A 46,048-nucleotide genomic window follows, 5' to 3' on the forward strand; every position below is an offset into this window, starting at 1 on the left:
GACAGGATCGATAGGTTCATTACCAGCCACCGCCCGAGCCTGAGGGCAGAAGTGTCACCACCAACACCACCCAAACTGTCACCGATGTCCTGATACAGAACTGTCACCGATGTCCTGAGAGATGACATTCAGATTCGACAAAGATGGAAGGCATGTCGACACACGCGCACGAGCACGAACTCGAGTCCGAGCAGGACTACCTGGACGGACTCTACGAACGGCTCGACGCCAAACGCACGCGGGTCAAGGCTGCTTACCGCGCCGCGCTCGGGGGTCCGATCGACCTCCAGGACGGTGGGACTCTGGTCGCGCGCGACGCCGAGGTGCGTGCGCTGGCGCAATCGGCGGCGCGGTTGGACGTCGCCGACCAGGGGCTGTGTTTCGGACGCCTGGACGCGATCTCGGGTGAACGGCTCTACGTCGGCCGGATCGGCATCTTCGACGAGGATCACGAGCACGAGCTACTGCTGCTCGACTGGCGGGCCCCGGCCGCCCGCGCCTTCTACATCGCCACCGCCGCCAACCCCGAGGGCATGCGCCGCCGTCGCCAGTTCCACTCTGTCGGCCGACGGCTGGTCGACTTCACCGATGAGGTGTTCGGCCTTCCCGACCCCGATGCCGGCGACGACAGTCCGTTCAGCAGCGACGCGGCCCTGCTCGCCGCGGTCAACGCGCCCCGCGGTCCGGGCATGCGCGACATCGTGGCGACCATCCAGGCCGAACAGGACGAGATCATCCGGCTCGATCATCCGGGCGTGCTGGTGATCGAGGGCGGCCCCGGCACCGGCAAGACCGTCGTGGCCCTGCACCGCGTCGCGTACCTGCTCTACACCCAACGGCAGCGGATCGAACGCCACGGGGTGCTCGTCGTCGGGCCCAACCAGGCGTTCATGAACCACATCGGCCGTGTGCTGCCGTCGCTGGGTGAATCGGAGGTGGTGTTCATGACGGTTGGCGAGCTGCTGCCCGGGCTGCACATCACTGCCGAGGACACCCCGGATGTCGCCCGCATCAAGGGTTCTCGCGCAATGCTGGAGGTCCTCGCGGCGGCGATCGCCGACCACCAGCGCGTGCCGGAGCGCCCGCTGGAGATCCCGCTGGCCGACGTCACGCTACAGATCGCCGCCGATACCGCGCAGTGGGCCATCGACGAGGCGCGCGCAAGCGGGCTGCCGCACAACGCGGCCCGTGCGGTGTTTCGCGAGATCGTCACCTACGTGCTGACCGAGCGTGGGACGGCCCGGATCGGCCGCGGCTGGCTGACCCGCGACAATCGCGACGCCTGGGAAAAGGTCCGCGCGGATCTGACCACCGACCTCGAGGACAATGAACGGTTCATCGCCGCCCTCGACCAACTCTGGCCGGTCCTCGAACCGCAGGATCTGCTGGCCGAGCTGTACATGTCGGCCGAGCGGTTGCGCACCGCCGGCGCCGACCCGGCGCTGTGCCGCGAAGTCGGTGACGCCTGGACGGTGTCGGATGTGCCACTGCTCGACGAATTGATCGATCTCCTGGGACGCGACAAGGCGACCGACGACGCCGCCGAGCAGGCGCGCAAGGAAGAAACCGAGTATGCCAGAGGCGTTTTGGAGAACATGGTCGCGCACGAGGACCTGATGGACGACGAAGACCATCTTCTCGCGCAGGACTTGATCGGTGCCGAGGATCTCGCCGAACGCTTCCTCGAGCGGGATACCCGGGATCTTGCCGAACGGGCTGCAGCCGACCGGGAGTGGACGTATCGGCATGTCGTCGTCGACGAAGCCCAGGAGTTGTCGGAGATGGACTGGCGGGTGCTGATGCGCCGCTGCCCGAGCCGGTCCTTCACGGTGGTCGGCGATCTGGCTCAGCGCCGCTCGATGGCGGGAGCGACGAGCTGGGCGCAGATGCTGGAGCCGTACGTGCCCGACCGCTGGGTATACCGCTCGCTGTCGGTCAACTACCGCACGCCTGCGGAGATCATGGCCGTCGCCGCCGCGCTGCTCGCCGAGTTCGCACCCGAGGTCCGAGCGCCGGAGTCGGTGCGCGCGTGCGGAATCCAACCGTGGTCACGTCGGGTATCCGCCGACGACTTGTCGGCCGCCATTGAGGAATTCGTGACAGCGGAGGCCGCGCACGAGGGCACCAGCGTCGTGATCGGGCCGCCGGACGTGCCGGGTGCGGTCGCGCCGTCGGAGACCAAGGGTCTGGAGTTCGACGCGGTTCTGGTGGTGGAGCCCGACCGCATCCTGGCCGACGGGCCACGCGGCGCGGCGGAGCTGTATGTCGCGCTGACCCGTGCCACCCAACGGTTGGGCGTGCTGCATCAGCGCCCCTTGCCCTCCGCGCTGACCAGTCTCGCGGAATACGGCGCACTAGTTGAGCCACAAGCTGGCAAATAACTGTGCGCGCGCTGTGCATTGCTGGGAAGCTGTGCACGGCGGATTCCCACACGGGAAGTGAAGCCGACGAGCCTCGTCGGCGCCGCCCCCGGCCAGGAAGAGAAAGCCCTGATGGAGCTCGCCGCCAGTCGTCCCATGCGCACCGTCGCCGCCCTGACCACCGTCGGGGCGCTGGCCCTGACACCCATTGCGATCGCGCCGCCCGAACTGCACGCTTCCACCATCTCGGCAACCCGCGTCTCCACCCAAGCCGTGCAGCTCACCGACGCCTGGTACGACCTCCTCAACGACACCCTGCTCAACGTGGGCGTGCTCGGCGAGCTCTTCCTCGGCGGAAACAACACCTGGCCCTTGCCGAATCCGACCATCCCACTCGCGCCGATCGCCACGCAGTTGGTGCTCAACCCACTGATCTACACCGTCCAGCTGCTCACCGGCCAGGGCGCCAAGATCCCGGCCGAGATCGCCACCCACCTCTCGCAACTCGCCGACGTCATCACGCTCGTCGTCACCCAGGTGCCGCCGATCATCTTCGAACAGATCCAGGCACCGTTCGTCGCCGTCGCGCAGGCCCTCCAATCCATCACCACCAGCGGCAACCTGCTACTCGGCTTGATCGAGGCGCCCGCCGTCTTTCTCGACTACGCCCTCAACAGTCAATATGGCCTCCTCGGCGGTGCGGGTCCGGTCGCGATTTCGCTCGTCATCCGAAACCTGGTCGCCAAGGCGATCGAGACCCCGCTGCCTGTGGTCGTGCTCCCGTTCAAGAAAGCCAGCGGCGCCGCGTCGGCGTCAAAGGCGTTGACGCCCAAGGCCACCGCCGTGACCGCGCCGTCGGGCACAGCGAGCTCGGCCCGGTCAAAGCCCAAGTCCCCGTCGTCGGCATCGGCGAGCGCCAAGAAACCCGCAGCCAAGGCCGGCAGCGCGCGTAACGGCGTGGGCAGCAGCAAGCGTTAGAGGAGAGAAACCCATGGACCTCACCGCCCGCCGTTCGATGCGCACCGTCGCCGCCTTGACCACCGTCGGGGCACTGGCCTTGGCGCCCGTCGCGATCGCACCTGCAGATCTGCCCACACCGGGTATCGCGGCAACCCGCATCTCGACCGAGGCCGTCCAGCTCACCGACGCCTGGTCCGACCTGCTCACCAACACCGTCGAGAACACGATCCAACTCGCCGGGTTGTTCATCGGGTTGAGTTCGGGCGCCCCACTGCCGAACCCGATCTTCATCGCACCGGTCGCAACGCAGGTGGTGCTCAACCAATTGATCTATGCCGTACAGCTTTTCACGGGTCAAGGCGCCGAGATCCCGGTCGAGATCAACACTCACCTGGACAAGATCGGCAACCTCATCCAGGGGCTCAGCAACGACCTGCCCGGGGTCGTGGTCGATCAGTTTCAGACACCGTTCCTAGCTCTCCAGCTGGCGCTCGATTCGATCACCACCAGCGGCAACCCGCTGCTCGCATTGCTCGAGGCGCCCGCCGTGTTCCTGGACGCCGCGCTCAACAGCCAATACGGCCTCCTCGGCCCCACCGGTCCGATCGCCGTTCCGATCCTCGTCCGGAACTTCTTGGCCCAGGCAATCTCCACCCCGCCACCCACGATCACGCTCCCGTTAAAGAAAGCCGGCGGCGCAGCGGCCAAGACAGTGCCCCCAAAGGCATCGCCGGTGACCGCACCGTCAGGCACTGCGGGCTCGGCCCGAATCAAGCCCAGGTCACCGGCCGGCGGTTCGCGGAAGCCCGCCGCCAAGGCGAGCAGCCACGGCGCCGGCAGGGTCGGGCACGGCAAGCGCACCTAAGCAGCATCGGATTTCACGCCGAGCTCACTTCAGCAATGTCAGTGCGGCCGGAGGCGGTCCGGAACCGCAAATAATCGTGCGGTTCCGGTCAGCTGCTGGGAAGCTGATCCACAGCGAATTCTCAGTCCGATTTGAGGGAGAACTCTGTCATGCACCACGTTGTCCGTCGCCCACTGCTTGCCGCTGCCACCCTGACCACCGCCACAGCGCTGGCCCTGACGCCCGTCACCGTCACCCCACCCGAACTGCACCCGGCGATCTCGCCGATTCGAGTCTCCACCCAAGCGGTTCAGCTGACCGACGCCTGGTCCGACTTGTTCAGCCACACGACCACGAGCGTGACCAACCTCGTGGTGCTCGGCCTGGGCCTGGATGCCAGCTACCCCCTGCCGTCGCCGACCATTCCGCTCGCGCCCGTCGCCACGCAGCTCCTGCTCAACCCATTGATCTACGTCGCGAAGCTGTTCAACGGTCAGGCCGGACAGATCCCGGCCTGGATCGGCGCCCATCTGACCGAGGTCGGGAAGGTCGCCCAGCTGTTCGTGGCGGCTGTGCCCGGAGTCGTTCTCGAGCAGATACAGGTCCCGTTCTTCGCAGCGCAGCAGGCGATCAATTCCATCGGCAGCAGCGGAAACGTGCTGACCGGCTTGTTGCAAGCCCCGGCCGTGTTCTTGGACGTCGCTCTCAACAACCAGTTCGGACTGCTCGGCTTCACCGGCCCCATCGGAATATCACTGATCTTCCGAAACCTGTTGGCCAACGCGCTTTACACCACGCCACCGGCGATCGTTCTGCCGTTCAAGAAAGCAAGCGCCGCCACGCTGCGACCCAAGGCGACCACAACCACCGCGCCTAAGCCGGTGGCACCGTCGGGGACGGCGAACTCGGCCCGGTTGAAGCCCAAGGCCCCGTCGTCGGCAGCCGGCAGCAAGCGCAAGCCGGCCGCATCCGCCACGAAGAACAACAGCACCGGGCGCGGCCACGGCAAGCGGGGCTAACGAGACCTCCCGACACGTCTCCAGTTGTGGCAAATATCTGTGCATTGACTGAGAGCCGATGCGAAGCTGGTGCGCAGCGAATTCCCGTCCTGTCGATACCGTCTAACAGAAAGAAATGCGCAGATGGAACGTGCCGCACGCCGCCCGATACCCACCGTCGCCGCTCTGGCGACCGTCGGGGCACTCGCCCTGTCACCCCTGACCCTCGCGCCGACCGACGTGCACGCGGGGGGCGCCACACCCCTTCGCGTCTCGACCCAGGAGGTCCAGCTCACCGATGCCTGGTTCGACCTGCTCAACGACACGCTCGTCAGTACGTATCTGTTGGGACAGCTGGCCGTGGGAGCGAATCCTGTTTACCCCCTGCCGAATCCGGTTTTCGTCGCGCCCATCCTCACGCAACTGTTGGTGGTCAACCCACTGACCTACGCCGTGCAGCTGCTGACCGGCGAGGGCGCCGAGGTCCCGACGGAGATCATCACCCACATCAACAACCTCGTGCTGGTCGCCCAGGCCATCGGCAAGGATGTGCCCCCGGCCATCGTCAAGGAGATTCAGGCACCTTTCCAGGCTCTCCAACTGGCGTTCGACTCCATCACGACGAGCACCAATCTGCTGCTCGGCTTGTTCGAGGCCCCGGCGGTGTTCCTGAATGCGGCCCTCAACAGCCAGTATGGGCTCATTGGCGTCAACGGCCCGATCGCGCTCGGGTTCATCATCCGAAATGTCGTGGCGCAACAGCTGTTCACTCCGCCGCCATCCGTCCTGCCGTTCAAGAAGGCCGGCGGCGCGGCGGCCTTGCGCACCCAGGCGTCGGCCATCACCGCGGCACCGTCGGGCACTGCGAGCTCGGCCCGCTCGAAGCCCAAGGCACCTTCGTCGGCGGCCAGCAGCAAGCGCAAGCCGGCGACGTCCGCCAAAGCCGACAAGCCCAGCGGCGGGCAGGGGCACAGCAAACGCGGCTAGGTTGCCACCGGCGGCCGCGGTCGCTCGTTCCGACAGACGTTCCGGTGTGGCAAATATCTATGCTGTGGCTGAGTGCTGCGGTATAGCTAGTACCCGGCGGATTCCCAGTCAGGGAAGTGAAGCCGACGAAGCCCCGTCGACGCCGCCTCTACGAGGGAGAAATGCCCCGATGGAACCTGCTGTCCGTCGTCCGATGCTCACCGCCGCCGCACTGACGACCGCCGGGGCGCTGGCCCTGACACCCATCACGGTCACCACCGACATGCATGCGCTGGACCTCTCTCCAGCGACTGTCTCCACACAAGCGGTCCAGCTGACGGACGCGTGGTCGGACCTGCTCAACAACACCGTGGGCAACGTGGTGCAGCTCGGCGCGTTGTTCATCGGGTTGAACAGCACCTTCCCGTTGCCGAATCCGGTCTTCATCGCTCCGGTCGCCACCCAGCTGGTACTCAACCCCCTGATCTATGCCGCAGACCTGGTGACCGGCCACGGCGCCGACATTCCGGCCGAGATTCTCAGCCACATCAACAACGTCGTCACCCTGGGCCAGGCCATCGTCAGTGACGTGATCCCGGCCATCGGCAAACAGATCCAGACGCCGTTCCTCGCGCTCCAGCTCGCGATCGATTCCGTCGCCACCGCCACCAACAAGCTGGTCGCCTTGCTCGAGGCTCCCGCGGTGTTTCTCGATGCCGCGCTGAACAGCCAGTTCGGCCTCATCGGCGTCAACGGTCCGATCGCGGTTCCGATCATCATCCGCAACCTGCTGGCCTCGGCGATCGCCGCGACGCCGCCCACCATCGTGCTCCCCTTCAAGAAGGCAAGCGGTGCGGCGGCAAAGACAGTGGCACCGAAGGCAGCGGCGGTGAGCGCACCGTCGGGCACGGCGAGCTCGGCCCGCTCGAAGCCCAAGGCGCCCTCGAGCAGCACCCGCAAGGCAACGTCGGCCAAGACCGGCACCAAGAGCGGGGCGCACAGCAAGCGCGGCTGATCCGATGACTAATGGGGGCGGGGCGAGTCAATCCTTGTGACGGAACTCGACAAAAGGAGCCTCACATGACCGCCCTGCCCCCGGTAGTCGACCAGCAGACCTGGCGCGCCGCGCTCAACGAACTGCGCAAGCGGGAAAAAGCCGCCACCCGTGAACTCGATGCGATCGCCGCGCAGCGCCGGCGACTGCCGATGGTCCGGATGCCGGAGTACACCCTCGTCGGCGCCAACGGCCCGGTCTCGTTGGCCGACGTGTTCGACGGGCGTTCCCAGCTGATCGTCTACAACCACATGTGGACCGACGGCGAAGAGTGGCAGTGCTCGGGCTGTACCGGGTTCACCTCTCAGTTCACCCGGTTGGACTTCCTGGACAATTATGACGCCCGCTTCGTCATCGTCACAAACGGACCCATCGCAGAAGCTTTGGCGTACAAGGCAAAAGTCGGCAACAAGATGGAGTGGTACTCGTCGTCGGACAGCACGTTCGGCGCCGACGTCGACGCCGCGCCCGGCGACGGATTCGGGGTCAACGTGTTCCTGCGGGACGGTGACGACGTCTATCGCACCTGGCACACCAACGGCCGGGGCACCGAGCAACTCAGTCACTCGTTCGCCCTGATCGACCTGCTGCCGTGGGGCCGCCAGGAAGAGTGGCAGGACTCCCCCGACGGCTGGCCGCAGCGGCCGACGTACTCGGGCTGGGCGGGCTCGCAAGACATCGCCCGCGCCTACGGCGAAAGTCCTACGCTGCACACGTGACAACACCTCCGGAACCGACGACCCAACCCTTCGAGCCCCATCACGGTGCGTTCGGCAGCAGGTTGAACTGGCTGCGGGCCGGTGTGCTCGGGGCCAACGACGGGATCGTGTCGACGGCCGGCATCGTGGTCGGCGTGGCCGCGGCATCCACGCAGCGCGGTCCGATCTTCACCGCCGGAATCGCCGCGCTGGCCGCGGGCGCGTTGTCGATGGCTGTCGGCGAGTACGTGTCGGTGAGCACCCAGCGCGATTCCGAGAAGGCGATGCTCAAGCTGGAACGCCATGAGCTGGAGACCGAACCGATGGCCGAACTCGACGAGCTCGCAGCACTTTACGAGGCCAAAGGACTGACACCGGCGACCGCGCGGACAGTGGCCGAGGAGCTCACCGACCACGATGCGTTCGCCGCCCACGTCGACGCCGAACTGCACCTCGACCCCGACGAGCTGACGAATCCGTGGCAGGCCGCAATCTCCTCGGCCATCGCGTTCACGGTCGGCGCCATTCTGCCGCTGCTGGCGATCCTGTTGCCGCCAGCCTCAATTCGGGTGCCGATCACCTTTGTCGCGGTGTTGCTCGCCCTGACGATCACCGGCTGGATCAGTGCGCGCCTCGGCGGCGCGAACCCCCGCCGGGCGATCTACCGGGTGGTCATCGGCGGCGCGCTGGCGATGGCCGTCACCTTCGGTATCGGCCACCTCGTGGGCGGCGCGGTCGGTTAGACGTACTCGGCCGTACCGTCGTCGAGCACGATCCGCGTATTGGAGCCGTCGGGCCCGCTGGCCTCGGTGCGGTAGACCGCCCGGCCCGGCTCGGTGCGCCAGATCGAGGTGGTCAGCGTCTCGCCCGGGAAAACCGGCGCCGAGAACCGCGCGCCGACCGCGGTGAGCTTCGCGGAGTCGTTGCCGGCGAGCTCGGAAAGCAGTGCGCGCCCGGCGAATCCGTAGGTGCATAACCCGTGCAGGATCGGCCTGTCGAAACCGGCCATCTCGCGGGCGAACCACGGATCGCTGTGGAGCGGATTGCGATCACCGGAGAGCCGGTAGATCAACGCCTGGTCGCCGCGGGTCTCGTCGGCGATGCGGGCGTCGGGCTCGCGGTCGGGGAATTCCGGGGCGGCCGGCCGCTGACCGGGCTGCCCACCGAAGCCACCCTCGCCGCGGATGACGGCGGTCGACAACGTCTCGGCGATCAGCTCGCCGGTGGCCGGGTCGGTGCCCTTGCCGCGCATGACGATGATCGCGTTCTTGCCCTCGCCCTTGTCCTGGATGTCGGCGACCTCGGAGACCACCGACAGCTCACCGGAAGCGGGCAACGGCTTGTGCAACCGGATCTCTTGGGATCCGTGCAGCAGCATGCCCCAGTTGAACGAGCCCACCTTGGTGGCGGCACCGAACGCCGGGCAGCAGATCACGGCGAACGTCGGCAGCACCTGCTGCGCGATGTCGTGGCTGTTGTCGGTGGTGAAGGCCAGGTCATCGGTGCCCGCGCCCACGCCGAGCGCGTAGAGCATCGTGTCGCGGTCGGTCCACTGGTTCCGCTGAGCTTCGGTGACCGCTCCGATTGCGGTGGGGTCGATGGGCATTGCCGCACTCCTGGGGTCGAGGATGAGGAAACTCCATCGTCGCACTGGCTAAATCCGGCCCACCACGGCGGTGGACAGGGCACGCTAGAACCATGCCTGTATCCCGCATCCGGACCCTCGTCGCGATCGTCGCCGCGCTGTTGGCAGCCGTTCTCGTCGCCTCCTGCAGTTCGCCCGCCCCGACCGAGCGCACGATCACGCTGACGTTCATCCGGCACGGGGAGTCCGACGCCAACGCGAACAACATCATCGACACCGAGGTGCCCGGGCCGTCGCTGACGCCCGCCGGTCAGCAGCAGGCCTCGGCGCTGGCCGACCGCTTGAAAGGCAACAAATACGACGGCATCTACGCCTCGGAGATGGTTCGCACCCAGCAGACGGCCGCACCGATGTCCAAGGCGCTCGGGGAACCGGTCACCGTGCTTCCGGGCCTCAACGAGATCGGGGCGGGCTGGTTCAACGGCACAAGCGTCGACAAGGCCGCCATCACGTACATGGTGGCTCCGGCCGACTGGCTGCGCGGGGACACCAGCTTTTCCATCCCGGGTTCGGTGAGCGGCACCGAGTTCAACGGCAAGTTCACCGAAGCGGTGCAGCGCATCTACGCCAGCGGCGACGACAAACCGGTCGCCTTCTCCAGCGCCGCGTCGATCATGATGTGGACCCTGATGAACGTGCGCAACGCCAAGGACAGCCTGGCGACCGACCATCCGCTGCCCAACACCGGCCGGGTGGTGGTGACCGGTAACCCGGTGACCGGGTGGACGCTGGTGGATTGGGACGGCATCACCCAGTTCTGACATGGCCTCCGGGAGATTCGGCATGCCGCTGCGGGTGCGGTACGTCGAGTGCGACATGCAGGGCCGGGTGTTCAACGGCCACTACCTGACCTGGGTCGACATGGCGATGAACGAGGCACTGCGTGGGATCTTCGGGGACTTCAAGACGCTCACCGATCGTGGTATCGATTTCGTGGTGGCCGCGGCCGAACTGCAGTTTCGCCGGCCCGCGCACTTCGACGAGGATCTGGTGATCGGGGTGGGATTCGACCCGCTGGGCCGCACGTCGCTGCGCAGCACTTATGAGATACGCCGCGGTGACGACATCATCGCCGAGGCGGCGATGATCCACGTCTGCGTTGACGCGGCCACGTTCGAGAAGCAGCCGTGGCCCGACTGGTTCCGAACCACCCTTGACCGTGGCGCGATCGGCGATGAAGGATGACCCATGCGCTATGTCGTTACCGGCGGTACCGGGTTCCTTGAGCGCCGGGTGGCCGCCCACCTCCTCGATCGCTACGCCGACGCCGAAGTCTGGACGGCGGACGACGACCGGCCGCAGCGAGCCGACCACGTCGTCAATTGCAGGCCGGCCGACACCGAGGCGGCCCTGGCCCTGAGCCGCGAGCTGGGCGCCACCTTGCACCAGCTGTCCTCTGCGGCGGTGGCCGGCGACTTCGCCGGCGAATACACCGAGGACGACTTCGACGTCGGCCAGCAGCTTCGCACCCGCCGGCACCGGGTGGCCTTCGATGCCGAGCAGTTGGTGCGCACGTCTGCGGATGTGCCGTTCCGGATCTATCGGACCGGTGTGGTCGTCGGTGACTCGCGTACCGGCGAAACCGACCGAATCACCGGGCCGTATCACGTCTTCGGACTGTTGGCCCGGCTCGCCGGCCTGCCGTCGGTGACCCCGATCCTGCTGCCCGACATCGGCCGGATCAATGTCGTCCCGGTCGATTATGTCGTGGCGGCGATGGTGGAACTCATGCACGCCGAGGGCCGCGACGGGCAGACCTTCCACCTCACCGCGGTCGAGCCGATCGGTGTGCATGAGATCTACCGCGGGGTGGCCCGCACCGCCGGGTTGCCCCCGCTGCGGGGCGGTCTCCCCCGCCTGGTGGCCGAGCCCCTGCTGGGTGTGCGCGGTCGCGCAAAAGTGCTGCGCGACATGGCCGTCACGCAGATCGGTGTGCCACCCGAAGCAGTCGACAGCCTGGAGACCGCCGTGGTTCTTCACTCGGAGTTGACTCGAGAAGCATTGAGCACCAGCGGAATCGAGCCGCCACCATTCTCGGCCTATGCTCCGGCACTGTGGCGTTACTGGACCGAACACCTCGACCCTGAGCGCACTCGTAGCGGCGACCCGGACGGGCCGCTGGTCGGCAGGCACGTGATCATCACCGGGGCATCGAGTGGCATCGGGAGGGCCGCGGCGGCGGCCGTCGCCGCGCGCGGCGCCACCGTGTTCGCGCTGGCGCGCAACGGCGAAGCTCTGCAGGAGCTTGTCGAGGAGATCGAGGCCGACGGCGGCCGGGCGTTCGCGTTCAGTTGCGACGTCACCGACACCGAGTCCGTCGACGCGACGATCGCCGAGATCCTCGGGCGGTTCGGCCATGTCGACTATCTGGTCAACAATGCGGGCCGGTCGATTCGCCGCTCGGTGAGCGCCTCGACCGATCGCCTGCACGACTACGAGCGAGTGATGGCGGTCAACTACTTCGGCGCGGTACGGATGGTGCTGGCGCTGCTGCCGCACTGGCGGGCGCGCCGGTTCGGCCATGTGGTCAACGTGTCCAGCGCCGGGGTACAGGCCCGGAACCCGAAGTACAGCTCGTACCTGCCGACCAAGGCCGCGTTGGATGCGTTCACCGACGTGGTGGCCTCGGAGACCCTCTCGGAGAACATCACGTTCACGACGATTCACATGCCGCTGGTGAAGACGCCGATGATCGCGCCGTCCGGGCGGTTGAACCCGGTGCCACCGATCAGCGCCGAACATGCGGCGGCGATGGTGGTGCGCGCACTGGTCGACAAGCCGGTGCGGATCGACACCCCGCTGGGGACCCTCGCCGACGCCGGGCAGTACTTCACCCCCAAGCTGGCCCGGCGGGTGCTGCACCAGCTTTACCTGGGCTATCCCGACTCTCCGGCGGCGCGCGGCGAGATCCGGCGTCCGTCGTCCCCGGCCCCGCGCCTGCCGACAGTGCGGCTTCGCGCGCCTCGCCCGGTCAAGCGGGTCGTGCGGTTGGTGCCCGGCGTGCACTGGTGAGCCGCGCCAGATCGGCGAGAGACTCAGCGGAGGGCGGGGCCGCCACTTAGGCTGCACGCATGGCGAACGGTTGGCAGCTACTGGAGCGGCCGGCCAAGCACGAGGTAATCACGTCCGCGCTGTCCGACAGCGAAGCCTCCGGCGTCGTGATCACCGGGCCTGCGGGGGTCGGCAAGACGACCCTGGCCCGGTCGGTGACCGCATCGCTCCCCGGGCGCGTCCGGTGGGCGGCGTGCACTTCGTCCTCCAGCAATATCCCGCTCGGGGCGTTTGCCCAGTGGGTCAAACCCACCGACGCTCGCGATCCGATCGAGCTGCTGGTCTCGGCACGGCAGTCCCTGCTGGCCGACGGACCCGTGGTGATCGGCGTCGACGACGCTCATCTACTCGATCAGCTGTCGGCCACGCTGCTGCATCAGATCGCGGTGGAGCGCACCGGGTCGATCGTCGCGACAGTGCGCAGTGGCGAACCGGTCCCCGACTCGGTGATGACGCTGTGGAAAGACGGTTATCTACGCCGGATCGACCTGGAGCCGTTCAGCCACGAGGAATGCGTCGCGCTGGTCGAGTCGGTGCTCGGTGGCACGTTGGAAGAGCTGAGCGCCAACGTCATCTGGTCCCAGTCCGGCGGTAACCCGCTGTTCCTCCGCCATATGGTCGAGGCGGCTCTGGAAGCCGGCACGCTGAGCAAGGTCAACGGCGTCTGGCAGTTGCGCGGCGCGACGACGGTGTCGTCGGGCCTGGCCACCCTGCTGGAGAACCGGTTCGACAACGCCGACCCCGGGGCCGTCACCGTGTTGCGGCTGCTGGCGCTGTGCGAACCGCTGGACATCGACGCACTTGCGGAACTCGCCGGCGAGCAGGCAATCGATGCCGCGGAGAAGGCGCATCTGATCCGGATCGACCGCGACGGCCCGTCGCTCAACGCCCGGATCAGCCACCCGCTCTACGGCGACGTGGTGCGCCGTCAGATCGGGACCGCATCGGCGCGGATGCTGCGCGGCCAGATCGTCACGGTGCTCGACCGGCACAAGCCGACGTCGGCAGCCGGCCGCATCCGGCTCGCCGAGCTGTATCTGGACAGTGACCAGACCGCCGAAACAGGGCTTCTGGTCGCCGCAGCCAAAGATGCTGTGTCACTTGCCAATGCGCCGCTGGGCGAACGACTGGCACGCACCGCATTCGAGCGCGGGTCCGGAATGCGGGCTGCCCATCTGCTGTCCAGGGCGCTGCTGTGGCAGGGCCGGCCCAGCGAGGCCGACGAGATCCTGGCCCGGTTCGACCCCGATGATCTCGACGAAGGGCAACTGGTGTTGTGGGGGATCCCACGGGCCTCGATCGTGTTCTGGTCGCTCGGTCAGGTGGCGCGCGCCCAGGAGGTGATGGGCCTGCTTCGGAGTCGGGTCAGCAACCCGATTCTGCGGCCGATGGTCGACGCCGCCGACGCCGCATTCACGATTTTCGAGAACAAGCTCGCCGAGGGGCTGGCGTTGGCCGAAGCGGTGCTGGCCAATCCCGGCGCACCGGAACAGGCGGTGGAGACCGCGGCGTTTGCGGCCGGGCTGGCGATGCCGGTCGCGGGCCGCGGCGCGGACTTCGTCGCGATCGCCGAACGCTGCTTCGACACCCAGCGATCCACCGACGGCCTGATCCGGATGATGGCCCGCTACGGCGAAGTGGTGGCCTTGGTATACATCGGCGAGCTGGACAAGGCCGAAAAGCGTGCGGTGGCGTACGGCGAGTTCTCGTCCTCCGGAGAGTTTCTCGGGTGGGCGGTCGCCAAGTTGATGGCCGGCGTCGTGGCCACCGCACGGGGCCGGTTCGCCGAGGCGATCCCGACGATTGAACAGGCGCTGGCCGCGCTGAATGCGGAGAACTCCCTGCCGTGGCGGCTGCCGGGCCGGCTTCTGCTGGCCCGCGCCTATGCCGGCACGGGCAGACCCGATGACGCCGAGAAGGTGCTCACCGCGGCCGCCGAACATGCGGGTCCGACAGTGGCGTTGTTCGATCCGCAGGTGCTGGCTGTCAAGGCCTGGATCGCGGCGGCACGCGGTGGTGGACGCCGGGCGGTCGAGCTGTCCCGCGCGGCGGCCGACGCCGCGCACCGCAGCGGGCAGTTCGCGGTGGAAGCCGAGGCGCTGCACGATGCGGCCCGATTCGGCGACCGCAAGCTGGCCCACCGGCTGCAGTCGCTGGCGGTGTGCATCGACGGGCCGCTCCCGCCCCTGTACGCCCGCCATGCCGCCGCGTTGGCCGACGCCGACGGCGATGCGCTGGACTCGGTCAGCATCGATTTCGAACAGGCCGGGCTACTGTTGTCGGCCGCCGACTCTGCGGCACAGGCAGCCGGATTCCATGAGCAACGAGGCGCACGACGCCGGGAGATCGAATCCGTCACCCGCGCAATGCGTCTGGCAGCGACATGCGGCGGGGCCTCCTCTCCCGCCATTCGCGGGGCCGCTCGACCGCTGCCGGTGACCGCACGCGAGCTGGAAGTCGCTGAGCTGGTCGCCGCCGGCCTGTCGAACAAGGACATCGCCGTGCAGCTGTCGGTTTCGGTTCGCACCGTCGAGGGTCACGTCTACCGGGCGTGTCTGAAACTCGGCGTGTCCGATCGCGATGGACTGGCAGCCATCATCCGCGAGGGCGGCCCGCGCCCGCCCGGAACGTGACCGCGGGGCGGGTATCGTTACCGCGGTGAGCGTCGGGGATGACCAGGGCACCGCGCTGCCCATTTTCGCTGATGTGGACACCGGCGTCGATGACGCAATGGCACTGGTGTACCTACTGGCCAGCGCCGACGCGAGCCTCGTCGGAATCGCCTCCACCGGTGGCAACGTCCCGGTAGATCAGGTGTGCCGCAACAATCTCGGGCTACTCGAGCTGTGCCGGGCGGACGCCATTCCGGTGTCCCGTGGCGCCGATCAACCGCTGACCGTCCCGTTGCGCACCGCCGAGGACACCCACGGACCCACCGGGCTGGGCTATGCCGATCTGCCGGCGCACCAACGTGAACCAACCGAATACGACTCGGCCGAAGCGTGGGTGCGCGCCGCCCACGCCATGCCCGGCGAGTTGGTTGGTCTGGTCACCGGCCCGTTGACCAATCTCGCGCTGGCCGTTCGCGATGAGCCGAACCTGCCGTCGCTGTTACGGCGGCTGGTCATCATGGGCGGATCCTTCGACTACCGCGGCAACACCACCCCGGTGGCTGAGTGGAACGTCAGCGTCGACCCGGAGGCCGCAGCCGAGGTCTTCGACGCGTGGGGGCGAGCCGCGGATGCCAAAGTGATACAGCCACACCAACTTCCGATCGTATGCGGGCTGAACCTGACCGAGAACATCATGCTGACACCGAACCTCATGAGCCGCATGGCTGCCGCGGCGGGGGCCACCACGACAGCCATGAGCGTGCTCGATTCCCGGGGCACGCGCTCGAGCGCCGATAACGCCTTGATCCGTTCGCTCGAGGATGCGATGCGGTTCTACTTCGAGTTCCACTTCGATCAGGGCGAGGGTTTCCTTGCGCATCTGCACGACCCGCTGGCGGCGGCGGTGGCCCTGGATCCCGGCCTGGTGCAGACCCGGGCGACGACCGTCGACGTTGAACTCACCGGGACGCTGACCCGCGGTATGACGATCGCCGATTGGAGCCGGCGATGGGGCCGGGAATCCAATGCGCACGTCGGAGTCGGAGTCGATCCGGCGGTGTTCTTCGATCGGTTCATCGAACGGGTCGGCCCGTTCGCTCGGCAGCTGGCTCATTCGTAGACGCCTTCCAGATACCACCGGCGCTGCCGGTAGCACAGCAGCAGCGCGGCTCCCGGCTCGCCGGGCTGGTTGTCCACCAACACCTGGGCGCGCGCGGTCCGGCCGGCCCTGGGCTGCAGGCCCTGATCCCACCAGCGCTCGTCCACCGACCACGGCCCGGCCCACCAGCGCAGCACACCCCGATAGTGATGACCCGCACCGTCCAACCGCACCGGCTCTGCGGTGAACATCCCCCGTCCGGTCACTCGAACCGGATCACCTTGGGCGTCAAGCAGTTCCACCGGGTCGTCGAGGATGACGACCGGGGCGGGCTCGGGCAACCGACCAGGCCACGGCCGGTCCGGGTCGGCCCGGGGCACCAGCTCATCGCCAAGCGGGGTCAAGGTGATGCGCTCAGCGGGACCGCGACCGCCGGACAACACCGGCAGCTGGACGGCCTCCTGCCCCAGCAACCCCTGCACCCGGACCAGCGCCCGGCGGGCCCGTAACCGGTCCTCCTCCCCTACGCCGCCCCAGAGCGGAAGCTGAAGTGCTTCTGCGGAAACAACTTCCACCGGTTGCAGCCGAAGCACCGTCACCGGCGAGTTCGGCCGGTCGTCCGGGTTACGCCGATTGAGCCAGCCGTCGAGCTGCCAGCGCACCCGGTCGGCGGTGGCATCCTCGGTCAGCGGTTCGGCGCAGCGCCATACCCGGGTCAGCTCACCACCGCTCGCGGTGAGGGCGTGGATGGCAAGTCGGGTGCATCCCACCCCTGCCGCCTGCAGGCTGCGGTGCAGGGCGCCGGCCAGGGTCCGGCCGGCGAACGCCGCCGCATCGACCCGGTCGATCGGCGGGTCGCAGTGCAGCACCGCGTCGAGGTCGGCTGCCGGCTCGCGGCCGGACGGCCCACGCACCGGCTCACCGCGGGCGAAGCGGTGCGCGGCCGTCGCGTCGGCCCCGAACCGGGAAGTCACATCGCTTCGGGACAGCGCCGCAAACTGGCCGAGGTTCCGGATACCCATGCGCCACAACAGATCCGCCAATTCCTCCCGGCCAGGTCCGGACAGGCTGGGCTCGGCGGACAGCTGACGGATGGACAACGCCGACAGGAAAGCGGCATCCCCACCGGGCTCGACCATCCGGCCGGCCCGGGCGGCGAAGACGGCCGTCGGCAGCTGATCGGCGATCCCCACCTGACATTCGGCGCCTGCGGCGGCGACGGCGTCGACCAACCGCTCGGCGGCGACCGGCTCGGAACCGAAGTAGCGGGCCGCGCCGCGAACCGACAGCACCAACAGGCCCGGCCGCAACACCTCGGCACGGGGCACCACCTCGTCGACCGCCGCCGTCACCCCCTCGAAATAGCGGGCATCGCGGGCCGGGTCTGCGGTGACCACATGCAGTTGCGGACACCGGGCCTGCGCCTCGCGCCTGCGCAGAGTGCGACGCACCCCGACCGCACGGGCGGCCGCCGAACAGGCGATCACCCGGTTGGCCAGGGTGACCGCGACCGGGGCCGTCGGCGGTAGCCCGACCGCCGCGGCCGCGGCAACGGCGGGCCAGTCCATGCACCAGATCGCCAGTACCCGGCCGGTCACATCAGCTCACCTTTGACCGTGCCACGCGCCCGTGCGCCCGGACCGACAACCGCACCCGACTGATCCGACCGGACCCCGGCACCGGGGAACCACCGTGACCGGCGGTGGTCTCATAACCACTCACCCGCGCATCGAGGCGGACCGTCGCGCCCTGCCAGTCGCCCTGCGCAACCAGCAGGGTGCACCCCTTCTGCCGAGCCCGAGCCACCACCGCCCGCGCCCGGGTAGCGGTAACCGTCCGGCCGGCCAGGCCGAGTACCACCAGATCCATTCCGTCCATCAGCACCGCGGCCACCTCCACCGGATCGGTGCCCGGATCCGGGATCACCGCCAGCCGACTCAGGTCCGCGCCCATCTCCACGGCGGCCAGCAGACCGAAGTCCGGCAGCCCGACGACGGCCACATGCCCGCCGCCCGCGGTCACCGCTGCAGCCATGCTCACCGGCAGCGAGCGAGCCCCCGACACCACGGCGACCGCACCGCGCGGCAACCCCATCGGCAACTGCCCGGCCAGCGATTCGGGGATCGGCAGCAAACTTTCCGAGGTCGGCAACACCTCATTTGCCACATCCGTAACAGGCGGAGCGGCACCAACCTTCCCCGATACCGCCGCCATCTGGCGGCGGAGCTGTTCTAGCTGCTCAGAGCGGTCAAGCTGACGCTTCCCCAGGGCAATCGCCGCCGTCATCGCCCACCTCCAGCCGCGATCGTCGTTCACTGTGTTCGAATGTATGTTCGATATCCGAGTAAACACCCACCCTCCGACAGCGTCAAGCGTGAGACTGCTCGCTGCGCACTCCAAGCCGACGTTCGTCACAGCACCGAAAACGCACCTGGCACGATGCAGGGCATGACGAACATCGAACAGGCTGAGAAGGTCGCCAACGGAGCCGGCTTCATCGCTGCGCTGGACCAGAGTGGCGGCAGTACCCCTAAGGCACTGAAGCTCTACGGTATCGCCGAGGACGCGTACTCCAATGACGAGCAGATGTTCGACCTCGTGCACGAGATGCGCACCCGCATCATCACTAGCCCGAGCTTCGACGGTGACCGGATCATCGCCGCGATCCTGTTCGAGATGACCATGGACCGCGAGATCGAGGGCCGCCCGACCGCCGACTACCTGTGGAACGTCAAGAACGTCGTGCCGATCCTCAAGGTCGACAAGGGCCTGGCCGCCGAGGAAGACGGCGCCCAGGTGATGAAGCCGATCGACGGCCTGGACGCACTGCTGGCCCGCGCGGTGGACAAGGGCATCTTCGGCACCAAGATGCGCTCGGTCATCAAGCTCCCCGGCGCCGGTGTCGAAGCCGTCGTCGACCAGCAGTTCGAGGTCGCCCGTCAGATCCTGGCCGCCGGACTGGTGCCGATCATCGAGCCCGAGGTCGACATCAACTCACCCGAAAAGGGTCAGGCCGAGGAGCAGCTCAAGGCCGCGATCCTGCGCCACCTCGACACCCTCGGCGATCAGCAGGTGATGCTCAAGCTCACCCTGCCCGACACCGACGACCTCTACCGCGAGCTGGTCGAGCACCCCAGGGTGATGCGGGTGGTCGCGTTGTCCGGCGGCTACGACCGCACCGGCGCCTGCGAGCGGCTGGCCCGCAACCACGGTGTCATCGCCAGCTTCTCCCGCGCGCTGACCGAAGGCCTGACCGCCCAGCAGAGCGACGACGAGTTCGACAAGACCCTGGACGAGGCGATCGCCGAAATCGCCGCTGCCTCAAGGACTTAAATCACTCCCATTCGATGGTGCCGGGCGGCTTGCTCGTGATGTCGAGCACCACCCGGTTCACCTCGGACACCTCGTTGGTGATGCGCGTCGAGATGCGCTCGAGAACCTCGTAGGGCACCCGCGTCCAGTCTGCGGTCATCGCGTCCTCACTGGACACCGGCCGCAGCACGATCGGATGGCCGTAGGTGCGCCCATCGCCCTGCACGCCAACCGAACGGACATCGGCCAGCAGCACCACCGGGCACTGCCAGATCTGGTTGTCCAGGCCGGCCGACGTCAACTCCTCGCGGGCGATCAGGTCGGCGCGGCGTAGCGTGTCCAGCCGGGATGCCGTCACCTCGCCGACGATCCGGATCCCCAGCCCCGGCCCCGGGAAGGGTTGGCGGGCAACGATATCCTCCGGTAGACCCAGTTCCCGGCCCACCGCGCGCACCTCGTCCTTGAACAGCAGCCGCAACGGCTCGACGAGCTTGAACTTCAGATCGGCAGGCAGACCGCCAACATTGTGGTGGCTCTTGATGTTTGCCGTCCCCGTTCCACCGCCGGACTCGACGACGTCGGGATAAAGCGTGCCCTGAACCAGGAATTCGATCGGGTGACCGTCGGAGTCGCTTTCGGCCAACAGGTCGCGCACCGAACCCTCGAAGGCGCGGATGAACTCGCGGCCGATGATCTTGCGCTTGCCTTCCGGGTCGTGCACGCCGGACAACGCCTCGAGGAAGCGGCCCTCGGCATCGACGGTCACCAGCCGGGCACCGGTGGCCGCCACGAAATCCCGTTGCACCTGCGCGCGCTCGCCGGCACGCAGCAGGCCGTGATCAACGAACACACAGGTCAACCGGTCACCGATGGCCCGCTGCACCAACGCGGCGGCGACTGCGGAATCCACCCCCCCGGACAGCCCGCAGATGGCGTTGCCGTCGCCGATCTGCTCACGCACCTGCGCGATCAGGCTCTCGGCGATGTTGGCCGGTGTCCAGCTGGCACCGATCCCGGCGAAATCGTGCAGGAACCTGCTGAGGATCTGCTGTCCGTGCGGGGTGTGCATGACCTCCGGGTGGTACTGCACCCCGGCCAGCCGGCGGGCGCGGTCCTCGAACGCGGCAACCGGAGCACCCGCGCTGACGGCCACCACCTCGAAGCCCTCCGGTGCGGAGGTGACCGCGTCGCCGTGGCTCATCCACACCGGCTGCGTACCGGGCAAGCCCGAATGCAGTTCGCCGCCAAGGACTTCCAGCTCGGTACGGCCGTATTCACTGGTGCCGGTATGGGCGACGGTTCCGCCGAGCGCCTGGGCCATGGCCTGAAAGCCGTAGCAGATGCCGAAAACCGGGACATCGAGGTCGAACACGGCCGGATCGAGCTGCGGGGCGCCGTCGGCGTACACACTGGACGGTCCGCCGGAGAGCACGATGGCCTGCGGATCCCTGGCCTTGATCTCCTCGACGGTCGCGGTGTGCGGGATGACCTCGGAGAACACCCGGGCTTCCCGGACTCGCCGAGCGATCAGCTGGGCGTACTGGGCGCCGAAGTCGACCACCAACACGGGACGAGGCGAAGGGGATGTCACGGGCCTGAGTCTAGTGGGCCGGATCGGCCGGCCCGCTCATCAGCCGCAGGTAGCCTTTCGCTGATGAAAGCCCTGCCAGCGGCCATGGGAGTCGCCGCCGTCGCTACGGCAACCTTGGTGCTGCGCCGCTATCTGTCCGCACGCGACGCGCTCGCTGCCGTACCCACCGAGTTCCGCAGTCCGCTGCTACCGATGCTGACCGGCGACACCACCGAATGCAATTACCGGCGCTCCCGGCGGATGATGCACGTCAGGACCCCCACCGGCGCGGGGGTCACCGTGACAAAACGCACCATCGCGGGACGGCCGGTGCTGGTGCTGACGCCGGCCGGCCGCGGACCAGCGGGGCTGCTCTACATCCACGGCGGCGGCATGGTGGTCGGCTCCCCGCAATCTGAAGCCGTCGGCGCCGCCCAACTCGCCCGCGAACTGAAGGTCCTGGTCGTCTCCCCGGACTATCGACTGGCGCCGGAGCATCCGTTCCCCGCCGCGCTGGACGACTGCATGGCGACGCTGTACTGGATGCGCGACAACGCCGACGAACTGGGCCTCGACAAGGACCGCATCTCGGTCACCGGATCGAGTGCGGGCGGCGGGTTGGCCGCGGCCGTCGCTCAGCGCGCCCACGATAAGGGAATCGCGTTGCGGGCACAGGCATTGGTCTACCCGATGATCGACGACCGCACCGTACTGCGCGACCACAACGGGCGCGGCCGGTTCCTGTGGACCCCGGAATCCAACCGGTTCGGCTGGACGGCCTACCTCGGGCGTCCGCCGCGCATGTCGGATGCCCCCGAGTACGCCGCTCCCGCCCGCCGGGAGAACCTGTCCGGCCTCGCCCCGGCCTGGGTGGGCGTCGGCGGACTGGATCTGTTCTACGACGAGTCCGTCGATTACGCCGAGCGCTTGCGCGCGGCCGGCGTCGAATGCGAGCTGGTCGCGGTGCCGGGGATGTACCACGGCGCCGACGGACTGGCGCGCAAGGCACCTGCGATGCGCGCATTTCGGCGAGGCGCACTGGAGTTCCTGCGCAGCCACCTCTGAGACCCGGGCCGGCCACCCAGGCATGTTCTGCAGCCAGAACGGGAATGGACACCCCGGGGTTGAGCGACATGGAGGTGGCACGTGCTGGGATTGCCCGACGGGGTGAAGGCTTGCCTGTTCGACCTCGACGGCGTGCTCACCGACACCGCCAGAGTGCACACCAAGGCCTGGAAAGCCATGTTCGACGGCTATCTCGAGCGACGGGCACAGCAGGCCCACACCGCGTTCGTCCCGTTCGACCCCACGGCGGACTACCGCACCTATATCGACGGCAAGCCCCGCCAGGACGGGGTTCGCTCGTTCTTGGCCAGCCGCCACATCGAGCTCCCTGAGGGTGACGTCTCCGACCCATCCACCGCTCAGACGGTCAACGGATTGGGCAACCGCAAGAACCTCCTCTTCCAGCAGCTGCTGGACAAGCACGGGGTCGACGTGTTCGACGGATCCCGCCGTTACCTGAAGGCGGTACGCGACGCGGGTCTGTCGGCCGCGGTGGTGTCCTCCAGCGCCAACACCGGCAAGGTGCTCCAGATCACCGGCCTCGACGATCTGGTGCAACAACGGGTCGACGGCATCACGATTCGCGAGGAGCATCTGCGCGGCAAGCCCGCACCCGATTCGTACCTTCGCGGCGCGCAACTGCTCGGCGTCAGCCCCGAACAAGCCGCGGTGTTCGAGGACGCCCTTGCCGGTGTGGCGGCGGGCCGGGCGGGAAAATTCGGGGTCGTGGTCGGCGTCGATCGCCTGGGTCAGGCGGATGCCTTGCGGCGCAACGGCGCCGATGTCGTCGTCACCGATCTCGCTCAATTGCTGGACGAGCAGTGATCAACGGCGAGGCGTTCCCGATCGAGCCGTGGCAGGTCCGGGAAACCCACCTCAATCTGGACCAGCTGGCCCAGTCGGAGTCATTGTTCGCATTATCCAACGGGCACATCGGGTTACGGGGAAACCTCGATGAAGGCGAACCGTTCGGCATCCCCGGCACCTACCTCAACTCGTTCTACGAGACCCGGCCACTGCCCTATGCGGAATCCGGTTTCGGTTATCCCGAAGACGGCCAGACGATCGTCGACGTGACCAACGGCAAGATCCTTCGGCTGCTGGTCGATGACGAGCCCTTCGACGTGCGCTACGGCGATCTCGAGGAACACGAGCGGATTCTGGACCTGCGCGCCGGAACCATGATCCGCAACGTGCTCTGGCGTTCACCGGCGGGCAAGAAGATTCAGCTGGTGTCGACGCGGCTGGTGTCGCTGGTTCAGCGCTCGGTGGTCGCCATCGAGTACCTGGTCGAGGCGGTCGGCGAATTCACCCTTGTCACTGTGCAATCCGAACTCGTAGCCAACGAGGATCAGCCCGAGCGTTCCAATGATCCCCGGGTTTCCGCGGTGCTCAAGCACCCGCTGGAGCCGGTCCATCACGAATCCACGAAGGACGGCTCACTGCTGGTGCACCGCACCAAGGCGAGCAAGCTGATGATGGCCGCCGCGATGGACCATCTGGTCGAGGTGCCCGGCCGGGTCGAGGTCGACTCGATGGCGTCGGAAAACCTGGCCCGTACCACCGTGATCTGCGGACTGCGGCCCGGTCAGCGGTTGCGCATCGTGAAGTTCCTCGCCTACGGCTGGTCGAGCCTGCGGTCACGCCCCGCACTGCACGACCAGGTGGCTGGGGCGCTGGCCGGAGCCCGATACACCGGATGGGAAGGCCTATTACGCAGCCAGCACGAGTATCTCGACGAATATTGGGACTGCGCCGACGTCGAGGTCGACGGCGACCCGGGCTGTCAGCAGGCAGTGCGATTCGGGCTGTTTCACGTACTGCAGGCCAGTGCGCGTGCCGAACGCAGGTCGATCCCCGGCAAGGGCTTGACCGGTCCCGGCTACGACGGCCACGCGTTCTGGGACACTGAGGGTTTCGTGCTGCCGGTGCTGACCTACACCAAGCCCGAGGCGGCGGCCGACGCGCTGCGCTGGCGCGCTTCGATCCTGGATCTCGCCAAGAAGCGCGCCGAACAACTGGACCTCAACGGCGCGGCGTTCCCGTGGCGGACGATTCACGGCGAGGAGTGTTCGGCCTACTGGCCGGCCGGCACCGCGGCCTGGCACGTCAACGCCGATATCGCGATGGCCTTCGAGCGGTACCGCACGGTCACCGGCGATCATTGCCTCGAATCTGATTGCGGTCTGGGGGTTCTCGTCGAGACCGCGCGGCTGTGGATGTCGCTGGGCCACCATGACCGCGACGGCGTGTGGCATCTCGACGGCGTCACCGGACCTGACGAGTACACCGCTGTGGCACGCGACAACGTGTTCACCAATCTGATGGCCGCACACAACCTTCATACGGCCGCCGATGCGTGCAACCGCAACACCGAGGCCGCCTACGCGATGGGTGTCAGCACCGACGAGACGGCCTCCTGGCGCCACGCGGCCGAGCACGCCCACATCCCCTACGACCAGGACCTGGGCGTGCATCAGCAATGCGAAGGTTTCACCCGGCTGCGCGAGTGGGACTTCACCGCCAACACCGGCTACCCACTGCTGCTGCACCACCCCTACGTCCGGCTCTACCCCGCCCAAGTGATCAAACAACCCGACTTGGTGCTGGCGATGCAGTGGCGCAGCCATGCCTTCACCCACGACGAAAAGGCACGCAACGTCGACTATTACGAGCGGCGGACGGTGCGCGATTCGTCGTTGTCGGCCTGCACCCAGGCGGTGATGTGCGCTGAGGTCGGCCACCTCGAACTGGCGCACTCCTACACTCGAGAGGCGGCGCTGATCGACCTGCGCGATCTGCACAACAACACCCGCGACGGCCTGCACATGGCGTCGTTGGCCGGGACGTGGACGGCGCTCGTCGCCGGCTTCGGCGGCCTGCGCGACGACGAGCACATCCTCTCGCTGGATCCGCAGCTGCCGGAAAAGATCTCGCGGCTGAAGTTCGGGGTGCACTGGCGCAAGTACCGGCTGGCCGCCGAGATCGATCACCGCGAGGTGACGTACACCCTGCGCGACGGGCCTGACGGCCAGCTCACCATCCGGCACGCCGGTGAGGAGTTGACGCTGACCACACGCACGCCCACGACGGTCTCGCTACGAGCCCGCCGGGCACTGCTTCCGACGCCCGAGCAGCCACCGGGACGTGCACCGCGCCGGCACGTCGAACCCGAGAAGCCCTAGCCCCCGGTGTTGACCGGCTCGATCGGCAGGCGCCGCAGCCCGCCCGGCGCATCGACGGGCACCACCGGGTTCTTCGGTTCGATCGGCGCCAGCCGCCGGTACGGCTGGCCCTGCGCGGGACGCTGGTCGTCCTCGTCTTTGTTGGGCCACAACGACGTTGCTCGCTCGGCCTGGGCCGTGATCGACAGCGACGGATTGACACCGAGATTGGCCGAGACCGCGGCCCCGTCCATCACGTGCAGCGTCGGGTAGCCATACACCCGCTGATACGGGTCGATGACACCGTGTTCGGGGGTGTCACCGATCGCGGCGCCGCCGAGGAAGTGCGCGGTCAGCGGGATGTTGAACAGCTCTCCCCAAGTGCCGCCGGCAACACCGTCGATCTTCTCCGCAACCCGGCGAGTGACCTTGTTACCGGCCGGAATCCACGTCGGATTGGGTTCGCCGTGTCCCTGCTTACTGACCATCCTGCGCTTCCCGAACAGGCCCCGCTTGGTGTAGGTGGTGATCGAGTTGTCCAGATGCTGCATAACCAACGAGATCATGGTGCGCTCGCTCCACCTTCGTGGGCTGAGCATCCGCAGCATGGCCCTCGGATCCTCACCGGCGTTGTCCAGCAACTGCTTCCAGCGTGGCACATCGCTGCCTTCGGGGCCTGGCCCGTCGGTCATCAGCGTCTGCAACAGACCCATCGCGTTGGACCCCTTGCCGTAGCGCACGGGTTCGACGTGGGTGTCGGGGCTCGGATGGATCGACGACGTGATGGCCACGCCGTGGGTGAGGTCAAGATCCGGGCGCGCCTGCAAACGTCCTGCGCCCACGATCGATTCCGAGTTGGTCCGGGTCAGAACCCCGAGCTTGTCGGAAAGTTTCGGCAACGTGCCGGTGTCACGCATCTTGAACAGCAATTGCTGGGTGCCCCAGGTCCCCGCGGCCAGGATGACGTGGCGGGCAGTGAACGTCCGGCGGTTCTTGCGGACCCACCGGCCGGTACGCACGGTGTCGATCTCCCAGACACCGTCGGAGCGTTGCGCGAACCCGGTGACGGTGGTCATCGGAAAGACCTGCGCCCCAGCCCGTTCCGCCAAGCCCAGGTAGTTCTTGACGAGGGTGTTCTTCGCGCCGTGCCGGCAGCCCGTCATGCACTCCCCGCATTCGATGCAGCCGGTGCGAGCCGGGCCGACACCGCCGAAGTACGGGTCGGGCACGGTCCTACCCGGGGTCTTCTCGCCGTTGACGCCGAAGAACACCCCCACCGGCGTCGGGGTGAAGGTGTCGCCGACGCCCATCTCGTCGGCCACTTCTTTCATGATTCGGTCGGCGTCGGTGAACGTCGGGTTCTTCACCACACCGAGCATCCGCTGCGCCTGGTCGTAGTGCGGCATCAGCTCGGCACGCCAGTCGGTGATGTTCTTCCACTGCGGGTCGTTGAAGAACGGCTCGGGCGGGACATACAGAGTGTTGGCGTAGTTGAGCGAACCACCGCCCACACCGGCGCCGGCCAGGATCATCACGTTGCGAAGCAGGTGGATCCGCTGAATGCCGTAGCACCCCAGGCGCGGCGCCCAGAGGAACTCGCGCAGCCGCCAGGACGTCTTGGCGAACTCGTGGTCGGCGTAGCGGCGGCCGGCCTCAAGAACGCCCACGTGGTAGCCCTTTTCGGTGAGCCGCAGCGCGCTGACGCTGCCGCCGAAACCCGAACCGATGATCAGAACGTCAAAATTCGGCTCCATCGAACCAGTATGAACTTACCGGCGGGTAACAAGCTAGAGAGGGACACCTAACTGTTTTTGCCCGCTGAGCAAGACTGGCGAAGATCCGAGTCATTCATTAAGTTAATGATTAATTAAGTGAATGACTAAAGATGGCTCGCCGGCCGTGCCGAGCCGTCGGCCAGTCTCTCGGCGAAAGGTTGCGAAGCGGTGAATCAGAACCTTCGCGGGTCCGCGCCGAGCCTTCAGCGCAAGGGGGCACGGGTGGGCGATGTGCGTGGGCTTCCACAGATGACAGTGGTCGAGTCCGCATCCACGAGCCCGGTGGGTCTCCCCACGGTCGGCCACTTCGACTCCTGGCGAACGGAGTTGCGGCACACAATTCTGGCGCAGATCACCGAATTCATTGCCGCCCGCTGCGCTGACACCTTGGCGTACTGCGGCGTCGATGCCGCAGGCGACACGCTCATGGATTTCGTGGACGGCGGCAAGTGCCTGCGGTCGACCTTCATGTATCTGGGCTGGTTGTGTGGGGCACCGCCGGACGAAGCCGCGCTGGCCGCGACCGGCAGCCTTGAGCTCATCCACGTCTTTGCGTTGCTGCAAGACGACGTGATGGACAATTCGCCCTCGCGGCGCGGCCGCCCCGCAGCACACATTCAGCTCGCGGAGTGGCATGGCAGGCGCGGCCTGGCGGGATCATCGCGACGATTCGGTGAGTCGGCAGCGGTTCTGCTCGGCGATTTGTGCCTGATCTGGGCCGAGCGAGTACTGCGGGAAAGCGGTCTGGGCGCCGATCAGCTCGACCGCGCCTGGCCCCGTTACGACGCGATGCGCACCGAGCTGGCGACCGGCCAGTTCGCCGATCTGGCGTTGGACGTGCGCAAGTCGCCCAGCTTGGAGGCTGTACTACGGGTGGCACGGATGAAGTCCGGCAACTACACCGTGCGGCGCCCCCTGGAGATCGGGGCTGCGCTGGCCGGCTGCGACGATCACACGTTGACCCGGCTCGGCGAATACGGCGTCGCGGTCGGCGAGGCGTTCCAGCTCCGCGACGACATCCTGGGCATCTTCGGCTCGCCCGAGACGACGGGCAAGCCCAATGGCGGCGATCTGATCGAACGCAAGGCCACCAGCGTCATGGTCACCGCCCACCAGATGGCCGACCCGTCCACGCGGGAGCAATTCGGTGAACTGATCAACAGCGGGTTTCTCGACGACGCGGACCTGGAGCGCTGGCGAAACCTCATCGTCGCCACTGGTGCCGTGCAACGGATCGAAGGCCTGATCGCCGACCGGGTGCAGGCCGCGCATCAGGCACTCGACGACAGCCGCATCGACCGGTCGGTACGGGCGGCGTTGCTGGACATGGCCAGCGTCTGCACGCGGCGCGCCGCATGAGCAAGGGGTGATGGACTGATGCGAACTCTGTCGGGGCCGACCGACCGGGTGATCGTCGTCGGCGCGGGGTTCGCCGGCCTGTCCGCCGCGCTGCACCTCGCCGGCCGAGGCCGAGAGGTCACGGTCGTCGAGCGTGAGCCGTGGCCCGGTGGGCGCGCCGGCCGGCGCGACGTCGGCGGGTACCTGCTCGACACCGGGCCGACGGTGATCACGATGCCGGACCTCATCGATGAAGCGTTCGCCGCAGTCGGCGAAAACACTTCTCTACGTGTGGAACTGCTCCCCGTCGAGCCCGCGTACCGAACCGAGTTCGCCGACGGCGCCGGCATCGACGTCCACACCGATGCCGACCGGATGGCCGCGGCGGTGCGCGACTTCGCAGGCCCCCGGGAGGCCGCGGGATACCTGGCGTTGCGGGAGTGGCTCGACAAGTTGTACCGGACCGAGTTCGCGGGTTTCATCGCCGCCAACTTCGACTCGCCGGTGTCGATGCTGACCCCCCAGCTGGCTCGGCTGGCCGGGCTTGGCGGTTTCCGCAAATGGGAGACCATGGTCAAGCGCCACATCGCCGACCCGCGACTGCAACGGGTTTTCACCTTCCAGTCGCTGTACGCGGGAGTCGCTCCGCAACAGGCTCTCGCGGTGTATGCGGTGATCGCGTACATGGACACCGTCGCGGGCGTCTTCTTCCCGCGCGGTGGTGTGCGGGCGTTGTCCGACGGGCTCGCCGCCGCGGCGAAGAACGCGGGCGTCACATTCCGTTACGGGTCCACGGTCACCGAACTCGAGCGCACGGCTGATCGCGTCAGCGCGGTGATCACGGATACCGGCGAACGCATCTCGTGCGACGCGGTGGTGCTCACCACGGAGCTGCCGCTGACCTACCAGTTGCTCGGTCGCAGGCCCAGAAGGCCGCTCCCGCTGCGAACGGCGCCTTCGGCGGTAGTGCTGCACCTGGGGTGCCGGGCGACCGCAGCGGGCGATGCCCGGCTGCCGCACCACACCATCCTTTTCGGCGCTGAGTGGGATCAAACGTTCACCGACATCATCCGAGACGGCCGCCTGATGCAGGACCCGTCGCTGCTGGTGACCCGCCCGACGGCCAGCGACACGAGCCTCGCTCCACCGGACCGCGAGCTGCTCTATGTGCTCGCACCCGCACCGAACCTGGCTCGCGGCCGCATCAATTGGGCCGACGCCGCGCAACCCTACGCACGATCGTTGCTCGACACCGTCGAACAACGGCTGCTGCCGAATCTGGGTGACGACGTCGAACTGCTGCACCTCGACACCCCCGCCGACTGGGCCCGTCAGGGCATGACCGACGGCACCCCGTTCGCGCTCGCGCACACCTTCGCCCAGACCGGGCCGTTTCGACCGGCCAACCTGATCCGCGGCATCGACAACGTGGTGTTGGCCGGATCATCGACGACCCCCGGCGTCGGCGTTCCGACCACCTTGATCTCCGGGCGACTGGCCGCGGACCGGATCACCGGGACCCCATCCCGGTCGACGACCAACCTCGACCTGAAAGCCCGGCACTGATGATCCACACCGAACTGTCGGCAGCAGGCATCGACGACCCACGGCTGCGCGCGGCATACCGCCACTGTCGACACATCGCGGCCAAGAACGGACGGACGTATTTCCTGGCCACCCGGCTACTCGCCCCCGATCAGCGCCCCGCCGTTCACGCGCTCTACGCCTTTGCGCGCTACGCCGACGACATCCTCGACGAATTCAACCCCGAGTTGGACACCGCGGTGCGCGGGGAACGCCTGCAACGCTTGTCCGAGCAGTTCTTCTCCCACGCGGACCGGGACGACGAGCCGGTACTGGTGGCCGTCGACCACACCGTGGCCCGCTACCGGATTCCCGGCGATCTGTTCGAGGACTTCCTGAGATCCATGCGCATGGACCTCACCGTCACCGACTATCCGAACCGTGCCGCACTCAACCAGTACATGCGCGGATCGGCGGAAGTGATTGGCCTGCAAATGCTTCCGGTCCTGGGAACGGTCGGCGATCCCGCGGAGGCTGAACCGTACGCGGCGGCATTGGGCCAGGCCTTCCAGCTGACCAACTTTCTGCGCGACGTCGACGAGGACCTGGTACGCAATCGCGTGTACCTCCCCGCCGACGAGCTGGCCGCCCACGGCGTGGACCGGGAGCTGCTGGCTTGGTGCCACGACCACCGCCGAACCGACCACCGCGTGCGCAACGCTTTGGCGGATCAGCATGAGACGACGCGGAAGATCTACCGCTTCGCCGCCCAGGGCATTCCCACTCTGGCCGCGCGTTCGCGCCCTTGCGTCGCAACCGCATTGACGCTCTACTCGGAGATCCTCGATCGCATCGAGGCATCCGATTTCGCGGTGTTCAGTCACCGGGCCACTGTTGGGACGGGGCGACGGCTGGTGGTCGCGGGCGGCGCGCTGGTGCGGTCGTGGCGCGCCCGCAGGAGCGGCCACGGAACACCGCGGCCGCAACGGCGTGGGCCCGGTGCGGCGTGACCGACCGCCGACGCCAGCGACATCCGGCACCGCAGGGGGCGGCCGACGCCCACAGCTTGTCGGCCCAGCCCCGCGCGGTCGTCATCGGCGGCGGCATCGCCGGGTTGACCGCCGCGACCGCCCTTGCCGAGCGCGGCATCGCCGTCCAGGTGGTGGAGAAGGAGGGCTACCTCGGCGGCCGGGTCGGTGGCTGGACCGAACACCACGACGGGGCCGAGTTCCCGATGAACCGCGGATTCCATGCGTTCTTCCGCCAGTACTACAACCTTCGGGCGCTGCTCGGCAGGATCGACCCGCAGCTGCGCATGCTGACCCCGGTGGACGACTACCCCCTGATCGACGGTGCGGGCCGACGCGACACCTTCCGTGGCCTACCCCGGACACCACCATGGAATGCGCTGATGTTCGCGCTGCGGAGTCCGACGTCCCGGCTGCGGGATCTGGTCCGGATGGATGCGCGGGCCGCAGCGCCCCTGGCCGCGGTATCCGTGCCCGACACGTATCATCGGCTCGATCACCTTGACGCCGAAACGTTCTTGAAGGACATCAATTTCCCGGAATCGGCCCGTCATCTCGCTTTCGAGGTGTTCTCCCGGAGCTTCTTTGCCGAGCCATCCCAGCTGTCGGCGGGTGAGTTGGCGACGATGTTCCACATCTATTTCCTCGGCTCCAGCGAGGGCCTGATCTTCGACGTTGTCAACGCCAACTTCGATGCGGGACTGTGGAACCCACTGCGGGACTACCTCAGTGACATCGGCGTTCGGTTCGCGATGAACACCCGGGTCCGGCGCGTCGATACCGCCGGCACCGCGGAGTTCCGCGTGCACACCGATGCCGGTGATCCGATCGACGCGGACGCTGTCGTCCTGGCCGCCGATGTGGCCGGCCTGCAAGCCATCGCCGCAGAGTCCGAGACCCTCGGGAACTCACTGTGGCACGAGCACATTCGCCAGCTCCGCAGCGCTCCACCCTTTGTCGTGCATCGGTTGTGGCTGGACCGGCCGGTAGCATCCGTCCGGCCCGCATTCCTCGGCACGTCGGGCCATGAGCCGCTGGACAACATCAGTGTGCTGGACCGCTACGAAAGCCAAGCCGCCGCGTGGGCCAGAAACCACCAGGGTTCGGTCGTCGAATTGCATTCCTATGCATTGAATTCCGCGGCGGGGAGCGAGCAAGGCGTGCGGCAGTTGCACAAACTCTACCCGGAGACCGCCTCGGCGAATGTCGTCTACGAACGGGTGTTGCAGCGCAACGACTGCCCGCTGTTGGCGCCGGGAACCTACACCCGCCGGCCACATATCGTGACCCCACAACCCGGTTTGGTGTTGGCGGGCGACGGAATTCGCGTCGATCTGCCCGTCGCACTGATGGAACGCGCCGCGACCACCGGCTGGCTGGCGGCCAACCATCTGCTGACCGGCTGGGGACTCGCGGGACACGATCTCTACACCGTTCCGACCAGGGGAAGATCACCACTGCTGCGCTCGCTCGCACTGCGCCAGGAGCGCACCGCACCATGAGCGTGAGTGACCATCTGCGCCGGCGCTGGCCCAAACACTGGCCGCTGCAGATCGTTCCGGTTGTCCCCTGGGCCGACCAACGTCCCCTGTACGCCGAAGCGAGGCCCGGAATCATCGAGGCGGCGCTCGATCGCGCGCTGGGCCGGCCGACCGGAAACTGGTTCGCGTTCGCGGCAAGCCACGACGTTCGCGGTGACCGTCCACTGGGTGCGCGGGTCGCCGGCGTCGAGCTGGTCGCCTGGCGCGGCCGCCACGGTGAGCTGATGGTGGGACCGGCGGGATGCCCGCACATGGGAGCGGACCTGGCGACCGGAACCGTTTCCGGCGGCACACTGTTCTGCCCCTGGCACGGGCTGGCCGTCGACGGCGCGGCGTGCGCCTTGAAATGGGTTCGGCTGCCCAGCCATGACGACGGTGTCCTGGCGTGGGTGCGCCTGGACGCCGTCGGCGGGGAAACTCCGCTGGATCAGCCCGTCATTCCCGCTCGCCCCGAAGGGGAGACGCTGGCAGCCGTCACCCGCAGCGTCGGGGTGTGCGAACCCAGTGACATCATCGCCAACCGCCTCGACCCATGGCACGGCGCCTGGTTCCATCCACACTCCTTCGCCCTGCTCGACGTGCTGTCCACGCCCACTGACGACGACGACCGCTACGTCGTCTCCGTCACCTTCCGGGTCGGACGACTGGGCGTACCCACCATTGCCGAATTCACCTGCCCCGACGCACGCACCATCGTGATGCGAATCGTCGAGGGCGAAGGTGTCGGCAGCGTCGTCGAAACCCACGCGACCCCACTCGGTGCAGGGCCGGACGGGCAGCCCAGCGTCGCGGTGCTCGAAGCGGTGATCGCGCAGTCGCCGCGGCCGGGCTTCCGGGTTGCACGCGCAATGGCACCGCTGGCCACGCGACTGATACGGCACGCCGGCGACCGGCTGTGGCGCGACGACCTGGAGTACGCCGAACGCCGATACCGACTCCGCCGGGACGCATCGCGCTAGCCTGGCCTCGTCATGAAGAACGTCCACATCGCAACTGTCATCGCAGCCGTGGCCGCCCACTTCGGCTATCTGATCTACCTGCCGAGCGGCGGTTTCCTGGCACTGCGCTGGCGACGGACATTCTGGCTGCACCTGCCGGCCGTGTGCTGGGGAATCGGCGTCGTGGCCATGGACCTGCCCTGCCCCCTGACAACACTCGAACAGCGCGCGCGGCGCTCGGCCGGCATGGATCCCCTGCCCGAGACGGGATTCGTCGGCCGCTATGTGGCCGGTGTCGTGTTCCCTGCCAACCGGACCCGCGTCGCCCAGGCGCTTGCGTTCATCGCGGCGGCGGTGTCCTGGATCGCGCTGGCAGTCCAAACCCGCCGAGCCGAATAGGACGAGCCGTTCGGCGACTTTCCCACCCGGGCACTCCGTTGCGAACATTCCGGCCGGTGACACCGTAACCTTGAAAACCTGATGAAGGACGCGGGTAGGTGAGCAACAAACGCCGTACGGTCGATCCTGCGCTGGACCGGACTGAGTTGGAACGGCAGCTGTCCGCTGACGTGCGGGCAATGACCGCCCGATCCGACCGCGTCGGACGCTATTTCGCTCGCGCGAACGATGTCAACAACAGCGACTTCCACGCCCTGCTCCACATCATGGTGGCCGAGACCGCGGGCGTTCCGCTGACCCCCGCGCAACTGCGCCAGCGCATGGACCTGTCGCCGCCGGCGATCACCTATCTTGTCGACCGCATGATCGAGTCGGGTCACATCCGGCGGGAACCAGATCCCAACGACCGACGCAAATGGCTGCTGCGCTACGAGGATCGCGGGATGGCGCTGGCTCATGACTTCTTCAGGCCCCTCGGATCTCGAATCAGTGCGGCGCTGGCCGATCTCGACGATGACCACCTGCTCGCCGCCCATCAGGTTTTCCTCGCGATGATCTCGGCGATGGCCACGTTCGAGGACGAACTCGGGGTAGTCGACGTGCCCGCGTCAGCGCGCGCCGGGCGGGCCACCACCGCGCGGCGGGCTGGCAGGAAGACCCGTCCCAGCCCGCGCCCGGACTGAGAGAAGTCGCTGTTCGATCAGCACTGCCCCCCGTTGCACACCGCCGGTGGCGGCGAAGCCCGTTGCCACCCGGCGCGCTCCGGCGGTCATTGCGGATGCGCGCAGCACCGCACCGCGGAGACGGCGGGGCGTGAGCCGTTTGGGCGGCAATCGGGTGCCGCAGCCCGCAATTTGCACCCGGCGCGCGACTTCGGCCTGGTCACGGGCGAACGGCACCACACACACCGGTACGCCGCGGTCGAGCGCCTTGACAGTCGTTCCCATGCCCCCGTGGGTGACGACGCACATCGCACGGTCCAGGACCGCGGCGTGCGGCACGAACCGGCACACCGTCGAATTCGGTGTGCGGGGCAATCCCGCGGGTATGCCGGCAGGGAAGGTGACGACGACGTGAACAGGCTGATCGGCCAGCGCCAGTAGCGCAGTGCGCCCCAGCCGCTCGTCACCCTGGGCGATCGAGGACGTGCCGACGAGCACGATGGGCCGGTCCACGGCGGCCAGCCACCGCGGCTCGGGCCGCGGAACCTGTTCGAACACACAGGAACCGATGAAATGCACGGTGTCCGGCCAATCGGGGTGCGGATACTCGAACGGTTCGCCTCCCACCGCCAGCAGCAGCGGCGCCCTGCGCATCAGTGCATCAACGGACCCAACCGGAGATGCGCCCAGGCCCGCCCGGATCGTGTTGATCCTGGGCAGTACCGGGCGGTCGAAGAGCATCCTGACAACCGGTCGCATCACCCCGTCGCGGATGCCGCCGACGACTCCGGTCAGCGGCCGTAGACCCGGCCCGAAGGGTGGTGCATATCGTGAATGCAGATAAGGCGTGAACGGTGAAAACACCGACCAGGGAACGTCTCCGGCGTCCGCAGCCGATATGGCGCCCCAGCAATTAGCATCGATGATGACCGCGTCGGGTCGTACCATATCGACCGCGCGGCGATAGTCCCCGACCTCGAGCGCGGCCCGGCGACAGAGCACATCGGTGGACCGCTTGAGGACTCCCAGCGCACCGCTCGCCAGCCAATCTTGTCCATCGATGGCCTCGATTCGCGGATCGACCGCCTCGGCGCACAAGCCCGCCGCACGCATCGCGTCGACTTGGCCGGCCATGGTACGCAGATGGACCTGGTGACCCCGCCGAGCCAATTCGACCAGCAGCGCCGCAAGCGGATAAACGTGACCGAGGGCCGGCGACCCGTAGGCCAGAATCACTGCCATCGAATCGCCTAGCTTGCGCCAACCACACCAAGGCCGCGCAGCGCCGCCAGATTTGTTGCGCCGCAACCATGCAGGCATACCCGAAGCTCGGTCAGGAACATCTGCAGCCACTCGGTGACCGCCGCTACCGAATCGATGGCGGCAGCAAGGAGAGGGCGCGCGACAGCCACCACATCGGCACCCATCGCCAGAGCTTTGGCCGCATCAGAACCCGTTCGGATCCCGCCGGATGCCACCAACGGGATGCGCGGTAGTGCGGCGCGGACTTCCAAAAGCGCTTGGGCCGTGGGTATCCCCCAATCCGCCAAATCTGGGTAGCGTAGCTCGCCGTAGCGGACCAGCTGCTCGACACGCGACCAGGACGTGCCGCCCGCGCCTGCCACATCGATCGCCGCTACGGGCGGTTCACCGGTGGCCAGCAACAGTTCGCGTACCGCAGTAGCCCCGATTCCGTGGCCCACCTCCTTGAGAAGCACCGGACGGTCCACCATCGGCACCACCTCATGCAATCGGTCGAGGGAGCCGACGCAGTCCGTGTCGCCGTCCGCCTGCATCGCTTCCTGCAATGGATTCGTGTGCACCGCAAGGGCATTTGCACCGACCCGGTCGAGTGCGGAAACTATTTCCGGTACCGCCTCCTTGGTCAGCTGCGCAAGTCCGATATTGCCGATCAGTAGCACATCGGGTGCCACGTCGCGGACCGCGAAGCTCGTGGCTGCCTGCTCGCCCAGCGCGCTGCTGAACATCACCCGCTGCGAGCCCAGCATCATCCCGATGCCGAGTTGCTGAGCCGCGGCCGCCAGATGGCGGTTGATGACACCCGAGAGGTCCGCTCCGCCGGTCATGGCACCGATGAGTACCGGGGCTCGCAGCCGGGATCCAAGGAAGTCGGTGGACAGGTCGACGTCGTCCATCCGGGTTTGGGTCAGGGCGTTGTAGGGCAGCCGATAGCGTTCGAGGCCCGTCGTGACACCGCGGTAGGCGACGTCACCATCCAGACAAACGTCGATGTGCCGACGTTTGCGGTGTTCGAGCAACGACATGCCACCTACCACCTCGTCTCAGTGCCCGCGATTGCACCCAGACTACCCTCGAACGATTACTTAGTTAAATCATTGAATAGTTCAGTGAGTGAATATAAGTTGGTTAACGGCTTGGCCGACAGGCGGATTGATCATGACATCTTCCAACAAAATATTTCACAATGTTAATGTTTAAGCTGATTAAGCTATCTGTGGCGGCGCCGCGACGGATCATCGCGGCTGCCGCAGTGCTGCTGATCGCCACCGCCGTCTTCGGGATTCCAGCAGCCTCGAGCCTGTCTGCCGGGGGCTTTGTCGATCCCGGTTCGGAGTCCGCGCGCGCATCAGCGACCCTGGCCGACACCTTTGGCCAAGGCGACATGGACTTGGTCGTCGTGGTCGATTCGCAGGCCGGGTTCGCGACGGGGGCCGCCCGCTCCGTCGGCACCGACATCACCAGGGATCTGGCCGCGTCACCGTTCGTATCGCAGGTCATCTCTCCGTGGGGCAGCCCACCGGTGCCCGGCACACTGTCCGGCGACGGGCGATCAGCGATGATCGTGGCCGCGATCAAGGGCGACGAGAACACCGCGCCGAAACGAGCCCGAGCCCTCGCCGACCGGCTACCGGGCAGCACCAGCGATGTCCAGGTGCACGCGGGCGGGTCCGCGCTGGTCTTCTCCGAAATCGGTCGCCAGACCGAGCAAGACTTGATCCGAATGGAATCCATCGCAATCCCGCTGAGCTTCCTTGCGTTGGTCTGGGTCTTCGGCGGCCTCGTCGCGGCCGCCCTGCCGGTGGCTGTTGGCGGGTTCGCCATCGTGGGTTCACTGGCGGTCCTGCGGGCGATGTCCTTTGTCACCGACGTATCGATCTTCGCTCTCAACGTCGCGGTGGCGTTGGGATTCGCTTTGGCCGTCGACTACACCCTGTTGATCATCAGCCGCTACCGCGAGGAGCTGGCCGACGGCGGCTCCCGTGAGCAAGCCCTGGTGCGCACCATGACCACCGCCGGTCGCACTGTCCTGTTCTCGGCGACGACTGTTGCCCTCGCACTGGTTTCGATGGCGCTGTTTCCGATGTACTTCCTCAAGTCGTTCGCCTACGCCGGAGTGGCCGTCGTGGGGTTCGCCGCCTTCGCGGCGGTGGCCCTGACCCCGGCCGCGATCGTGCTGGCGGGCGACCGGCTCGATGCGTTGAACGTCCGGCGATGGCTCCGGCAGAAACTCGGCCGCGGCCGGCGGCCGCGGCACGCCACCGAACGCACCGGGTGGTACCAGATGGCGAAGTTCGTTATGCGCCGGGCAATTCCACTCGGCTTGGTACTCACCGCGGCATTACTGGTACTCGGCGCGCCGTTTCTTCGAGTCAAGTGGGGCAACCCCGACGACCGGGTATTACCCACGTCGTCGTCGGTGCGGGCCGTCAATGACCGGGTCCGCGCGGACTTTCCGATGAATTCCACCACCGCGGTCAAGATCGTCCTGCCCGACGTCTCCGGACTGACGGATCCGGAACTGGACAGCTACGCCGCCCAGTTGTCCGGCGTGCCCGACGTGACCGCTGTGTCCGGACCGACGGGCACGTTCGTCGGTGGCCAACGCAGGGGGCCGCCGACGGCACCGGCCGGAAGGACCGCCAACAGCGCCTTTCTGACCGTGGAAACCACCGCACCGCTGTACACCAAGGCGTCCGACGACCAGCTGGACCGACTACACGCCGTCGCGCCGCCACGAAACACCTCCGCACAGTTCACCGGGGCGGCACAAACGAATCGCGATGGCGTACAAAGCATTACATCGCGCCTGCCGGTGGTGCTCGGTTTCATCGCGGTCGTCACGCTGATACTGCTGTTCCTGCTCACCGGCAGCGTCGTGTTACCGATCAAAGCGGTGCTGCTGAACATCCTTTCGCTCACGGCGGCATTCGGCGCGCTCGTGTGGATATTCCAGGAGGGACATCTGTGGGCGGCCGGTACCACTCCCACCGGCACGTTGGCCGTCAACATCCCGGTGCTGATGTTCTGCATCGCATTCGGGTTGTCCATGGACTACGAAGTCTTCCTGCTCTCGCGGATCCGCGAGTACTGGCTCGCGTCGCCCCGAACGAGTGCCGACAACGACGAGAGCATCGCGCTTGGCATCGAGCGCACCGGGCGGGTGGTGACCGCCGCCGCGCTCCTGATGACGATCTCATTTGCCGCACTGATATTCGCCGGAGTGTCGTTCATGCGCATGTTCGCCGTCGGCCTCACGATCGCGATCGTGGCCGACGCAACGGTGGTGCGCATGCTGTTGGTGCCCGCATTCATGCATGTGCTCGGCACCTGGAACTGGTGGGCGCCCGCGCCGCTGGCACGATTCCACCAGCGCCTGTTCCCGTCCGGTGGGCCGGCCCGCGAAACTAGCGGCCTACAGTCAGCCCGACCTTCTGGAATTCCTTGAGATCGCAATAGCCGGCCTTGGCCATCGACCGGCGCAGGCCGCCGACCAGGTTCAGCGAGCCGAACGGGTCGTCGGACGGCCCGTTGAGCACCCGGTCCAACGACGGGCGCTCCCCCGCCGCGATCTGCAGGAGCGCGCCGCGCGGCAGCGACGGGTGCGCGGCGGCCACCGGCCAGAACCAGCCGTCCCCGAGCGCCTCGGCGGACTCGGCGAGCGGGGTGCCCAGCACCACCGCGTCGGCTCCGCAGGCAATGGCCTTGGCCAGGTCACCGGAGGTGTGGATATCGCCGTCGGCCAGCACGTGCACGTAACGCCCACCGGTCTCGTCCAGGTATTCCCGGCGCGCAGCCGCGGCGTCGGCGATCGCCGTCGCCATCGGGACGCTGATGCCGAGCACCTCGTCGCTGGTGGTCACGCCCAGCGTCGAGCCGTAGCCGACGATCACGCCGGCCGCGCCCGTGCGCATCAGGTGCAGTGCGGTGCGGTGGTCCAGAACGCCACCGGCCACCACCGGGATGTCGAGCTCGGAGATGAAGGTCTTGAGGTTCAGCGGCTCCCCGTCGGATGCCACCCGCTCGGCGGAGATGATCGTGCCCTGGATGACCAGCAGGTCGATGCCGGCCTGGACCAGCGCCGGCGTCAAAGCCTGCGCGTTCTGCGGACTCACCCGGACCGCCGTGGTGACCCCGGCGTCGCGGATGCGGGCCACGGCCGCGCCGAGCAACTCGGGGTCCAGCGGTGCGGCGTGCAGCTGCTGCAGCAGCCGGATCGCGGCCGACGGTTCGGGCTCCTTGTCGGCGGCCTCGATGACTTCGATGATCTTGGCCGCGACGTCGGCGTGCCGGCCGATCAGACCTTCGCCGTTGAGGACCCCGAGCCCGCCGAGACGGCCCAGTTCGATCGCGAACTCCGGGGACACCAGGGCATCGGTCGGGTGCGCGACGACGGGGATCTCGAACCGGTAGGCGTCGAGCTGCCAGGCCGTGGAGACGTCCTGGGACGAGCGGGTCCGGCGGGACGGAACGATGTTGATGTCTTCGAGTTCGTAAGTGCGGCGGGCAGTTCTGCCCATGCCGATTTCCACCATGTCTCGCATCTGCTGAGCCCCTAGCGCGCGTAGTAGTTCGGCGCTTCGGCAGTCATCGTGATGTCGTGCGGATGGCTCTCCTTGAGCCCTGCCGCCGTGATCCGGACGAACTGCGCCTGCTGCAACGCCTCGATGGTTGCCGCACCGGTATACCCCATCGCTGCGCGAAGGCCGCCGGTGAGCTGGTGGATGACCGTCGACAGCGGGCCGCGGAACGGCACCCGGCCCTCGATGCCCTCGGGTACCAGCTTGTCCTCGGACAGCACATCGTCCTGGAAATAGCGGTCTTTGGAGTAGGACTTCGCCGCCCCGCGTCCCTGCATGGCGCCCAGGGACCCCATGCCTCGGTAGCTCTTGAACTGCTTGCCGTTGACGAAGATCAGCTCACCGGGGGCCTCGGCGGTGCCGGCCAGCAGGGAGCCGAGCATCGCGGTCGACGCGCCCGCCGCCAGCGCCTTGGCGATGTCACCGGAGTACTGCAGCCCGCCGTCGGCGATCACCGGCACGCCGGCCGGCGCGCACACCGCAGTGGCCTCCAGGATCGCCGTGATCTGAGGTGCACCCACCCCGGCGACCACGCGGGTGGTGCAGATCGAGCCGGGTCCGACCCCGACCTTGACGGCGTCGGCGCCGGCCTCGACGAGCGCGGCGGCCGCGCTGCGGGTGGCGACGTTGCCGCCGACCACCTCCACCCGGTGCCCGACCTCGGCCTTGAGCTTGCCGACGGTGTCGAGCACCCGGCGGTTGTGGGCGTGAGCGGTGTCGACGATCAGCACATCCACCCCGGCGTCGACCAGAGCCATGGCGCGCTCCCAGGCGTCATCGCCGACGCCGACCGCCGCGCCGACCAGCAGGCGGCCGTCACTGTCCTTGGTGGCCAGCGGGTGCTGCTCGGTCTTGACGAAGTCCTTGACAGTGATCAGACCGGTCAACCGGCCATGCCCGTCGACGATCGGCAGCTTCTCGATCTTGTTGCGCCGCAACAGGCCCAGCGCGGCGTCGGCGGTCACGCCCTCCTGCGCGGTGATCAGCGGCGCCTTGGTCATCACCTCGGCGACCGGCTTGCTCATATCGACTTCGAAGCGCATATCGCGGTTGGTGATGATCCCGACCAGCGAACCCTGCGCGTCGACGACCGGCAGGCCCGAGATGCGGAACCGGGCGCACATCGCGTCGACCTCGGCCAGGGTGTTCTCGGGCGAACAGGTCACCGGGTCGGTGACCATGCCGGCCTCGGACCGCTTGACCATCTCCACCTGGCCGGCCTGCTCGGCGATCGACAGGTTGCGGTGCAGTACTCCCATGCCGCCCTGGCGGGCCATCGCGATCGCCATCCTGGCCTCGGTCACGGTGTCCATCGCGGAACTGACCAGCGGCACCTTGAGCCGGATCTTCTTGGTCAGCTGGCTGGAGGTGTCGGCGGCGGCGGGCACCACGTCGGAGGCGGCGGGAAGTAGCAGGACGTCGTCGAATGTCAGGCCCAGCATCGCGATCTTGTTCGGGTCGTCCCCGCCGGTGGGAACCGAATCCCCCAGCAGGCCATTCAGATGCGCGGTCAGGCCGTCGATGCGGCCGGCGCTGCCTTCGGCAATGGTCATCGGTGGGCCCCCATCAGCTGGCGGAATGTGGACCCCATCCTATCGGCTCGCGGTTGCGTTCCCTGGCGCGATACCCGCTGCGTTACGTAGTGTGGAGCCGTGCGCGACCACCTCCCACCAGGCCTGCCACCAGATCCGTTCGCCGACGACCCCGCCGATCCGTCGGCTGCATTGGATGCGTTGGAACCCGGACAGCCGCTGGACCCTCAGGAGCGCGCCGCGGTGGAGGCCGATCTGGCCGACCTTGCCGTCTACGAGGCGCTGCTGGCGCACCGCGGAATCCGCGGACTCGTGGTCTGCTGCGACGAATGCCAACAAGACCACTATCACGACTGGGATATGTTGCGCGCCAACCTTCTTCAGCTGTTGGTCGACGGCACAGTCCGCCCGCACGAACCCGCTTACGATCCTGAACCGGACGCCTATGTCACGTGGGATTACTGCCGTGGGTACGCCGACGCCTCGCTCAATGAAGCGACATCGGACTACGACGGCTTCCGCTGAGCGCGGACCAACTCAGTTCCCGTCGCTGCTTCCGCTGCTGTGACTGCCGCCGGAACTCGGCAGCTTCGGCAACTGCGGCATCGGCATCACCATCGTGGTGGTGATCACAGCAGCCGGCGGTTGTGTCTTCGGCGCCTGAATGACCGTCGACGGTATCGAGATGATCGGTTGCTGGGTCGCGGTCGGGATTGAGGCTGTCGTGGGAGCCGACGATTGCTGCACGACCGTAGACGTGCTCGCCGCGGCCGGAGACTCAGCCGCTGCAGCGGTGGTCGTTGCGGCCGCCGGTGCCTGAGCCGCAGCGGACGCACTCGTCGTCGTCGTAGCCGCGGGCAGTGTGGTGGTCGTCGTCGTGGTCGTCGGCGCAACGGTCGTGGTGGTCGTCGTCGGCGCGACCGTGGTCGTGGTGGTCGACGTCGGCGCAACCGTGGTCGTGGTGGTCGTCGTCGGCGCAACCGTGGTCGTGGTCGGGTCGACCGTCGTCGTCGGGGTGTCTGACGGCGTCGTCGGAGTGTCCGACGGCGACGGCCCGAATGTGCCGGTGCTGTCCGGCGTCGTCGAGATCGTGATCGGCGGCAGGCTCGGGACGCTGGTCGGCGGCACCTCGGGCCCGTCGGTCGGGGTGATCACCGCCGGAACCAGCTCAGTGGCCGACGGCGGGACCGTGTAGGTGATACCGGGCGGCACGGTGGCCTCCGGATCCTGCTGCACAACCTTCGCCGACAATTCGTTCCACTGCTCGAGCACCTGCTGCTTCTGCGGCGCGTCGGCGACTGCGGCCACCTGGTTGTTGACCTCGACCAGCTTGGCCTGGGCCGCGGCCCAGTCGCCCTGCTCGACCAACTGCTGGACCTGTTTGAGCTGCTCGGTGGCGTTGGCGAGGGTGACCTGGTCGTCGCGGACCTGCTTGGGCTCGCCGAACAACCATGTGCGCAGCCCATACAGCGCGTCCCCGGGGCCGGCACCGGCCACGACAGCACCGAAGCCGCCCAGCGCCAGCACACCGGCCGCCGCCGCGCCCACGATGCTCAGGCCTCGCCGGCTGCGCCCACTGCTCTGCTTCTCGGCCAGGCCGGTGCGCAGCGCGGCGACGGCGTCACGTTCGGTGATCAGTCCGGTCGCCGGCGGCCAGCGCATCTCGTCACGCCACCCGCCGAGCAGTTCGGCCAACATGGCGTCGCCCTGGTCCTGCGGGGTGACCTGCTGACCGGCGGCCAGTGCGTCGATGAAACGGTCGCTGCTGACGATGGCGTCCAGCGACGGATCGTCGCCGCGGGAGTTGCGTCCGAAGTCAGGCATAGCCGTGACCTCCCGCCGTGATCTCGCCCTTGAGCTTGGCCAGCGCACGGTGCTGGGCGACTCGCACCGCACCCGGTGTGCTGCCGACCGCCTCGGCGGTCTCCTCCGCGGACATCCCGACCACGATGCGCAGGATCAGGATCTCCCGCTGCTTCTCGGGCAGGACCTCCAACAACTTGTTCATCCGCGCAGCCGAGTCAGCCTGTACTGCCATCTGCTCGGGACCCGCTTCCAGCGAGTACCGCTCCGGCACCACATCAGTGGGGTCGGATTTGTTCCGGCCGGCCGCGCGGTGTGCGTCGGCGACCTTGTGCGCAGCGATGCCGTATACGAAGGCCAGGAAGGGGCGACCCTGATCCTGGTAGCGCGGCAGCGCCTGGATGGCGGCCAAGCAAACCTCCTGAGCGACGTCGTCGGCAGAGAGGCCAACCCGCTCCGTGGCGCCGAGGCGGGCCCGGACATAACGGACCACGATGGGGCGGATGGTCTCCACAACTTCACGGAGGGCATCACGGCTGCCGGCCACCGCTTCAGCAACGGCCGCGTCGAGACGATCTCCTGGAACTGTCATCGACGGCGATATCTCCAACGTTACGAACGGGAAGCTTCCCGGCAGCCACTGCGACTAGACAATATCGGCCCAAACTGCAGATCGGGCGTTAGCCGGGGCTCCACCGTCCGCCGCGCCGTGTGATAACGCCTGCACAATCGTCGCGGATGGCCGAGACCTGCTGAGACGTAAGTGTTGCACTATCGATATCGGCCAGCAGACACGCCAGCGCCCAACGCAACGGAACCAGGCCATAGGTCTGGGTTTCGCTCAGCGCGGCGTCGGCGACTTCGCGGGCGAGCTCAGACGAACCCGCGCAGCACAGTGCCGCGGCGAGCACCACATCGCTCTTGACGCGATGGCGCCGCAACTCCGGCGACACCTTCTCGGCAATCGCGACTCCGCGCCGCGCGTGGGTCACGGCGTCCTCACCGCGGCCACCGGCCATCGCCAGCTCGGCGCTGACCCACGCCAGCCGGATCTCGAGACGAGTCGGCACCGTGTCGGCTTCGCGCATCATCGTCTCGGCCCGCTCGAGCAGTCGGGCCGAGGCCGCGAGCCGGCCCACCCCCAGTGCGTCGGCGGCGAGCCCGACGACGGCGTCGACACCGGCTTGCAGGGTCAGGGGGTCGTCGCCGGCGGTCTGCGCCAGTGCCAGCGCGCGGCCATCCCAGCCGGCGGCCGCACGGTGGCCGCCGAGTTGGCGCAGCAACGACGCCTCGGTGCTCAGCGACAGCGACGCGCACGCTGCGGTAGGTCGGTGACGCCGCAGGGCCGCGAGGTCGGAGCGCGCGCTGCTGTAGCGCCCTTGGCCCGCTGCGGCGACCGCCCGCAGCCACCATTGGTCGGGCGTGTTCGCTGCCGGCAGCGGCCAGCAGCCCGGGTTGTCGCCGAAGGCGGCGGCGGCCAATACGGTGGAGTTCATCTGACCCGGCACGCTATCAACCGGCCGGGTCGATCTGGCCAGTTAACAGTTCGTGGTCGTGATGTTACGGCCATGTTTACTACCTATTGAGCGCTAGGAAATCAGGCGGCCAGGCCTGAGGTGCCTTCCTGCGCAAATCACGAATTCATCACGATCGACACGTGTCAGTTACCACGTGGCCCGGCGACCGTGGGTCGCAATGATGAACGTGATGTAAATTCTCGAGCTGCGATTATGTGATTGCGCACATAAGTCGACTATTGACTCGCTTTGCGCAGCGCCCCTAACTTTGTGGGCACGAGTAGTCATAGGCGACAGTGCTCGGATCGGTTCCACAACTCACGCATGCGAAAGATGTGCGGAGAGAGGGGTTTTCCAATGCCACAGCCGCAGCAGCTACCCGGCCCGAACGCCGACATCTGGGATTGGCAGATGCAAGGCCTTTGCCGAGGTGTCGATTCGTCGATGTTTTTCCATCCCGACGGGGAGCGTGGCCGCGCCCGCGCACAGCGTGAGATGCGCGCGAAGGAAATGTGCCGGAGTTGCCCGGTGATCGCGCAGTGCCGTTCACATGCATTGGCTGTCGGAGAGCCTTACGGCATCTGGGGCGGATTGAGTGAATCGGAGCGTGAGTTGTTGCTCAAGCGGGTCAAGTCCAGGGGCGTGGTGTACGACGTCGTCGTGTGATTCTTCGATGTGATGGTTCAGGCGGTCAGTGCCGCGGGGGTGGCCTCCTGTTCGGTCGGTGAGCTCTGATCGGCTCGGGATTTGCTG

The 46,048-nt window shown here is 67.5% G+C and carries 39 protein-coding genes; 27 read left to right on the forward strand and 12 right to left on the reverse strand.

The features are described from left to right. The first annotated feature begins 152 nt into the window (after window positions 1–152). The 8 genes from helR to HPC46_RS26100 all read left to right on the forward strand — a co-directional run bounded on the left by helR (window position 153) and on the right by HPC46_RS26100 (window position 8,623). Complete coding sequence (gene helR / locus HPC46_RS26065; protein WP_179475090.1) at window positions 153–2,381, forward strand: RNA polymerase recycling motor ATPase HelR; 2,229 nt, start codon at window positions 153–155, stop codon at window positions 2,379–2,381. Between the two features lie 57 nt (window positions 2,382–2,438). After that, window positions 2,439–3,338, forward strand: a complete 900-nt coding sequence (locus HPC46_RS26070; protein WP_325096775.1) for a hypothetical protein — start codon at window positions 2,439–2,441, stop codon at window positions 3,336–3,338. A 13-nt stretch (window positions 3,339–3,351) separates the two neighbouring features. Further along, the gene (locus HPC46_RS26075) at window positions 3,352–4,185 is read left to right on the forward strand and encodes a hypothetical protein (RefSeq protein ID WP_179475091.1); all 834 of its coding nucleotides are present in this window, start codon (window positions 3,352–3,354) and stop codon (window positions 4,183–4,185) included. A gap of 149 nt (window positions 4,186–4,334) precedes the next feature. After that, entirely contained in the window at window positions 4,335–5,183 is an 849-nt protein-coding gene (locus HPC46_RS26080; RefSeq protein WP_179475092.1) for a hypothetical protein, read from the forward strand. A 123-nt stretch (window positions 5,184–5,306) separates the two neighbouring features. Further along, a complete protein-coding gene (locus HPC46_RS26085; RefSeq protein ID WP_179475093.1) occupies window positions 5,307–6,149 on the forward strand; it encodes a hypothetical protein in 843 nt (280 codons plus the stop codon). 169 nt (window positions 6,150–6,318) lie between these two features. Then, complete coding sequence (locus tag HPC46_RS26090; RefSeq protein ID WP_179475094.1) at window positions 6,319–7,143, forward strand: hypothetical protein; 825 nt, start codon at window positions 6,319–6,321, stop codon at window positions 7,141–7,143. A gap of 65 nt (window positions 7,144–7,208) precedes the next feature. Beyond that, window positions 7,209–7,901, forward strand: coding sequence for a DUF899 domain-containing protein (locus HPC46_RS26095; protein ID WP_179475095.1), 693 nt, complete (start codon window positions 7,209–7,211; stop codon window positions 7,899–7,901). Continuing rightward, a complete protein-coding gene (locus tag HPC46_RS26100; protein WP_179475096.1) occupies window positions 7,898–8,623 on the forward strand; it encodes a VIT1/CCC1 transporter family protein in 726 nt (241 codons plus the stop codon). Before HPC46_RS26095 ends, HPC46_RS26100 begins: the two co-directional genes overlap by 4 nt. Here HPC46_RS26100 and HPC46_RS26105 read toward each other — a convergent pair. Continuing rightward, the gene (locus HPC46_RS26105) at window positions 8,620–9,486 is read right to left on the reverse strand and encodes a MaoC/PaaZ C-terminal domain-containing protein (protein WP_179475097.1); all 867 of its coding nucleotides are present in this window, start codon (window positions 9,484–9,486) and stop codon (window positions 8,620–8,622) included. The genes HPC46_RS26100 and HPC46_RS26105 overlap by 4 nt on opposite strands. Window positions 9,487–9,578: 92 nt before the next feature. On the opposite strand from HPC46_RS26105, the gene HPC46_RS26110 reads away from it, so the two are divergent. From HPC46_RS26110 to HPC46_RS26130, 5 genes are read left to right on the forward strand one after another with little or no spacing between them, the layout of a single operon-like run. Continuing rightward, the gene (locus HPC46_RS26110) at window positions 9,579–10,286 is read left to right on the forward strand and encodes a histidine phosphatase family protein (protein ID WP_179475098.1); all 708 of its coding nucleotides are present in this window, start codon (window positions 9,579–9,581) and stop codon (window positions 10,284–10,286) included. Window position 10,287: 1 nt separating this feature from the next. After that, a complete protein-coding gene (locus tag HPC46_RS26115) occupies window positions 10,288–10,710 on the forward strand; it encodes an acyl-CoA thioesterase (protein WP_179475099.1) in 423 nt (140 codons plus the stop codon). A 3-nt stretch (window positions 10,711–10,713) separates the two neighbouring features. Next, window positions 10,714–12,537 (forward strand): SDR family oxidoreductase, encoded by a 1,824-nt coding sequence (locus HPC46_RS26120; protein ID WP_179475100.1) that lies wholly within the window; start codon window positions 10,714–10,716, stop codon window positions 12,535–12,537. 59 nt (window positions 12,538–12,596) lie between these two features. After that, complete coding sequence (locus tag HPC46_RS26125; RefSeq protein ID WP_179475101.1) at window positions 12,597–15,209, forward strand: LuxR C-terminal-related transcriptional regulator; 2,613 nt, start codon at window positions 12,597–12,599, stop codon at window positions 15,207–15,209. Between the two features lie 55 nt (window positions 15,210–15,264). Further along, window positions 15,265–16,308, forward strand: a complete 1,044-nt coding sequence (locus HPC46_RS26130) for a nucleoside hydrolase (protein WP_179475120.1) — start codon at window positions 15,265–15,267, stop codon at window positions 16,306–16,308. On the opposite strand, the gene HPC46_RS26135 is transcribed toward HPC46_RS26130, so the two are convergent. Continuing rightward, a complete protein-coding gene (locus HPC46_RS26135) occupies window positions 16,299–17,855 on the reverse strand; it encodes a DNA polymerase Y family protein (protein ID WP_179475121.1) in 1,557 nt (518 codons plus the stop codon). The two genes, HPC46_RS26130 and HPC46_RS26135, sit on opposite strands and share 10 nt — an antisense overlap. A 31-nt stretch (window positions 17,856–17,886) precedes the next feature. Continuing rightward, a complete protein-coding gene (locus tag HPC46_RS26140) occupies window positions 17,887–18,573 on the reverse strand; it encodes a DnaE2-dependent mutagenesis accessory factor ImuA' (RefSeq protein WP_179475122.1) in 687 nt (228 codons plus the stop codon). Between the two features lie 153 nt (window positions 18,574–18,726). Between HPC46_RS26140 and HPC46_RS26145 the strand changes: the two genes are divergently transcribed. Then, window positions 18,727–19,620, forward strand: a complete 894-nt coding sequence (locus HPC46_RS26145) for a fructose bisphosphate aldolase (RefSeq protein ID WP_179475102.1) — start codon at window positions 18,727–18,729, stop codon at window positions 19,618–19,620. Window position 19,621: 1 nt separating this feature from the next. On the opposite strand, the gene guaA is transcribed toward HPC46_RS26145, so the two are convergent. Further along, on the reverse strand, window positions 19,622–21,190 hold the full coding sequence (gene guaA / locus HPC46_RS26150) for a glutamine-hydrolyzing GMP synthase (RefSeq protein ID WP_179475103.1): 1,569 nt from the start codon (window positions 21,188–21,190) through the stop codon (window positions 19,622–19,624). Between the two features lie 63 nt (window positions 21,191–21,253). On the opposite strand from guaA, the gene HPC46_RS26155 reads away from it, so the two are divergent. The 3 genes from HPC46_RS26155 (at window position 21,254) to HPC46_RS26165 (ending at window position 25,419) form a co-directional block, all read left to right on the forward strand. Then, window positions 21,254–22,234 (forward strand): alpha/beta hydrolase, encoded by a 981-nt coding sequence (locus tag HPC46_RS26155; protein WP_233716699.1) that lies wholly within the window; start codon window positions 21,254–21,256, stop codon window positions 22,232–22,234. Window positions 22,235–22,315: 81 nt separating this feature from the next. Further along, a complete protein-coding gene (locus tag HPC46_RS26160) occupies window positions 22,316–23,059 on the forward strand; it encodes a beta-phosphoglucomutase family hydrolase (RefSeq protein WP_179475104.1) in 744 nt (247 codons plus the stop codon). Beyond that, window positions 23,056–25,419 carry a glycoside hydrolase family 65 protein gene (locus HPC46_RS26165; RefSeq protein WP_179475105.1) on the forward strand — a complete coding sequence of 788 codons (2,364 nt, stop codon included), beginning with the start codon at window positions 23,056–23,058 and terminating at the stop codon, window positions 25,417–25,419. Before HPC46_RS26160 ends, HPC46_RS26165 begins: the two co-directional genes overlap by 4 nt. On the opposite strand, the gene HPC46_RS26170 is transcribed toward HPC46_RS26165, so the two are convergent. Further along, window positions 25,416–27,152, reverse strand: coding sequence for a GMC oxidoreductase (locus HPC46_RS26170; RefSeq protein WP_179475106.1), 1,737 nt, complete (start codon window positions 27,150–27,152; stop codon window positions 25,416–25,418). The two genes, HPC46_RS26165 and HPC46_RS26170, sit on opposite strands and share 4 nt — an antisense overlap. A 270-nt stretch (window positions 27,153–27,422) precedes the next feature. Here HPC46_RS26170 and HPC46_RS26175 point away from each other — a divergent pair, with 270 nt between their 5' ends. The 7 genes from HPC46_RS26175 (at window position 27,423) to HPC46_RS26205 (ending at window position 34,624) form a co-directional block, all read left to right on the forward strand. Further along, window positions 27,423–28,532: a polyprenyl synthetase family protein gene (locus HPC46_RS26175; protein WP_179475107.1), complete on the forward strand. Its 1,110-nt coding sequence runs from the start codon at window positions 27,423–27,425 to the stop codon at window positions 28,530–28,532. An 18-nt stretch (window positions 28,533–28,550) separates the two neighbouring features. Next, window positions 28,551–30,077, forward strand: coding sequence for a phytoene desaturase family protein (gene crtI / locus HPC46_RS26180; protein WP_179475108.1), 1,527 nt, complete (start codon window positions 28,551–28,553; stop codon window positions 30,075–30,077). Continuing rightward, window positions 30,077–31,045: a phytoene/squalene synthase family protein gene (locus HPC46_RS26185; protein ID WP_179475109.1), complete on the forward strand. Its 969-nt coding sequence runs from the start codon at window positions 30,077–30,079 to the stop codon at window positions 31,043–31,045. The genes crtI and HPC46_RS26185 overlap by 1 nt, the downstream gene beginning before the upstream one ends. Next, entirely contained in the window at window positions 31,042–32,565 is a 1,524-nt protein-coding gene (locus HPC46_RS26190; RefSeq protein WP_179475110.1) for an FAD-dependent oxidoreductase, read from the forward strand. Before HPC46_RS26185 ends, HPC46_RS26190 begins: the two co-directional genes overlap by 4 nt. Beyond that, entirely contained in the window at window positions 32,562–33,563 is a 1,002-nt protein-coding gene (locus tag HPC46_RS26195) for a Rieske (2Fe-2S) protein (RefSeq protein ID WP_179475111.1), read from the forward strand. Before HPC46_RS26190 ends, HPC46_RS26195 begins: the two co-directional genes overlap by 4 nt. Before the next feature lie 12 nt (window positions 33,564–33,575). Continuing rightward, window positions 33,576–33,941: a DUF2784 domain-containing protein gene (locus HPC46_RS26200; RefSeq protein ID WP_179475112.1), complete on the forward strand. Its 366-nt coding sequence runs from the start codon at window positions 33,576–33,578 to the stop codon at window positions 33,939–33,941. Between the two features lie 98 nt (window positions 33,942–34,039). Continuing rightward, entirely contained in the window at window positions 34,040–34,624 is a 585-nt protein-coding gene (locus HPC46_RS26205; RefSeq protein ID WP_407665566.1) for a MarR family winged helix-turn-helix transcriptional regulator, read from the forward strand. On the opposite strand, the gene HPC46_RS26210 is transcribed toward HPC46_RS26205, so the two are convergent. Then, window positions 34,550–35,845, reverse strand: a complete 1,296-nt coding sequence (locus HPC46_RS26210; RefSeq protein ID WP_179475113.1) for a glycosyltransferase — start codon at window positions 35,843–35,845, stop codon at window positions 34,550–34,552. The genes HPC46_RS26205 and HPC46_RS26210 overlap by 75 nt on opposite strands. 8 nt (window positions 35,846–35,853) lie before the next feature. Continuing rightward, window positions 35,854–36,888, reverse strand: a complete 1,035-nt coding sequence (gene fni / locus HPC46_RS26215) for a type 2 isopentenyl-diphosphate Delta-isomerase (protein WP_179475114.1) — start codon at window positions 36,886–36,888, stop codon at window positions 35,854–35,856. Between the two features lie 161 nt (window positions 36,889–37,049). On the opposite strand from fni, the gene HPC46_RS26220 reads away from it, so the two are divergent. Beyond that, entirely contained in the window at window positions 37,050–39,311 is a 2,262-nt protein-coding gene (locus HPC46_RS26220) for an MMPL family transporter (protein WP_179475115.1), read from the forward strand. Here HPC46_RS26220 and HPC46_RS26225 read toward each other — a convergent pair. Continuing rightward, window positions 39,271–40,398 (reverse strand): GuaB3 family IMP dehydrogenase-related protein, encoded by a 1,128-nt coding sequence (locus HPC46_RS26225; RefSeq protein ID WP_179475125.1) that lies wholly within the window; start codon window positions 40,396–40,398, stop codon window positions 39,271–39,273. The two genes, HPC46_RS26220 and HPC46_RS26225, sit on opposite strands and share 41 nt — an antisense overlap. Window positions 40,399–40,418: 20 nt before the next feature. Next, on the reverse strand, window positions 40,419–41,996 hold the full coding sequence (gene guaB / locus HPC46_RS26230; protein ID WP_005140161.1) for an IMP dehydrogenase: 1,578 nt from the start codon (window positions 41,994–41,996) through the stop codon (window positions 40,419–40,421). 99 nt (window positions 41,997–42,095) lie between these two features. On the opposite strand from guaB, the gene HPC46_RS26235 reads away from it, so the two are divergent. Continuing rightward, a complete protein-coding gene (locus HPC46_RS26235; protein ID WP_036340680.1) occupies window positions 42,096–42,500 on the forward strand; it encodes a DUF5319 domain-containing protein in 405 nt (134 codons plus the stop codon). Between the two features lie 12 nt (window positions 42,501–42,512). Here the strand turns inward: HPC46_RS26235 and HPC46_RS26240 are convergent, their stop codons facing one another. From HPC46_RS26240 to HPC46_RS26250, 3 genes are all read right to left on the reverse strand, one after another. Next, on the reverse strand, window positions 42,513–43,799 hold the full coding sequence (locus HPC46_RS26240; protein ID WP_179475116.1) for an anti-sigma-D factor RsdA: 1,287 nt from the start codon (window positions 43,797–43,799) through the stop codon (window positions 42,513–42,515). Continuing rightward, on the reverse strand, window positions 43,792–44,370 hold the full coding sequence (locus HPC46_RS26245; RefSeq protein WP_005140154.1) for a sigma-70 family RNA polymerase sigma factor: 579 nt from the start codon (window positions 44,368–44,370) through the stop codon (window positions 43,792–43,794). Before HPC46_RS26245 ends, HPC46_RS26240 begins: the two co-directional genes overlap by 8 nt. Before the next feature lie 88 nt (window positions 44,371–44,458). Beyond that, window positions 44,459–45,274, reverse strand: coding sequence for a serine/threonine-protein kinase (locus HPC46_RS26250; protein WP_179475117.1), 816 nt, complete (start codon window positions 45,272–45,274; stop codon window positions 44,459–44,461). A 378-nt stretch (window positions 45,275–45,652) separates the two neighbouring features. Between HPC46_RS26250 and HPC46_RS26255 the strand changes: the two genes are divergently transcribed. After that, a complete protein-coding gene (locus tag HPC46_RS26255; protein ID WP_179475118.1) occupies window positions 45,653–45,961 on the forward strand; it encodes a WhiB family transcriptional regulator in 309 nt (102 codons plus the stop codon). The last annotated feature ends 87 nt before the right edge of the window (window positions 45,962–46,048 follow it).

The organism is Mycolicibacterium vinylchloridicum (genome assembly GCF_013404075.1).
GTDB classification, from domain to species: domain Bacteria; phylum Actinomycetota; class Actinomycetes; order Mycobacteriales; family Mycobacteriaceae; genus Mycobacterium; species Mycobacterium vinylchloridicum.

What these genes read in the sequence shown, in the direction of transcription:
- helR (WP_179475090.1), top strand. Translation starts at nt 153, where the DNA reads ATGTCGACACACGCGCACGAGCACGAACTCGAGTCCGAGCAGGACTAC.
- HPC46_RS26075 (WP_179475091.1), top strand. Translation starts at nt 3,352, where the DNA reads ATGGACCTCACCGCCCGCCGTTCGATGCGCACCGTCGCCGCCTTGACC.
- HPC46_RS26080 (WP_179475092.1), top strand. Translation starts at nt 4,335, where the DNA reads ATGCACCACGTTGTCCGTCGCCCACTGCTTGCCGCTGCCACCCTGACC.
- HPC46_RS26085 (WP_179475093.1), top strand. Translation starts at nt 5,307, where the DNA reads ATGGAACGTGCCGCACGCCGCCCGATACCCACCGTCGCCGCTCTGGCG.
- HPC46_RS26090 (WP_179475094.1), top strand. Translation starts at nt 6,319, where the DNA reads ATGGAACCTGCTGTCCGTCGTCCGATGCTCACCGCCGCCGCACTGACG.
- HPC46_RS26095 (WP_179475095.1), top strand. Translation starts at nt 7,209, where the DNA reads ATGACCGCCCTGCCCCCGGTAGTCGACCAGCAGACCTGGCGCGCCGCG.
- HPC46_RS26105 (WP_179475097.1), bottom strand. Translation starts at nt 9,486, where the DNA reads ATGCCCATCGACCCCACCGCAATCGGAGCGGTCACCGAAGCTCAGCGG.
- HPC46_RS26110 (WP_179475098.1), top strand. Translation starts at nt 9,579, where the DNA reads ATGCCTGTATCCCGCATCCGGACCCTCGTCGCGATCGTCGCCGCGCTG.
- HPC46_RS26115 (WP_179475099.1), top strand. Translation starts at nt 10,288, where the DNA reads ATGGCCTCCGGGAGATTCGGCATGCCGCTGCGGGTGCGGTACGTCGAG.
- HPC46_RS26120 (WP_179475100.1), top strand. Translation starts at nt 10,714, where the DNA reads ATGCGCTATGTCGTTACCGGCGGTACCGGGTTCCTTGAGCGCCGGGTG.
- HPC46_RS26125 (WP_179475101.1), top strand. Translation starts at nt 12,597, where the DNA reads ATGGCGAACGGTTGGCAGCTACTGGAGCGGCCGGCCAAGCACGAGGTA.
- HPC46_RS26135 (WP_179475121.1), bottom strand. Translation starts at nt 17,855, where the DNA reads ATGGACTGGCCCGCCGTTGCCGCGGCCGCGGCGGTCGGGCTACCGCCG.
- HPC46_RS26140 (WP_179475122.1), bottom strand. Translation starts at nt 18,573, where the DNA reads ATGACGGCGGCGATTGCCCTGGGGAAGCGTCAGCTTGACCGCTCTGAG.
- HPC46_RS26145 (WP_179475102.1), top strand. Translation starts at nt 18,727, where the DNA reads ATGCAGGGCATGACGAACATCGAACAGGCTGAGAAGGTCGCCAACGGA.
- HPC46_RS26155 (WP_233716699.1), top strand. Translation starts at nt 21,254, where the DNA reads ATGAAAGCCCTGCCAGCGGCCATGGGAGTCGCCGCCGTCGCTACGGCA.
- HPC46_RS26170 (WP_179475106.1), bottom strand. Translation starts at nt 27,152, where the DNA reads ATGGAGCCGAATTTTGACGTTCTGATCATCGGTTCGGGTTTCGGCGGC.
- HPC46_RS26175 (WP_179475107.1), top strand. Translation starts at nt 27,423, where the DNA reads ATGACAGTGGTCGAGTCCGCATCCACGAGCCCGGTGGGTCTCCCCACG.
- crtI (WP_179475108.1), top strand. Translation starts at nt 28,551, where the DNA reads ATGCGAACTCTGTCGGGGCCGACCGACCGGGTGATCGTCGTCGGCGCG.
- HPC46_RS26185 (WP_179475109.1), top strand. Translation starts at nt 30,077, where the DNA reads ATGATCCACACCGAACTGTCGGCAGCAGGCATCGACGACCCACGGCTG.
- HPC46_RS26195 (WP_179475111.1), top strand. Translation starts at nt 32,562, where the DNA reads ATGAGCGTGAGTGACCATCTGCGCCGGCGCTGGCCCAAACACTGGCCG.
- HPC46_RS26200 (WP_179475112.1), top strand. Translation starts at nt 33,576, where the DNA reads ATGAAGAACGTCCACATCGCAACTGTCATCGCAGCCGTGGCCGCCCAC.
- HPC46_RS26210 (WP_179475113.1), bottom strand. Translation starts at nt 35,845, where the DNA reads ATGGCAGTGATTCTGGCCTACGGGTCGCCGGCCCTCGGTCACGTTTAT.
- fni (WP_179475114.1), bottom strand. Translation starts at nt 36,888, where the DNA reads ATGTCGTTGCTCGAACACCGCAAACGTCGGCACATCGACGTTTGTCTG.
- HPC46_RS26220 (WP_179475115.1), top strand. Translation starts at nt 37,050, where the DNA reads ATGTTAATGTTTAAGCTGATTAAGCTATCTGTGGCGGCGCCGCGACGG.
- HPC46_RS26225 (WP_179475125.1), bottom strand. Translation starts at nt 40,398, where the DNA reads ATGGTGGAAATCGGCATGGGCAGAACTGCCCGCCGCACTTACGAACTC.
- guaB (WP_005140161.1), bottom strand. Translation starts at nt 41,996, where the DNA reads ATGACCATTGCCGAAGGCAGCGCCGGCCGCATCGACGGCCTGACCGCG.
- HPC46_RS26240 (WP_179475116.1), bottom strand. Translation starts at nt 43,799, where the DNA reads ATGCCTGACTTCGGACGCAACTCCCGCGGCGACGATCCGTCGCTGGAC.
- HPC46_RS26245 (WP_005140154.1), bottom strand. Translation starts at nt 44,370, where the DNA reads ATGACAGTTCCAGGAGATCGTCTCGACGCGGCCGTTGCTGAAGCGGTG.
- HPC46_RS26250 (WP_179475117.1), bottom strand. Translation starts at nt 45,274, where the DNA reads ATGAACTCCACCGTATTGGCCGCCGCCGCCTTCGGCGACAACCCGGGC.
- HPC46_RS26255 (WP_179475118.1), top strand. Translation starts at nt 45,653, where the DNA reads ATGCCACAGCCGCAGCAGCTACCCGGCCCGAACGCCGACATCTGGGAT.